Here is a 56,318-nt window from a genome sequence, read left to right on the forward strand (position 1 = left end):
ACCTAAAGCGCGTCGCATGAGGCCGGTCAAACGCGACGCGCTTTAGGCGGCTCACGCCGTGGATCTTGCGATTTAGGCGTCTCCGCTACCACTTAGTCAGTAAGATCAAGCGGTCACGTGAGCTACCATCAGCCACACTGAGCGCTCTCGCAGGCATCGAGTGGGTTGGAAATGGCCGTGCCCTGGTTTGCCGACAATTGTGCGGCCATACCCATGGCGACAGCTTTCCAGCCATCATCCAACGTCACCTCAACCGGCCCTTCGCCTCGTAGGGCGGTGCAGAACCGCTGATGCTGATAAAAAGTCGAGCCGTTGTGATCACCGGCCGTCAACAATTGCGGGTCGACCGGGATCTCGACGGTGTACGGTCCCTGCGGAAAGCGCGGGCTGACGATCAACTGCGGCGTCGGCGTCGCGCCGAGATGAGCTGGCCAGAAGCGGCCGGGACCCGGCACCAGGCATTCGACTTTACCTTGCGCACCGACGGCACTGATCTCCTCCTGATAGCGGCTGCCCTCTGCATACATGCATAGTTCCAGCATGGCGCGCGCGCCGCTGGCGAAGTCGACCAGCACGTAGCCGCAATCCCAGATATCGGGTGTCTCGCCATCATAACGTTCGTTGAGATGATTCACTTCCTGTCCGGCCGACGCCATGATCCTTACCGGTTCCGATTTCAGAATCAGCCGCATGAGATCGAAGAAATGGCAGCATTTTTCGACGAACGTGCCTCCCGATCGACGGTTGAAGCGGTTCCAGTGGGCCACCTTGTCCAGGAACGGGTAGCGATGTTCGCGGATTGTCAGCATCCGGATGCCGCCGGTGGCGTTCTGCGCCTGCTCGATGAATCGAGCGACCGGCGGCATATAGCGGTATTCCATCGCCACCCAGACTGGTGCGGTATAGGTCGTGGCGAACGCCTTCACCGCGGCTGCGTCGACCGGGTCGGTGAAAAGCGGCTTCTCGACCAGGATAGGCAGCGCACGGATAGCAGCGATTTCCTTTAGCTGCGCGAAATGCACATAGTTCGGACTGGCGATGAGCAAGCAGTCGACGCGCGGATCGGCCGCCACCTCCGCGACCGAGCCGGCGATCGACGCTTGCGGGGTGAGGACTGCCGCGCGGGCGCGCATCGTCGCGTCGGGCTCGAAGATCGCCGCGACGCCGACATCGGGCAGCAGCGCGATATTGCGAAGATGCTCCTGCCCCATCATGCCGCAGCCGATCATGCCGTAGGAAATGTGCTTCGCCATATCGGTTCCCTATCGCAGCCGCGCGACATAGCGCGCGACGCCATGATCAAACCAGGTCCTGGAAAACTCCGCGCTGGCGCCGTCCTGCATCCAGCCGGTACGCTCGATGAAGCCGGCGGCGGCGCCCGGCGCAAGGCCGAACTCAGGCAGCGCCCATCCCGGCACCTGGCCGACCCCGACGCGATCCTCTGCACGCAAGATCCAGATGCCGAGCGCCTTGCGGTAGTAAAGATAGAGCGAATCCGACAGTTCTTCGATAGCGACCGTCTCCGCACGGGAACCGTCGAGCCAGATCTCCTCCAGCGCCGCCGGCTTGCCGCCGAGGCTCCGCAGCCGCCTTATTCTATGGGCCTCGCCGCTCGATCCGAACACCGGCAGGTCCATCGGTTTCGCCAGCCGATCGACTGACAGAACGCGCGCCGTCGGCAGCCCGCCTCCCTCCAGGAGTTCCAGCCGGAACATGGAATAGACACTGGCCACGTCGGGTTGCGAACGCACGTAGTTGCCGGATCCCTGGATGCGACTGAGCAAGCCCCTGCGCTCGAGATCGCCGAGCGCCTTGCGCAATGTACCGACCGCTATTCCGAGGTCCGCAGCCATGTCGCGCTCCGGCGGAAGCTTCTCGCCCTCGATCATCCGCCCAGCCGCTATCTCGCGGATGAGCATTTCGCTGACCTGCTGATGCATCGGAAGCGCGTAGGCGTTTCTGGACGTGCTCAAATTGTCTCCAAACGCAAAATTGATACACTATTGATCTATACAAAAACGAATGATATTCAACAGGGAAAGACAGTCGCGGCAGCAATTGACGAAAGGAGTGCGGACATTGACGGTCGTTCCGGTGACGTCCGCTGATCTCGACGCTGCTGAAGTGTCGTGGTTTTCCGCTTTGTGCTCCGATGATTTCCGCTATCTCGGCGTACCGGATGGCGCGCTGCGGTCGAGTTGGGAGCACTGCTCCGATATCGTCAAGGCAGCCGAAGGACTGGGCTTTCGCAATATCCTGTGTCCCTCGTCCTATCAGGTTGGCCAGGATACTCTGTCCTTCGTGGCGGGCTGCGCTCCGATAACCTCGACGATCAACCTTCTCGCGGCGGTGCGTTGCGGCGAAATGCAACCGATCATGCTGGCGCGCACGCTCGCAACGCTCGACCACATGCTAAAGGGTAGATTGACGGTCAACGTCATCTCTTCCGACTTTCCCGGCGAACTCGCCGACAGCCGCTTCCGCTATCAGCGTTCGCGCGAGGTCATCGAGATCCTGCGTCAGGCCTGGACGCGCGATGAAATCAACCATCAGGGCGAAGTCTACCAGTTCGGGAAAGTAACCGCCGACCCCGCAAAGCCCTACCAACAGAATGGCGGGCCGCTACTCTATTTCGGCGGCTATTCGCCCGACGCGCTCGAACTCTGCGGCGCACAGTGTGACGTGTATCTGATGTGGCCGGAGGCGAAGGACGTGTTGGCGCACCGCATGCGTGACGTTCACGAGCGTGCAGCCGCCCATGGCCGCACATTGGATTATGGCCTGCGCGTCCACGTGATTGTGCGCGACACCGAAGCCGAAGCCCGCGACTATGCCGAGGAGTTGGTTTCGAAACTCGACGACGAGCAGGGCAGAGTTATCCGCGCCCGCGCACTGGACGCGACATCCCTGGGCGTCGCGCACCAGGCAAAGAACCGCGCCGGCGCCGACGCACACGGCTATGTCGAGCGGCATCTGTGGACCGGCGTTGGCCGCGCACGCTCTGGTTGCGGCGCCGCGATCGTCGGCTCGACCGACCAGGTCATGTGCGAGATCGAGGCATACCGGAAAATGGGCATCCGCGCCTTCATCTTCTCCGGCTATCCGCATCTCGACGAGGCCTTGTCCTTCGGCAAGCGCGTGCTGCCGAACATCAACACCTGCTCGCTGCCGCATGCCTATGGCCGGGTGCCGGAAATCACCCCGCCGACTCCGCTCGGAACCGGGGAGCGGCGATGATGATGCTGCGAATGCGCCTCAACGAGATTGAAGCTTCCACCGCAGCCCTTGGCCAGGAGGGCGCCTGATGTACCACTTCCTCAACCCCGAGCAGCAACCGATGAAAAGCTTCGTGCCCGGCCCCGACCGCAAGCGCGAGTTCCGCGACGCGCTCGGCCGGTTTGCGACCGGTATCATCGTCGTCACCACGATGACGCCTGATGGTCCCGTCGGCATCACCGCGAACAGCTTTGCATCGGTCTCCCTCGACCCGCCGATCGTGCTGTGGTCGATCGGCCGGCATTCGAGGCGCTTTGCCGCCTTCGCAGGTTGCGAGCATTTCGCGGTTCATGTTTTGGGCGCGGAGCAGATGGAGCTGAGCCAGCGCTTCGCTCGCGTCGGTCAAGCCTTCGACGGCCTCCCGCACGAGCTGAACGATACCGGCGTGCCGCTGCTGGGTGGCTGCCTGTCGCGGTTCGAATGCGTGCGGATCTCCGGGCATGAGGGCGGCGACCATTTGATTGTCGTTGCCCGCGTAACCGCCGCGACCTTGCGAGACGGCAAACCTCTGCTTTTCTTCGGCGGAGGTTACGGACGCTTCGAAGACGGTTCGAACGTGACCCCATCGATGTAGTGATGGCCTGGCCCGGACAGCGGTGTGAACCATACGTCTCAGGCGTGAACCGGGCCGGTCGACTGGCGTTGCACGATATGGCAGGCGAATTCGATACGGCGCGGCGGCAGGTCCCCGCCGAGATCGGCGAGCAGGAGGTCGAGCGACGCCGCGCCGATCTCGCGCATCGGGATATGCATCGTCGTGAGGGGCGGGTTTTGGAAAGCCGCCTGCGGAAGGTCATCCATGCCCATGACCGACACGTCGGCAGGCACCTCGTAACCCGACTTCCGGATCGCCATCATCGCACCGATAGCGAGGCTGTCGCCCGCGGCGAGCACAGCTGTGAAGTCGAGGCCACGAGCCTCGATGCGCCGCGCAATCGCTTCGGCCGCAAGGTCCGGCAGCCAATCCGCCACCTCCACGGCCAGGTCGCCGGCCGCCAGGCCGCGTTCTCGCAGTGCATCCTGCCAGCCCTCGAAGCGTCGCTCGATCGTGCGCCGCCCGCGTCGCATCAGGAACAGGATGCGCCGGTGGCCGAGGTCGAGCAGGTGCTGCGTCGCAAGATGCGCCGCCGAGCGGTTGCATGGCGTCAGGCTCGAATGGTGCATCGCCGGGTCGTCGCCGTTTATGAGCACGATCGGCTTGCCGAAACCGCCGGTCAGCGTCAGCACCGCCTCGTCGTCAAGCGTCAGAAACAGGCAGCCGACGACGCTCTTGTCTTGCCTGGCATCATCGAGCAGCGCGATCTGATCATCGGCGTCGGCGATCGAGCGCGGCACCAGCTCGACACCAAGAGTTTTTGCACGCTCGTTCAGTCCGTCGAGCACATAGAAGGTGAACTGGTTGCGGCCATAGTCGATCATGGCAGCGTTGCTTGCGGCGAGGATCACCTTGCGGCCGGCGATCGAAGTGGGGATCGTATAATTCAGCTTCCTGGCGGTTTCGACGATCGTCGACCGAAGATCGCCGCGCACGCCTTTGCCGCCGGCAAGCGCCCGCGACGCCGTGCTGACGGAAACGCCACAGCGCGCGGCGACGTCTTCGAGCCGCACGCGCCGGCTGGGCGTGCCGCGCTTCCCGCTTTCGACCTTCACGACCATCGGCTATTTCCTCACCAGATCTTCATGCTGCAAAAAAATTTCAGATTGCGCAATAAAAATAGCTGTGGCACCGATTTGCCCGACATCGCGCAAACTTGGGAGGAGTAGTGGCGTCGTCCATGAAAGATATGCGCTCAAAGCTCGACCTGCTCGTGCGCGGCATGACGGGCCTGCGCCATGACGGCCGTTTCGACGAGCCCAACCTCGACGGCACGGCCGGCGACTACATCAGCTTCGATTCCTGGGAATGGCCGCAGGGTGTGGGCCTCTACGGCCTCGTTTGCCTCTGGCGGCACAATCGCGACCCGAAACTCCTGAAGACAATCGAAGACTGGTACGAGCGCCATTTAAAGGCGGGCCTGCCGCCGATGAACATCAACACCACCGCTCCGATGATGGCGCTGGCATTGCTCTGGGGCGAGACACGCGATCCGCGCTGGGAGACGCCTCTCGGCCAATGGGCCGAAAGGCTGCTTCGCGACATGCCTCGCACGCCCGAGGGCGGGTTCCAGCACAATGTCTCAGACAAGATCAACGACGACGAATTGTGGGACGACACGTTGTTCATGGCTGGCCTGTTCCTCGCTTTCCACGGACGCGCGGCCGGCCGGCAATCTTGCATCGACGAGGCTGTTCGCCAGTTCCTCGTCCATGCTCGCTATCTCGCCGACCCGAAAACGGGCTTGTGGTTCCATGGCTGGACATTTGCCGGCCGACATAATTTTGCCCGCGCTCTCTGGGCCCGCGGCAACGCCTGGATCACGGTCGGCATCCTTGACCTGATCGAAAATGGCGGTATCGGCAAGCCAGTCGAAGCCTATCTGCTCGGCGTGCTGGAAGCGCAGATCGAAGCGCTACTGCGCCTGCAGGCGCCATCGGGAGCATGGCACACTTTGCTCGATGACCCGACCTCCTATGAGGAGATGTCGGCCACCGCCGGCATCGGCTATGGTCTCATGAAAGCTGCGCGCATAGGCTTCGGGCCCAAGGCATGCGGTCCGGCGGGACGGCGCGCGCTCGGCGCGGTGCTGGCCAGCATCGACGAGAACGGCGTGCTCGGAAACGTTTCCTATGGCACCCGCATGGGCCATGATCTCCAATTCTACCGCGACATCCCGATCCAGCCTACCGGCTACGGCCAGGCCCTGGCGATCCTCTGCCTCACCGAGGGGATGATCCATGCCGAAGCTGCCGAGGCGGCGGCATGACGATGCGCGTTCTCTTCGGCGCCGGTCCCGGCGACATCGATGGCTACGGGACGGAGCGGCTACGCGCCGAGTTTCTGGTAGAGCGGCTGTTCGAGCCCGGCCGCATCGCCTTCGCTTACACCCATGTCGACCGCATGATCGTCGGCGGCGCGTGCCCAACCGCAGAGCCGCTGAGTTTCGGCGATGGCGCGGACGTCGGCACGCCTCATCTGTTCACCGCGCGCGAGATGGGCATCGCCAATCTCGGCGGCGCAGGAACGGTGAGCGTCGACCAGCAGCGCTTCGCGCTCGCCAACCGCGATGTGCTCTATGTCGGGCGCGGCGCTAAACAAGTGACGCTCGAAAGCGACAGCGCCGCGCACCCCGCCTGGTTCTATATGAACTCGGTTCCGGCCGGCGCGGACATCAAGCATCGGCTGATCACGAAATCCGAGGCGAAACCGCTTGAACTCGGCGAGGAGCGACGCGCCAACAAGCGCACACTGCGCATGTACATTCATCCGGAAGTCGCACCTTCCTGTCTGCTGCTGATGGGCATCACGGATCTCGCTCCGGGCAGCGTCTGGAACACCATGCCCCCTCACCTGCATGAGCGGCGTATGGAAGCCTATCTCTATTTCGATCTCGCGGCGGAAGAGCGGGTGGTCCATCTGATGGGACGGCCGGACAATACCCGCCATCTGATCGTGGCCAATGGCGACTGTGTCATCTCGCCGGCTTGGTCGATCCATATGGGCAGCGGAACCGGCCCCTACGCCTTCGTCTGGGGCATGACGGGCGAGAACCAGGCTTATAACGACGTGTCGCCCGTGCCTGTTGAGACGCTGCGATGAACACCGTGGAACCGATCAAGCACGATCTTACGCTGCGCCGGCTGCTCGCGCTCGGCGGCCCCGTCGTTTACTGGCTCGTCGGCACGACGTCTGAGCAGCGCTACGATGTTGCAGATCAGCCGATGCAAGGGGAGATGGATCCCTTCTTCTTCCTGACCAAGCACAAGAATTTCATCCCGCACGAATATCCCTGCCGAACCGAGTTTGCCGCCGAACGCCGCGGGAAACGGCCCAAGCCGCAGGGAGTGTTCGAGCCGGACCGTGTTTGGCTTCCGTTCGGCTCGCCGCGCGTCGACCTGTCGGGCTTCTGGTTCCGCCCGACCGTGGTCGCCACCTGGGCAAGTACCGTGCTCGACGCAGGCTCGGACGGCCGGGCGCGGCTGCGGCTGCGCACCTGCGGCGGCGCCGTTTTGTTCGTCAACGGAATAGAGGCCGGCTGGATGGCGCCCTACGGGCGCAATCTCGAGGCTTCCCAGGATTTCGAGGTCGATCTCGTCGCCGGCGCCAACGAGATCAGCATCTGGTTCGACGATCTCGCCGAGCGTGACGCACGCTACTTCTTCCAACTCGACTATCTCCGGGGCCCAACGGCCGAACAGGTCTTGCCTACGACCGTCAAAGGCGACGTCGCGGCGGCCATGGAAGCCGCGCTCGACGCGATGCATTTCGAGCGTCCATTTTATTCCGGCGGCGAAGTGGCGCTGGTGACGGATGTCGCGCTGCCGGTTGCCGTGGATGTAGCGATCGTGATCGAGGGCGACTTCATGTCGATCGAGGCGCCCGTGATCTTCCGCCGCCGCATCGAAGCGGGGGCAAGACGCATCACTATTGCCGCCACGGAAGACCTTCCCGCCGACTTCCGGCATTTTGCCGTATCGCTCTCATCTTCAGGCTTTGTTGCCCAGCGGGTCTTCGGCGTGGAGATCTGTCATGCGGCGCGTCAGGGTCGCGCGCCTGCCATCCTTGCCGACAGGATCGGCGAAGCCCTGGAACAGGTCTCCAATTTCGCGGAGGCCGATACCGTGCGGGCGCTGGCGCGGCTGGCGACGGGCCGCGGCGGCGTCGAAACCGACGCCATCATTGCTGCTGCACTGCCGGCGATCGAGGATTGCCACGACTGCGCCGATTTCATCCTGGTTCCACTGCTCTGGTGCCGTCGTGCCTATGGCGACTCGATCGCGGTCGATCTCCGTCACCGCATTGACCAGGCGATCCTCAATTACCGCTATTGGATGGATGAGCCGGGTAACGACGTGCAGTGGTACTTCTCCGAAAACCATGCGCTTCTGTTTCACACCGCGGCTTATCTCGGCGGCCATCTCTTGCCCGATGCCCGCTTTGTCCGCCCGGGGCGCACCGGCGCGGAGCAGTCGACCGTGGGCCTTGCGCGCGTGCGCGCTTGGCTCGATCATTTCGAGGAATGGGAAATGGCGGAATTCAACTCCGCCCCTTATTTCCCGATCGATCTCAAGGGGTTGACGATCCTGTACGCGCTTGGGCCAGATGCCGACGTCCGCCGGCGCGCCGGGGCTGCGATCAACCGCCTGCTCGAGATCGTCGCCCGCTCGGCTCAGCAGGGCATGCTTACGGGCGCGCAGGGACGCTCCTACGAACACACGCTGCGCGCCGCCCGTTCGCTGGAACTTTCCGGCATTGCACGCATGCTGTGGGGCAAAGGTTTCTACGGCATGCGCTTCCACGCCCTGCCGCAGCTTGCGCTCTGCCTGCGCGACCATGGCCTCCACGTCCCGCAAGAACTGACCGGCATCGCTTGCATGGCGGGCGACGACGCGCAGGAATGGTGCTTCGCGCAGGGCCAGAACCGGATAGCCAAGCTCTACCACTACAAGACCCGCGATTTCGCCATGGGAAGCGCAGCAGCCTATCGCTGGAACGAATGGGGTTATCAGGAAACGGTGCTGCACCTGCGCCTCGGCGGCAATCCCGATGCGCAGATATGGATCAACCATCCGGGCGAGACAATTCATTCGGGCTATGGCCGGCCGTCCTACTGGGGCGGCTCCGGATCTCTGCCGCGCGTGCATCAATACCGCGACCTGGCTGTTGTGCTGTTCAGCTGCGCTGCCGAGCAGCCCGACTTTACCCATGCCTGGTTCCCACAGAGCGCGTTCGACGAAGCGTGGGTCAAGAAAAATATCGCTTCGGCGCGCGGCGGCGATGGGTTCGCGATGCTGAAGGCCGACAGCGCCTTCGAGCTCGTCGGCCGCGGGCCGACCGCTGGAAACGAGCTGCGCGTGCCGGGCCATCAAGCCGCATGGATCATCCGCTTGGGCCGGCGCCGGCAATATGGGTCGCTGGAGGAATTCGAGGCGCAGTTTTGTCAGCTCGCGCTCGGCCATGGAAAAAACGACCTTCTGCATGTCAATGACCCGGAATACGGCGACGTGCTGTTCCATCCGGATGGCCGCATGGAGGCTGAGGATCGTGTCATCGATCCGGCCGACTGGCAGGTCACGGGCGAAGCCACGTTCTTCACAGCCGGCGCCATCGCAACCAGGTGAGGATCGGATCAAAAGGAGCCCGACAAGCAGTTCGGACAGCGACAATCAAGCGGTGAAGACCGCAAAAGCGGAGGAGTGAACCATGAGAATGAATTCGATAATCTTGGGCCTTTCGGCTGGCCTTCTGTCGTCGACCGCGTTCGCAGGCGACGTTCGGGTGATGTGGTACTCGGACGGTGTCGAGGGCGAGGTGATACAGGACCTGCTCAACCGCTTCATGAAAGACAATCCGGACATCAACGTCATTCTCGACAATGTCGCCTACAAGGTTGTCCAGGAGCAGCTTCCGGTCGAACTCGAGGCAGGACGCGGTCCCGATATCGCCCGCGTCACCAACATCAAGGAACTCGCCGATCATTGGCTCGACCTGACGCCTGTGGTTGCCGATCCAGCATACTGGCAGACGAATTTCGGCGACCAGTTCGACTGGATGCGCCCTGACGGTTCCAAGATCATTCCGGGCTTCATGACCCAGATCACGCTGACCGGCGGCTTCGTCAACAAGACGCTTTTCGAACAGGCCGGCGTGCCGATCCCGGCCGACACCGCAACCTGGGACGAATGGATCGATGCCGCCGGCAAGGTGCAGCAGAGCCAGCAGCTCAATGCTGCCTTTGCCATCGACCGCAGCGGCCATCGTATCTCGGCGGCGAACATTTCTTATGGCGCCAATTACATCGGCGGTGATCGACTGCCGGCGCCGATCGACGCCGGCACGAAAGCGTTCGCCGAAAAGCTGGTCAATTGGGTTGCCGACGGCCGCATGAACAAGGAGATCTGGGTGTCGGCGTCGGGCACCACCTATCGCGCCGGGGCCGACGACTTCATCAATGGGCAGATTGCCTACTACTATTCGGGCAGCTGGCAGGTCGCCAACCTCGCCAGCAAGATCGGCAAGAACTTCGACTGGGTGGCGACAGGCTCGCCGTGCGGCACCGCCGCCTGCACCGGCATGCCGGGCGGCGCCGCGCTGGTCGCCGTCAAATACACGAAGAACGCCGCTGAAGTCGGCAAGGTGATGGACTTCCTGGGACGCGAGGACATCATGCGCGAATTCACCGAGCGCACCCTGTTCCTGCCCGCGCACAAGGGCGTTCTCGCCGGTAGGATCGATTACAAGACCGACGACGAGAACGTCAAGGCGTCGCTCGAAGCCTTCCTGAAGGCGTCGGGCAAGATCGCGCCGAACGCCGCCGCCCTGCCGGCGTGGAAATGGGGAACTCCGGTTTATGGCGCGCTGGTGACCCGCATCAGTCAGGTCATGGCCGGCGAGCTGAAGCTCGACGAGGCTTTCGTCCGCATCGACGAGGACATCAAGGCAAAGGTGGCCGAGGCATCGAAGTAGCGTCGCGGCAGTGTCATGGCAGACGTCCGAAACGGCATAGCAACCCGCGCCGGCGCCATGATCCTGGCGCCGGTCGGCTGGCTTGCGAATGTTTTCGATGCGCCACTGCGCATGTTGCAACGGCGCACGGGCAGCAATGGCATGGCCGTGTTCTTCCTGGCGCCGAACATGCTGGTGTTCGGCATTTTCGTGCTGTTTCCGCTGGTCATCAACATCCTGTATTCGATGACCGGTGGCGGGGCGCTGTTCCTCGGCGACCGCACCTTCGTCGGCGCCGATCAGTACGGGCGGCTGTTCAGTTGCGGCAGCTATCTCGATCCGAAGAGCTGCACCGAGGACCTGTTCTGGATCGCGGTTTGGAACACCCTGACCTTCGTCGTGCTGCAAGTGGCGATGATGGTCGCCGTAGCGCTTGTCACCGCACTCGTGCTCAACCGTGAGTTGCGTGCGCGCAGTTTCTGGCGCGCCGTGTTCTTCTTCCCGGTGCTTTTGTCGCCGGTCGTTGTCGGTCTCATCTGGCGCTGGATCCTGCAGCGGCAGGGACTGCTCAACCTGATGGTGTTCGAGGCGGGCGGAACCCCGGTCAACTGGCTGGTGGAGCGCAACTGGGCCTTCACGGCGACGATCATGGTGTCGGTCTGGGCCCATGTCGGCTTCTATGCGCTGATCCTTCTCGCCGGCCTTCAGGCCATTCCGAAAGACCTCTACGAGGCCGCCGAGATGGACGGAACGCGGCCCATGCGCGTCTTCTGGCGCATAACGCTGCCCTTGCTGGCGCCCAACCTGCTGGTCGTGCTGGTGCTGACACTCATCCGCGCCGTGCAGATATTCGACGAAGTCTATGTGCTGACCGGCGGCGGTCCCGGGACCAGCACGCTGTTCCTCACGCAGTACATTTACGAGGTCGGCTTCGCCTCGCTGCTGCGCAATCCGGGGCTCGCCTCCGCGGCCTCGATCCTCATGGGAGCGGTGCTGGTCGTGCTGACCTTGATCCAGCTGGGCATCGCAAGGCGCAACGAGCAGCGGGGCAAGATGCGATGAGCAGGGTTGCGGAATTTCTGTTCCGCCGGCGCGGCGGCGCCGGCTGGCACTGGACGGACGTTTTCACCTGGTTCTGGCTGATCGGCGGGCTGATTGTCATGTTCGGCCCGGCGCTCTGGCTGGTCAACTCGTCGTTCAAGACGCCTGCCGCGCTGGCGGAGTTCCCCCCGACTGTTTTGCCCTATGTCACCGCCGAAGCTATCGTGGAGGGGTACGAGGAGCCGCTGCAGCTATTCGAAGTGCGCAATGATGACGGCAGCGTGCGCGTGCTCGCCGAAGTGCGCCGCCTCGGCACCGTCGCGCAGATGGTCGATCCCGCCAACCCGGGCGAGATCATACGCGTCAACATCAAGAACCGTACGCCCAAGCGCAGCATCGCCTTCGCGCTCGATAATTATGTCCAGCCTTTCCTCGCCTTTGACTTCTTCCTCTACCTGCGCAACTCGGTCTTCGTCACCGTGGTCGCCACCCTGATTACGCTCCTGACCAATTCGATGGCTGCGTTCGCACTGTCGAAGTACAATTTTCGGGGACGTTCGGCTGTGATGATGCTCATCGTCGCGACGCTGATGGTGCCGCTCTCCGTCATTCTGGTGCCGCTCTATTCGGTCATCTCGGCAATGGGACTGTTCAATTCGTTATGGGGCGTGATCCTGCCCACAGTGGCGACGCCCACGGGCGTCTTCATGCTACGCCAGTACATGCTGACTATACCCGACGAGCTGATCGAGGCAGCGCGCATGGACAAAGCGTCGGAATGGCAGATCTACTGGCGCATCATCCTGCCGCTGACCGCCCCCGCGCTGGCGGTACTGGCGATCTTTTCCGTCGTCTGGCGCTGGAACGATTTCCTCTGGCCACTGATCGTCTTGTCGCGCAAGGAGGTCTATACGCTGCAGGTTGGTCTCAACACCTATGCCGGCGAACTCAACGTGCAGTGGCATTACATCCTGGCCATGACCGTCGTCACCATGATCCCGGTCGTGCTGGTGTTCATTTTCCTTCAGCGCTTCATCACCACCGGCATTGCCGGTTCCGGTCTGAAATAGAGGCTACCATGAGCCAGATCACACTCACCGACGTATCAAGGGCATTCGGCAAGATCGGCGTGCTGCACGACATAAATCTCGATATCCTTGACGGTGAGCTGATCGTCTTCGTCGGCCCCTCCGGCTGCGGCAAGTCCACGCTGCTGCGGCTCATCGCCGGGCTTGATCTGCCGACAGGCGGCGCCATCGCGATCGATGGCAAGGACGTGACCACCGTTCCGGCCGCCGACAGGGGATTGGCGATGGTATTCCAATCCTACGCGCTTTACCCGCACATGAGCGTGCGCCAGAACCTGGCCTTCGGACTGGAGAACGCCCGTATGGCGCGTGCCGAAATCGATGCGCGCATCGCCGAAGCCGCGCGGATGCTGGAAATCGCGCCGTATCTCGACCGGCGCCCCGGCCAGCTCTCCGGCGGCCAGCGCCAGCGCGTCGCGATCGGCCGCGCCATCGTGCGCAATCCAACCGCTTTCCTGCTTGACGAGCCGCTGTCCAATCTCGACGCCGAACTGCGCATCTCGACACGCGCCGAACTGGCCGCCCTGCACGAGCGGCTGTCGGCGACGATGGTCTATGTCACGCACGACCAGATCGAGGCGATGACGCTTGCCGACCGCATCGTCGTGCTGCGCGCCGGCCGCATCGAGCAGATTGGCACGCCGCTCGACCTCTACAATCATCCGGCCAATCTGTTCGTCGCCGGTTTCATCGGTGCACCGCGTATGAACCTCCTGCCGGTAAAGGTGGCACCCGGGGGCACTGGCCGGTCAAGCCTCACGCTGGACGGTTCAGCTGGATTCGAGATCGACGGGATTGTCAGCGCGGCCAATGGCGACGTGACGCTCGGGCTGCGGCCACATCACATCAGCCTCGCCGATGCCGGCCAGGGAGATGTTGCGGCCCGCGTCGCGCTGGTGGAAGCCCTCGGCTCCGAGACGATCGTCCACACCAAGACAAGCGGCGGCCAGACCATGCTTGCAGTTGTCCCCGGACAATGCCCGGTGACTTCAGGCGACACGGTGGATCTGAAGTTCGACACCAGCCATCTGCATCTTTTCGATGACACCGGCCTGCGCATCGCTGTGAGTTAGAAGTCGGTTAACCCGTCTGGGATGGCGCGTCCCGGCATGATATGCCGCAGCGCGACGTCCGCTGCAGGCGCTGCCTCGCCATAGATGGTCGCGGTATCGCGGCAGCGGGCGGCGCCACCCGCCGCCCAGGTGCCGATCCCGATGCGCGGTATCGAGCGGCCATTCCAAAGCTCCATCATCTGCATGCCCCGCCTCCATTATCTCAACGACGCAGGCTGGCGTGGCGGGCATGCTCGCGGATCTCTTCGCGAGAAATGCCAGCATCCGCCAGTGTGCTGTCTGGGGCCTGCCTCAAGCTCGCAAGCGTCTGGCGATAGGCAAGCCAGCGGGCGAAACGGTGTCGAAGTTTATACAACATGATCGTCTCCTTTGGCGCGCAGAATGCCCGCGCGCTTGGGTTGGTCGAAAGCGCAAAGCATCTGCGCGAAGCGCTGCGCGATCGAAAGGATTGCGCTGGCTTGTTGGCCAGCCGAGGCGCCTGTCACTGTCCCGCCAAGCAGGATTGTCCAACGCCTCCAATGCCTGGATACTTGCGCGTGATGCCCGCTTCGCGCTACAGCCACGGTCGCAAGGAGTTTTTCATTTCTGCAAAATGGACATCGACTGGGACGATCTGAGGTTGTTTCTCGACGTTGCGCGCCTGGGTGGCTTGAGCGCAGCGACGGGAACCACGCGCCTCAGCGCAGCCACCCTTGGACGACGCGTTACCGCGCTCGAAAAACAGATCGGCGAACCGCTGTTTGTGCGTCAGCAGACAGGCTACCGGCTGACCCCGGTCGGTGAAGAACTGCTGCGGCGCGCCGAAGACGTCGAGGCAGCAATGCAGTCGCTGACCCGCTGGCGCGAGGGAAACCTGCCCGACCGCATTGTCCGCGTCTCGGCCGGGCCATGGACCTCAGCCTTCGTTTCCGCCCATATCGGCGAGATCTGGACGGTCGATGACGGCATAAGGGTGGAACTCGTCACCACCACCGACCGCGTCGACATCGGCCGCCGTGCCGCCGACATCGGCATCCGCAGCGAGCGCCCGACCGAGCAGTGGCTGGCCGGCCGTCAGAGCGGCAAGGTCGCCCACGCCATTTATTCCGGACGCCACCTGATCAACGGCATCGCCGCCGGGTTGTTCGTCGGCGTCACCGGCGAAGGGGCAAATATTGCCTCGGCGCGCTGGCTGCGAGCCCATCACGGCGACCGCATCGCCGTGCGCGGCAACAACACCCATTCGGTGCGCGAACTGGTGGCCGCCGGCGCCGGCCTTTCGATCTTTCCGTGCTTCGTCGGTGACAGCGATCCGCGGCTGGTTCGCGTCGCGCAGCCTATCCCCGAACTCGAAACCGACCAATGGATCGTCACTCATCACGAGGAACGTCACTCCCCGCCGGTACGAAAAGTCGCCGACCGGATTACCGCCTTGATGCGGGCGCACCAGCCGCTGTTTCGCGGCGAGACGCCGATCCGGTAAGCCCTCAGGCGTCGATCGGCCGCCAGCTGAGCCGCATGCTGGCACTCATGCCGGACTCCTGCGCCGTCAGGCCTAGGCCGTAATACTTCAACAGGGACTCGAACTCGCCATGCCGCTGCGTCCAGCCGCTATTCGCGGCACCGACCATCGAGCCCAGCGGACGCTTTGTTCCATTGCTGACCACCGTCAAAAAGAGCGCTGTTAACCAAATTTTCTAACCCGCCAATGCTTATTCGCGCGACTGAAGGGGTGAGGTGATCGATGTGCGATTCAAACATAAGCGCATTTCCGCTGCATCGGCGACGGAAATTGGTCGAAGGGATCGCCCTGGTCCTGGAATCCAAGAACGGGGAGGACGCGAACGCCTTCTGGCGCAGCACCGCCAAGGCAATTCTCGTTCAACTATCCGAATCAGGAATTGCACCCGGGCTGGCCGAACAGGAAGTCGGAGCGCTTCTTCATGCTGTCTTGGATGATATAGCCACCCGCAGTGCGGCGAAACTAGCACAATAGCATCGGCTGGCTCACGACGATGGATTGCCGCGTGGCACCACCGCATCCGTCAAATGCAAGGTTTCTCAATGCGGATGAAAAGATAGCCGCGTTCGTCGAAATCATGCCTCACCGTTGCAGACACCAGCATCAAGGGCTCGGATGAGCCCTGACGCCCCTTACTGCGCAATGGGGAGGGAAATCCTGCGCATGGGCGCGATCACGCCCGGTCTATGTAGCTGCGCCCCACCATGCGCGCCTATGACACGAAGAAGTCGTCCACTGTGAGGAATGTGCTCGGGTCCAGGGCGGCAAACTTGACAGTCGCCGCTCCTCCTGCCCCGTCCACATCGAACAGCAGATCGCCGGTCTGCTCGTCGTAAATGATGTGGTCGTTATCATCGATGGCGTGCTTGCCGACGACGAAAACCGCAGCGGAAAGCGAGCCGGCCGACAGCCCGACGAATGCGGAGCTGTCCAGCCAGAACACATCGTCGAGCGCATTGAAGTCTTCTATCCTGTCGTAGTTCGCCGGCCCAAGTGCGTCGAACACGAAGACATTCCTGCCCGCGTCGCCGGCCAGCCGGTCGCGGCCGGCGCCGCCATTGAGGATGTCGTCGCCAGCACCACCTCGCATGTCGTCGGAGCCGGCGCCGCCGTCGAGGACGTCGTCGCCGGTGTCACCGCGGACGCCGTCTGCGCCCTCACCACCGCTGATCTCGTCATCGCCAGCGCCGCCCTTCAGCCAATCGGTGCCCGCGCCTCCAATGATGTCGTCGGCGCCGGCGCCGCCGAACAACTGGTCGTGGCCGGCACCGCCGTCGAGCGTATCGTTGAACGGGGTGCCGCTGATGCGGTCGCCGCCGCCCAGCGCGGCGACGAGCACGGCATGATCATGGCTTGCGTAGCTCGCGATGTTTTTGGCGTCGGTCAGGGTAATGGATTCGGCCGGCGGAGTGACGGTGATCGTAATCGTCGCCACATTGCTGTTGCCCTGGCCGTCCGTAGCGTAAACCGTAAAGCTGTCGGTGCCGATGAAGCCGGCCTCCGGTGTGTAGTCGAACAGGTTTCCGCTCAGAAAATCCGCATGATAGTGCAGGGTAGTGCCATAATGACCCTGGTGAAACGGGTAGTAGTTACCGTCGAAACTCGTCTCCTGCTCCAGCGTGCCGCTGTCCGGCCCGTCCAAGACGATAAAGTTCAAGAGATCGTAGTCGGCATCTGTCGCGCTGAACTTGACGTCGTCGAGAGATTGCGCCTGCGAAATCGACAAGTCCAGGTCGGCAACGGTGGGCGCGTGATTAACGAAGGTGTCGGACTGAAGCACGCCCCCTTTCAAGATGATCTGGTGCTGACCGTATTGGGTGTTTTCGCCGCCGAAATATTCGTTCGCCCCGATCCATGTCACCGTGAGGTCGTCGGGGCTGTCGGCGCTGATCGAGACGATCCGGACCGACTGGAAGGCCGCCTGGTCGGACACGGTGCGGAGAAAATTGCCTTCGTTGTCGAAGACCTGCGTTTCCACTGTCGTCCAGGTTTCGGTCCTGCCCTCGTGGGTGAAGCTGGTGATGGTGAAGAAGCCGTCGAAGACATCGACCGAAGCCAGTTCGACCCCACCGAAAGGGAAATCCGGCTTTGCGCCTATCGGTCCGATTACGTCGCCGTCTGTTTCCGTAATGCTGAAAAGGACCGAGTCAGAGGTCGGATTGGGATTCTCGGGTTCGTTCCATACGATGAGTTCACTGCCATTGCTTAAGGTCGGCATCTTCCTTGCCTTTGCGCCTGGAGGTGCTGCGGATGCCCCCAATTCCAACAGTAACATGTTACGCGAGACGGATCGGTGACAAACCCAACCGCCCTTCGCCTTCTTCGAATGTGGTTAATTCTGTTTCTCGGGCGCGGAGTGGTCATGCCCAACTGTCTGATTGGATGGAGGAGCGGGGGCTTTCCGCCGACAAAACTCGGGTGGCCTTCACCATTCTCTGGGACTTCGTCCCGCTACACTTTCTCATTGAACGACGGCGACGCTGCGCAAAAACTGCTCGCCTCCCAGCACGATGAAAGACACGACCGTCATCATCAGGCCGCGTTGGAAGCGTGCCTGCTTTATGATCCTGACGCGTGACGTTTTCAGCAGTTCGGTGGCCAGAACAGAGGTCCAGTCCGACCTCAAGACTTGGTGCATCAGGTCACGGACATCGGCAAAGTAGCTGGGGTCGACATAGTACACCGGTGGGACCTTGGAACCATCAGACGTCTTGCCATTGAATTCCCTCTCCGCGCGTGTCCGGCTCGGATAGAGCACCTGGCCGAACTGAAAGATCGGCATGATGACGATCCCCCAAACGACCGCATAGAACAGCGGCCCGATCGGCGCATGTGTCGGCAAAAGATCGCCGAAGCGCAGCACAAGGTTGAGAGCGAGGATGTAACCCACGCCAACGATTTGCGCCTTGTTGTCGTAGGAGCGCGCCACAGTTTGTGCTTCCTGAAGTGCGGCGAGCAACATCTTGTCAGCATAGTCGCGTGTGGTCTCACTTGGTCCGGCGTACATGACGGCATCCGATAGCAGAAGGCGGTCGACAAGAGATGGCGTTTCCTGCATGGCAAGCCCCTTTCTCAATGCTGGGGGACGAGAATGGGCATTGCCGGAACGTCAGGCGCTGCTGCCGGTTCATGCTTTTCCCGAATGCCGTTGACCGCGACATAAAGGGCCGGGAGGAAGACGAGCGTCAGCACCGTCGCGACGGCGAGCCCGCCGACAATGGCGTAGGCCATCGGCCCCCAGAACACGTCATGCATGATCGGGATCATGCCAAGGATGGCCGCAGCCGCGGTCAGCATGATCGGCCGGAACCTGTGCGTGGTCGCGTCGATCACCGCCTTCCAGGGATCGATCCCGCGCGCCCGCTCGTGCTCGATTTGATCGACGAGGATCACCGAGTTGCGGATGATCATTCCTGCAAGTGCGATGATCCCGAGGATGGCGATGAAGCCCATAGGCGTACTCGTGGTTAGCAGCGCGATTGCGACCCCGATGAGACCGAGCGGCGCTACGCTGATCACCATAGCCATCTGGCGGAAGCTGCCGAGCTGCACGATGAGTACGGTCAGCATCAACGTGATCATCAGCGGAAACTGGGCCAGCAGAGCGGCGTTGCTTTGGCCGCTCTTCTCGACCGTGCCGCCAGTTTCTAGCAGAGTGCCGGCCGGCAGTGACTTGGTGTACTCTTCGACCGCGCCTGCGAGTCGCTCGTGAACGGAGGCGGGCTGCAGCCCCGGCAACGGTTCCGCCTGGACTGTGATGGTGGGCAGGCGGCCGCGACGCCAGACATAGCCCTCGTCGAGACCGTACTGGAACTCGGCAAGTTCGCGCAGGGGCACCGAGGCGCCTGTCGGAGTGGGGATCTGGAGATTGCGTAAGGCCTCAACGCTTGCGCGCTCGCTGTTTTCGGCCCGGGCCACGACATCGACCAGATAGATCGAGTCGCGCAGCTGAGTGACCGTCGAGCCGGTGAGCACGCGGTCGAGCGCCTGGGCGAGCTGTTCGGAGCTTAGGCCAGCCTGACGCACGCGATCCTGATCGACCACGATGCGCAGTTCCTTGTTCTTCTCAGCCCAGTCGTAGTTGACGTTGCGCACGAGTCCGGATGACCGCAGTATCTTTGCGAGTTCCTCCGCGTGCTCCCTCGCTTCGTCGGTCGTCGGCGCGCTCACCCGGTATTGCACCGGCCAGCCGACCGGCGGCCCGAGTTCCAGGCGCGAGATGCGGGCCCTCACGTTCGGGAAGCTGTCGGCAAACAGCGTCTCGAGCTTCGCCTGAACGCGGTCCCGCGCCTCGAGATCCTTCGCGACCACCACGGTTTCCGCCATGAAGTCGTTGTCGAGCTGGACGTCGAGCGGCAAGTAGAAGCGGATGGCGCCGCCGCCCACATAGGAAGAGAAGCCGGCGATGTCGGGGTCGCTGGCAAGCGTCTCTTCCAGCCGCTTCGTCTCCGTTTCGGTCGCCGCGATCGAGGCATTCTTCGGCAGCGTCATCGTCACCACAAGCTCGGGCCGGTTCGACGCCGGGAAGAACTGCTGCTGCACGAAACCCATGCCGTACAGGGAGGCGCCGAAGGCGGCAAGCGAGGCGGCGATGGTAAGCCAGCGGTGCCGCATGCTGAAGCCGAGCAAGCCAATGAAAGCGCGCATGAAGCGGCCCGGCCCATGAGTGCCATGCGCCTTCATGTGAGAAGGCAGCAGGGACAGCCCGATTACCGGCGCGAAGATCACGGCCACGAACCAGGAGGCCACGAGCGCAACCGCAATGACGGCAAACAGCGAAAACGTATACTGTCCGGTGTTGTTGTCGGCGAAGCCTATTGGCAGGAAGCCGAGGATCGTGATCAGAGTTCCCGATAACATGGGGAAGGCGGTAGAAGTATAGGCGAATGTAGCCGCCTTAACTTTTTCCATGCCTTCCTCGATCTTCGAGATCATCATTTCGATGGTGATCATCGCATCATCGACCAGTAGGCCGAGCGCGATGATGAGCGCGCCGAGCGAGATGCGCTGCAGGCTGATGCCCATCGCATCCATGGCGATAAAGACGATGGCGAGCACCAGCGGGATCGACAAGGCGACCACGAGCCCGGCCCTGAAGCCGAGGCTGAGGAAGCTGACAGCGAGCACGATGACGATCGCCTCGAACAGCGCCTTGGTGAATTCACCGATAGCTTCGCGCACGACCTCGGGCTGGTCCGAAACCAGGTTGAGCTCAATGCCCACGGGAAAACGTTGCATTAGACGCGCGGCCGCTTCGTGCAGGCCTTCGCCGAATTCGAGGTTGTTGCCGCCCTCGCGCATGTTCACGCCGATGCCGATGGCCGGCTTGCCGTTGACGCGGAACATCTTCGTGGGCGGGTCACTGTAGCCGCGCTGAACCTTGGCGATGTCGGTGAGTTTGTAGAACCGTCCATCGATCCAGAGGTTGAGGCCGGCAATGCTCTGGGGCTTAAGTAGCGAGCCGGTAACGTCGACGAGCATGTTTTCGTCCGGCGTGTTGATGACGCCGGAAGGCACAACCGCGTTCTGCCGAGCGATCGCCGTCAGCACTTCGTCGAGGCTGAGCTTAAGATTGGCGAGCTTCTGGGGTGAGAAGCTGAGATAAACCTTTTCGTCCTGGTCGCCAAAAATCTCGACCTTGCCGACGTCGGACGAACGCAGGAACTCGGTCCGCGCCGTCTCGGCGAAGTCTCGCGCCTCGCGCGGCGAGAAGCCGTCGAAGGTGATTCCGTAGATGATGCCGAATACGTCGCCAAACTCGTCGTTGAAGAAGGGGCCGACCACGCCAGGGGGAAGCGTCGCCTGGACGTCACTGACCTTCTTGCGGACCTGGTACCAGATGTCGTCGAGCTCGCGCTTGGGCGTCGACTCCTTGAGGTAAACGAAAATGGTCGCCTGGCCGGGTTTGGTGTAGCTCTTGATATAATCGAGCTGGGGAGTCTCCTCGAGCTTCTTCTCGAGCCTGTCGGTCACCTGTGTGAGCATATCGGCCGCGGTGGCCCCGGGCCAAACCGCCTGGACCACCATGGTTTGCACGGTGAAATCCGGATCCTCCTGCCGGCCGAGCCTCTCGTAAGCGCTGATGCCGCCGATGACGCAGACGAGCATGAGGAATACGACGATGGCCCGGTTGTGGACGGCCCATTCCGAAAGATTGAAGCGTGTCATCACTCGACCTCCGTCTCAGCGTTCACCAACTCACCGTCTGCCAGCGAATTAACGCCGGCGGTCACGACCTTCTCTCCTGCCGACAGCCCGTGGCTGACGACGACGGAGTCTGTATCGAATTGAAGCAGCTGGACGTTCCGGCGCTGCACCTTGCCGTCACCGCCAATCACCCAGACCTGCGGCTCCTCTCCGGACTGCAGCAGCGCGGTCGGGGGTAGCGTAGTGACCTCCTGGCCTCCTTCGCTTTCGACGCGACCTATGACGACTGCGCCCAGCCGCATCTCTGGCGGCGGCGAAGCCAGTGCCACCTTCACCTGATAGGTGCCGGTCGTGCTATCGGCCTCGGGGGAAATCTCGCGGATAGTGCCGGTGACCGCGACGTCCGGCCGGCCCTGGATCGAAATGTTCACCGCCATGCCGAGCTCTGCCCCGGCGATGTCTTCGCCGGCAACAGCGAAGACCGCCTCGCGCGCGTCATTGCGGGAGATCTCGACGACCATCTGGCCCGCGGCCACGACCTGACCAGGGTCCGCGCCAGCCGCCGTCACAATGCCGTCGTCGGGCGCAAGCAGCTGCGTGTAGCCGAGCTGGTTTTCAACGATCCGGAGATTGGCTTCGGCCGCCTTGACGGCAGCTTGTGCGCTCTGCAACGACTTCAGCGCCTCATCGTACTGCGAACGTGTGGCAAAGCCCTTGCCGAGCAGAATGCGGAAGCGTTCCTCCTGGGCCACGGCCTGTACGAGTGCGGCCTTGGCCGCCGTGAGATCCGCCTCTGCGGCGGTCACCTTGTTGCGGTAATCGACGGCACTGAGCTCAGCGAGCTTCTGACCTTTCTTGACGATGGCGCCTATGTCGACATCGCGCGAGATGACTCGGCCGCCGACCTCGAAGCCGACCTCGCTGACATAACGCGACTGGACGCGACCGGCGCCCTCCGCCACCGTGGCGAGCTTGTGAGGGGTCACCACCACTGCCCGCGCCTGCCGCGGTGCTGCTAATGCTGCCTTCTCCTCTTCGGAACAGCCGGCAAGACAAAGGCCGGCGAGACAGACACAAAGGAATTTGCCGTACGATAGGCGCATAAAAGCCTCCGCTCGAAAGGATCGAGGTTGCAGGGAACTGATGATTGATGAAGGAACTCCGGCCTAGCGGCCGAGGCTCGATCTCATTTTGAACTTATATGTCAAATCGACCATATAGTCAATATGAGAATTGTGCAATCGTGCAATGCAAAAAGGGGTGACCAGTAGCTAAGATTGATCCTACAGAAAGAGGGAGATCGCGCGCGATAAGACGCGCGTCTCCGAACCCGCTACTGCATGAACCATCCATGGCTGACCACCATCGACTGGCCAGTCAGCGCGTTCGATGGGAAGGCTGCCAGGAACAGCGCTGCTTCCGCAACGTCCTGGACGGTCGTGAACTCGCCGTCGACCGTCTCTTTCAGCATCATGGTCTTGATCACGTCCGCCTCGGAGATCCCAAGCTCGCGCGCCTGCTCCGGGATCTGTTTGTCGACCAGCGGCGTGCGCACAAAGCCGGGGCAGATCACGTTGGCGCGCACGCCGTGCGCGGCACCTTCCTTGGCCACGACCTTCGCCAGGCCAACGAGGCCATGTTTGGCGGTGACGTAGGGCGCCTTGAGCGGTGACGCCTCCTTGGAGTGCACGGATCCCATGTAGATGATGCTGCCGCTCTTCTGCCTGTACATCTGCCGCAAGGCGGCACGGGTGGTCAGGAAGGCTCCGTCCAAATGGATGGAAAGCAACTTCTTCCATTTCTCGAACTCGAACTCGACAAGCGGCGCCACGATCTGGACGCCGGCGTTGCTGACCAGGATGTCGAGGCGCCCGAAGGTTTCGATCGCCTGCGCGATTCCGCTTTCCACCTGCTCCTCGTTGCTGACATCCATGCCAACCCCGAGCGCACGTTTGCCCATCGGATCGATCTCGGACGCGGCCTTTTGCGCCGCGCTGTGATCAAGATCCGCAATGACCACTCTTGCCCCCTCGCGAGCGAATATGAGCGCAATCTCTTTGCCGATGCCGCTCGCGGCTCCGGTGATCATCGCCACCTTGTCGAGAACCCGGCCACCCCCGCTAGCGTGCTTGTAAGATGAAATTTCATTCTGCGAATACATGGGTTCTTCCTTTCCGATAGTGAGGCTCGGCTTCCGCGAGGTAGTCGTGGACGACCTTCCCGAGCGCGAGCGTGAGATCGGCGACGATGTGAACCGCCGAAACGACTTCCAGCACCGGCAGCTCGGCGACTGGGGCCAGGGCGTGGGACCAGAGGTTCAGGGCTGCCGGACCAGTCCACGCACCTCTGAGCTCGACGTCCTCCAAGTGATATTCCACGAGCTCACAGATGCGCGGCGTGCCGTCGACATGCGGAATGATTTTGAGGAGGAAGTTCGGTTCGGCGAGCGAGGCCTTTACGCTCGCGAGGTCCGCGGCTCGGTGCTTGTAGCCCATGGTACCAGTCGCGACGCGGACCGGGCCGTAGTCGAGCGTGCCCACCAGAGTGTCGGTTTCGGTCCGAAGAGTCGGACTTGCGAGCTTCTTGGGAAAGCCCCACAGCTCGCGCCCGCCGGCAATCGGCGGATGGTCGTTGAGAAACATGCAATGGGTGTAGCTGCCCTTGCGTCCGCGGAACGTGACCGGAATGACTTGCCCGCTTTCCGTGTAGTCGCCGAAGCCGGTCGAGTCCGGCATGCGAATGAACTCGAATTTCACGAGAGGCTCGCGCACCTGAAGCGGCTCCGGCACGAGGTCGCGCAGTTTCTGCGGATCGGTGCGATAGGTGATGATCAGATACTCCCGATTTCGGAAGCGATACGGACCGGCCGGATAGGCCGGGCTGGTCAGGGGCATGGCGAAAGCGCTCGCCCGGACAGTGTCTTGCTGCATGTCTGAATTCCTTTGGGCTGGATCAAGCGGTTCGCTTGTGTTCAGAAGGACCAGGGTGGCCCCGCGACGGGGACGTCAGTCTTTTTGCGGTGACTGACCTCTATTCCTGCGCGTCGGCAGCAAGGTCATAGGTGCTAACCCCGTCCTGATTGTCCGGCCGACGGAGCGCCTCTGGATGGCGCAAAGTGCGCAAAGCGTCGAAGTAACCAGCCCGCCAATGCTCTTCCATGGACAGCCGCGAGAATTCGTAGTCCTTCGAGTGGGTTTCATACTGCTTCGAGCCGTAGATCAGATGGACCAGCTTGTAGACCTTGTGGTCTGCAATTGAGCTCAGCATTCTCGCCTCCTCGCTACCCAAAAGGTCCGCGGGCAGTTTTGCCAGAAGGTTCGCGAGCGTGTGTCGGGCGCGCTGGTACTGCTTGAACTGATCGGTATGGGCGCGCGTTCGGCTCGAATACTGGATTTCCTTTTGCCGTGCCGCGACGTCGGCCAGATTTCGGGGAAGCTCGCCGCGCTCGCTCCAGAGGTCGACCTGGAAGGCAATCGTGTCCTGCCGCGTCCCGTGCTCGACGACCCACTGCAACGGCGTGTTGGAAACGAGGCCGCCGTCCCAGTAGAACTCGCCCTCGATCTCGACCGCAGGGAAACCGGGCGGAAGCGAGCCGCTGGCCATCACATGCTCGGGCCGGATCGTATGCGTCTCATTGTCGAAGTAGACGAGATTTCCTGTCCGCACGTTCACGGCGCCGACACTGAAACGCATGCCGCCCGCGTTGATCCGGTCGAAGTCCACAAGCCGCTCCAGAGTACTCTTGAGGCGGTTGGTGTCGTAGAAGCTCGTGCTTTCAATTGAGCCATTCGGGTACAACCAGGGAACGGGCTGTCGCAGGCTGAAGAAGCCTGGGGCCCCGGCGACGAGCGCGCAGGCTGCACTGAATTGATTGAAGAGCGCGCGCGGCAGATTGCCCTTCGGAGCGAGAGCGTCTGCGGCGACAGCCCAGTCGAGAAGAGGATTGGCGGTGATCTCGCGCCAAAAGGTCCGCAGCTTCGCAACCCGTTCGGCCGGCTCGTTTCCAGCGATGATCGCGGAGTTGATGGCTCCAATGGAGACGCCGGCAACCCAATCTGGATGAATGTCGGCTTCCGCAAGGGCTTCGTAGACGCCGGCCTGGTAGGCTCCGAGCGCACCGCCGCCTTGCAACACCAACGCAATGCATTCGAAAGGGAGGCGCCGTTCCGCAGTTCGGAAATCCTTTTGGGGCTGAAAGTTCATCGAATGCTTTCCCTTCTCACCGAGCGACCTCGCGGCCCTTCGCCGTCCGCATGGGGACCGGCTTCAATTTCAATTTGCACTAGTATGTCAAAACGACTATATAGTCAATATGAGAATCGCATAATGGTGCAATGCAAAAAAGGGCATGAACTAAATGGCAAAAGTCGATTTGGCGCGCAGGGCGGAGATCGGGCGTGAGAAGCGGGCGCGAACGCGTGCGCAGATCGTGGAGGCAGGGGCGACGCTCCTTGGGAGGCGTACGAACGAGGCGATCACGGTGGATGCTGTCGTTGAGGCTGCGGGCGTTGCCAAGGGGACCTTCTACTATCACTTCAAGAGCATCGGAGATCTGGCGGCTGCGGTGGGGGCCGGGCTCAGTCAGAGCTTTGATGAGCTGCTGTCGCCTGCCAGGCTCGAGCGGCGGGATCCGATTGAGCGCCTCTCTTTCGCGTTCATGAAATTCCTGGAGAGAGCGAGCGCGGATACGGACTGGGCCCGCCTTGTCATTCAGAGTTCGCAATCACCCATTGAGTCAAGCATGGGGGTCCGCGCAAATCTCAAGGCGGACATCGGGGAAGCGATTACCCAGGGCCGAGTGAGCGTGCGCGACGTTGAGTTGGCAGCCGACATCGCAATTGGAATATGGCTGGAGGTGACGCGCGGAATTATTGCGCGAGGTCCCCGGCCCGAAACGACCAGCCAAGCGCTCGACGCGACGCTTCGAGCTCTCGGCCTCGGCCAGCGCTGAATAGAATAGTGTTGGATAAAGCATCCCGGCCGGACGCAAGTTTTGATGGACAACGCACCTTATGGAAGCCTGAGGTGCGCCCTCGTCGCAACGTCTCGACTGTGGTGTCAGGGCAGCAGCAGCACGCGCCCCGGCTGTCTTTTCCTGACGTGGTCGAAAGCCACGCCTGCTGCGGCGAGCGGCTTGCACAGCCCGATCGGCAGGCTGACATGGTTGTGTCCGACGAACTGGCGCAAATCATCCAGTGCTGCCTTGTGCGGCTTGAAGAGGACCCATGCGTAATTGCTGGCGCCCTTGGGCAGCGCGCGTCGGTGATGCTTCTTTTGCGAAATTGTCTTTAGCATACCGCGCAGCCAGCCAAGCCGGTCGAAATTCCCTAACATTGGGTGCACTGTGGTTGCGTGACCGAGCGCACCGTCGCGGAGACAGCCGAGCAACGCGAGATCATCTTCCCAGGTGGCGAAGTTGAGAGTTGCGTCAAAAGTACGCCCCAGGGAGCCGAACAACTTGTCTGTTTGCTCGACCACTTCGGTGGCACCCGCCTCAAGACACACTTTGCTGTTTGACCTCCGAGCAATCGCCGTAACTCTCGCGCCCCATGCGGAGAGCATCTGCGTTGCTAACGTCCCCAGTCCGCCGGCGGCACCGTGGACCAGCACGTTCTTTCCGGGGGCGTTCTCCCGGGTAAGGCCCGCTCCGCGTACAGCGAGCCACATTGTTGTGAAGCTGTAGGGGATTGCAGCGAGCGGGTGAAGGTCAAGGCCTTCCGGAACGGCCAGCACGTGGACAGCCTTGACCAGCACATGGCTGGCGTGGGTCCCTTCGGTTGAAGCAGGCTTTACTCCGTAAACTCGATCGCCGATCTTGAAAGTCGCCACACGGGAGCCTACCGCCGTAACCGTACCCGCAAAGTCGTTGCCGAGCACTAGCGGAAACGTGCCGGCTCCGATCAGCGATAGGAGCTTCCGGCCATAGCCTTCGGAGCGGCGCACATCGATCGGGTTGACGGAAGCTGCGGTCACGGCGACTTCGATTTCATCTGCCGCCGGCCTTCGCTTCGTAAATTGACGAACTGTAAACCCGCCCGAGCCGCCAGGCCCGAGGCACAAAGCTGCAGTGCCTGATGTCATGCCCTGGACCTCCCTGCCTTGCAGAGGTCGGCGCCGACACACGTCAACACCGCCGATTTGAATGCATACCGTCCGAGGGGCGATCTTCAACGCAGTTGCGAACCCGTGGCACTGGATACGGAGCACGTGCGACCCTGGAGCTTGAGATACGCTTGTCACTAGCCTTTCCTCCTGTCTGGCAAAGGCCCGCCGAAGCTGATATTTGTACAGTACGGTCAAAACGACTAAAAAGTCAATATGAATTATGCAGCGGCGTGAATTCAATAGCTGCTCGGCCGCAAGCAGCGCAGCCCGACGCCAGGCGCGCCATACACCTACGTCACGACAAAAGAATTCCTGCTGGAGTTCGGCCTCGACACGCTGCGGGATTTGCCGGATTTCGAGGCGCTTGAAGATGCCGGGCTGCTGTCGAAGGAGAAGCTGCTGGCTGGTGACATCATGCCGGGATTTGAAGATATCGACGATAGTGGTGCGAGCATCGCGCTCGACGAATAGATGATCCCCATTTAGGACCGGAGAACCCAGGCGACCTCGCCGCTCGTCAGAATGAGAATCAGGTCGGACCTTTATGCGAGAGCGGCCCTGTTCCTCCCGACAGAACCGCCGCACGTCGGGATGCGCAATGGCTTGTCAGATCCGCTTTAGCTCGAGCGCATGGCGATGCCTACGCAGCGGATAAACGCGAGATGTGCGTTCGCGCTCTCCGGTTAGCCGCTTCCTTGTCAAGGCTGATGATGTTCGATGTTTGTTCTATAGCAAGCTGTCGGTTGTGTTGGTCAGTTCAAAAAATTGATTTGTGCGGCACGCCCGCTGCCTAGATGTTACGGACTTCGCATGAACGGCCGATTACGAGGGGTAACCATGGTTCACACTGCACGCCTCCGCCACGATTCTCTGGCCGCCCCCTCCAGCAGAAACGTCCCTGCAAAATGGCTCGCCGCCGCGGCCTTCGCGGCGATCGGCTTGCTCGCGGCCCCGGACGCACAGGCGCAGGAAGCGCCTCCCGCGCCCGTCGTCACGGTAGCCAAGCCGCTGGTGCGCGATATCGTCGAGGACGATGAGTTCGTCGGCCGTTTCGAAGCCGTCGACCAGGTTTCGCTGCGCTCCCGCGTCGGCGGCTATCTCGACCAGGTCCATTTCCAGGACGGTACGCTGGTCAAGCAGGGCGACCTCCTGTTCACCATCGACCAGCGGCCGTTCAAGGCGGCGCTGAACCAGGCGCAGGCGCAGGTCGACTCGGCCAAGACCCTGGTCGAATTCAGCAAGATGCAGTTCGAGCGCGCCGAGACCCTGTCGCGCGAAGGCAACATACCGGTTTCGACACTGGACGACCGCCGCCGCGAATATCTCGCCGCCCAAGCGCAACTGGACGGCGCGGAGGCGGCACTTGAAAACGCAAGTCTCGATCTCGAATTCACCGAGATCAAGGCGCCGTTTTCCGGCCGGGTCGACCGCCGGCTCATCTCGCCGGGCAATCTGGTGCAGGCCGACCAGACCGTGCTGACCACCATCGTCTCGATCGACCCGATCGACTTCTATTTCGACATCGATGAGCGGACCTACTTCGCTTATGCGCGCGACGCCCGCGAGCGCGGCGGCGTCATGCAGGAGGGCGCCGGCGGCGTCGATGTTGTCGTCCGTGTCGCCGACCGTGATGAAGCGACGTTCAAGGGCAAGCTCGACTTCGCCGAGAACCGTCTGGACGAAGCTACCGGCACGATGCGCGCCAGGGCGCGCTTCGACAACAAGGATGGCGTGCTGCAGCCGGGCATGTTCGGCCGCATCAACGTGCCCGGCTCGCTGCCGCATCCGGGCGTGCTTCTGCCTGACGAGGCGATCGGCGCCGACCAGAACCGCCGCATCGTCTTCGTTGTCGACGAGGCAGGCCTGATCTCGGCCAAGCCGGTCCGCACCGGCCCGCGCATCGACGGCTATCGCGTTATCCGCGAGGGCCTCACCGGCGAAGAGACCGTGGTAATCAACGGGCTGGTGCGAGTGCGGCCGGGCGTCACCGTCAAGTCCGAGATGACCACGTTGCCGCCCAAGGTTGAAGCCGAAGGGCAGACGCAATGAACTTCGCCCATTTCTTCGTCAACCGCCCGATCTTCGCGGCGGTGCTGTCGATCGTGCTCGTGCTCGTCGGCGGCATCGCCTATACGCAGCTTTCGGTCGCGCAATATCCCGAAATCGCGCCACCGACCATCGTGGTGCGCGCCTCCTATCCGGGCGCCGACGCCGAGACGGTCGCCGCGACCGTGGCGACGCCGATCGAACAGGAAATCAACGGCGTCGAGCACATGCTCTACATGTCGTCCTATTCCTCCGGGGAAGGCTCGATGTCGCTCACCATCACCTTCCGCCCCGGCACCGATCTCGACGCGGCGCAGGTGCTGGTCCAGAACCGTGTCTCGATCGCCGAAGCGCGCCTGCCGGAAGAGGTGCGCCGGCTCGGCATCACCACGGCGAAAAGTTCGCCCGACCTGATGATGGTCATCCATATGCTGTCGCCCGACGACACATATGATCAGCTCTACGTCTCGAATTATGCGCGTTCGCGCGTGCGCGACGTCCTGCTGAGACTGGACGGCGTCGGCGACGTGCAGATCTTCGGCGAGCGCGAATATTCGCTGCGCGTCTGGCTCGACCCGGAAAAGCTGTCCGCCTACGGCATGACCGCAGGCGACGTAGTCCAGGCGCTGCGCGACCAGAACGTCCAGGTGTCGGGCGGCTCGATCGGCGCGCCGCCGATTGGCGACGGCTCGGCCTTCCAGTATACGGTCACCACGCAAGGGCGCTTCGAAGACGCGCGCGACTTCCGCTACGTCATAGTCAAGTCGACCGAGGACGGCCGCTTGATCTCCCTGCAGGACGTGGCGCGCATAGAGCTCGGCGCCAGGGACTACGTCACCAATTCCTATCTCAACAACAAGGCGGCGGTGGCGCTCGGCATCTTCCAGCGGCCGGGCACCAATGCCTTGGCCTCGGCGGAAGAAATCCAGGAGACCATCGCGGAGCTTTCGGAGGATTTCCCGGAGGGGCTGGCCTACGAGATCATCTACAATCCGACCGAGTTCATCGCCGAATCTATCAACGAGGTCTATGTCACCATCGCCGAGGCGATCCTGCTGGTGGTGATCGTCATCATCGTGTTCCTGCAGTCGTGGCGCATGGCGATCGTGCCGATCGTGGCAATACCGGTCTCGCTGATCGGCACGCTTGCCGTGCTGCTCGCCTTCGGCTTCTCGCTCAACATGCTCACTCTGTTCGGGCTGGTGCTGGCGGTCGGCATCGTTGTCGACGACGCCATCGTGGTTGTGGAAAATATCGAGCGGAACATCCGGCTGGGGCTCGCTCCGCGCGCCGCTGCGCACAAGACCATGGATGAAGTGGGAAACGCGGTCCTCGCGATCTCGCTGGTGCTGATCTCCGTCTTCGTTCCGGCGGCTTTCATTCCCGGGATTTCCGGCCAGTTCTACCTGCAGTTCGCCATCACCATCGCGGTCTCCACCGCGATCTCCGCATTCAACTCGCTGACGCTTTCGCCGGCTCTCGCTGGCGTGCTTTTCAAGCCGCACATCGAGGAACATTCGAACTTCTTCCTGGCAAGGTTCGGCCGCGCTCTGGCGAACGGGTTCAACAACGGGTTCGACAGGATGGCGGACGGCTATGCGTGGCTGGTGCACAGACTGGTCGGCACGACTCTGGCGCTTGCCGCCATGCTGCTCGTCTTCGCAGGCCTGCTCTACGCGACCTATCACATGCTGCAGACGGTGCCGCGCGGCTTCATCCCGAACATGGACCAGGGTTATGCGATCGTCGTCGTGCAATTGCCGGAGGGCTCTTCGCTCGCCCGAACGGACGCAGTCATCCAGAAGGCGTCGGATATCATCCGCGAGACGCCGGGTGTCGCCAACGCCGTCGCCTTCGCAGGATTCAACGGCGCGACATTCACCAACGCCAGCAATTCCGGCGTGATCTTCGCGCCATTCAAGAGCTTCGAGGAACGGCTCGAGAGCGGCGATACTTCCGACAAGATCATCGGCACGCTGTTTGGCAGCCTGCAAAGCATCCAGGAGGCCTTCATCATCGCGCTGCCGCCGCCGCCAGTGCGGGGCATCGGCAACTCCGGCGGCTTCAAGATGATGCTCCAGGAGCGCAACAGCGCCGACATGCGGCCGATTCTGGCGCTGGCCAACGAAATCGCCGGCAAGGCCAACCAGACGCCAGGGTTGACGGGCGTCTTCACCACCTTCTCGGCCTCCAGCCCGCAATTCTTCCTGGCGATCGACCGCGACAAGGCGCGCATGCTGAACGTGCCGATCCCCAACATCTTCGAGACGCTGTCGATCAATCTAGGCACCGCCTATGTCAACGATTTCAATGCCTTCGGTCGCGTCTACCAGGTGCGGGCGCAAGCCGACCAGGCTTTCCGCATCGATCGCGACGACATATTGAAGCTGAAGGTGCGCTCGGCGGCCGGCGACCTGGTGCCGCTCGGCACACTGATCGAGATCCGCGACGTCACCGGTCCCTCGCTCGTGCAACGCTACAACATGTATGTCTCCGTGCCGCTTCAGGGCAATGCAGCGCCGGGTGTCGCTACGGGCACGGCGCTCGACCTGATGGAGGGGATCGCAGCCGAATCGCTGCCGCAGGGCACTTCCTTCGAATGGACTGAACTCGCCTTCCAGGAGCGGCAGACCGGCAACACGGCGACCTTCATCTTCGGCCTGTCGGTTCTGTTCGTCTTTCTGGCGCTCGCCGCGCTATACGAAAGCTGGATTACGCCCTTCGCCATCGTGCTTATCGTCCCGCTCAGCGTGCTGGCCGCCCTCTTGGGCGTCGCCTTCCGCGGTCTCGACAACAACATCCTCGTGCAGATCGGGCTGATCGTGCTCATCGGCCTGGCGGCGAAGAACGCGATCCTGATCGTCGAGTTCGCGCGCCAAGGTGAGGAGCGCGGCCTTGACGCCGTCGAGGCGGCTGTCGAGGCCTGCCGGCTGCGGCTGCGGCCGATCCTGATGACGGCATTCGCCTTCATCCTGGGCGTGGTGCCGCTAGTGATCGCCAGCGGGCCTGGCGCGGAAATGCGCCAATCGCTCGGCACGGCCGTGTTCTCCGGCATGCTGGGCGTGACGTTGTTCGGCCTCTTCCTGACGCCAGTCTTCTACGTTGCTCTGCGCAGGACATTCCGGCGCAGGCGGCCTGAAGCCGGCCCGACCCTGGCTTCCGAGAGCGGCGCAGCCGAGTAGACGCCGAGCCGATGAGGCGCCGGGTTCAGGCTGAAGCCGGACCGGCGGGTTCCTGGATCTCGCGGAGGGATGGATCGGCGATCCATCCCTCGAGCGGATCGAGATGTTCCGGCGCCGTATCGCTCGCTTCGCATCGTCCACGCCCAGGCCGTCTGGATCGCGCAGAAAAGCGCATCGAGCCGATCGCCGCTGGGGTCGTCGGCCAGATCGCGCGGAGCCTCGACTCGTATCGAATGGCTGCGCTCCAGTTCCCCGTCTAAAATCAATGCCAGCATCCGATGGCGCGTCTCCCGCAGGTGAGTGCAAAAATGCTCACCAACAAGGCGGCCCAAATCTCTCTCGCGCCACCCCAGCACGCTGCCCGGCGCTGGTCTAGCCGCGCCCATTGCGGCGGTGTCGAGCTGGCTGCGTCGTGCCGTTCCCGATGCGCAAGGCCTTGCGGGGAAAGAGGTCGATGACATTGCAATCACAGCCGGCACCGCCATCGGTGCCCTTGATGCGGTGGTCCGCCGGCAAGAGCGATGGGCCGGAGCTTGGCGGCAGCGGCTGGCGCTTGCGGCCGGCGCGGTGACGGTGAGGCAAGCGGGCCGCGTCGAGGACGAAGCAGCCTTGCGCGATGCGGTGCTGCTGACGCGGCCGGGTGACGATGTCGGCCCCGCTGGCCGAATGTTTCTAGGCTGGCGCCGGCTGGCGCTGCGTCCTACCGAGGAACTGCTGACCAAGGCGAGTATCGCCAAAGTTCTGGAAGATTTCGGCCATGCCCGCGGCGATGAGATGGTGGGCGATCTGGCCGACGAGCTTCGGCAACTTGCGGCCACCGAAGGCGCGGTCGGGATGCTGACCGGCGCTTTTGTGGCCGTCCAGCGCTGCGACCTGCCACGCTCCGTTGGATGCTGGCTCGCGGATGCACTGCTGGCGCAACGGCTGGGCTGGAACCATGCAACACCGCTTCTGGGCGGCGAGGCGGCTTTGGCTATGAGTGCCGGTATGTCCCGCAGGACGGTGACCGTCATCGCGGCAACATAGCTCCAGTTCGCGATCAAGGGGACAGTACGACGGCGCGATAACACTTTCGCTCTCGTGTTCAGGCCTGCCGCGACAATCTCGAAATTGTCTAACGTCGCCAACATCGTTCCGGGAGATATCCTCTTGACCGTCACGCCGGGCGGCTGCACGCTACGTGTGCCACCCGCCGCACTTGCAGCGCTTACTTTGCTTCAGCTGCTGCCCCGAGCGCCCGTTTTGGAACACAAGGGCGCCGGCCGCACTCGGGTGACCGGATCAACGCAAGGATCTGGTGCCGCCACAAAGCACTCGATCTCGGCGAACAGATAATGGAAAATCGCCGCATGAGGGCGGCAGTACAAGATCAGGCCGCGCTGCTCGCCGCACCTGGACGCCGAGACTTCGGCGGCCTCGGCCCATCAGGCACTGCGCCATCGGCAGGTCCAGGCAAACGTGCAAGGACCGACTTCACCTGCCGAGCATTGAGGCCTATCGCGCGCAGGATGGCGCTGATGGCCGCGTCACGATGGAGCGATGACAGCATGCGCTCGCCGAGCGCGCGCATGAGCTGGAGCATGATCCCAACGACGATCTCCAGGTTCAGCTCCGCGGATGCCCCGGCGTCCGGGAAGCTCTTCGAGAACTGTTGCAGGTCTTCGAAAAGCCGGCTGCGGAGGAGCTCGCCACCCTTCGGGGTTGCCGCCGCCATTCTGGCGACAAGGCTGGCCCATCGAGGGTCATTGAGGGCCTTGTCGATGAATGAGGTGCACCCGAACGCAATCCGAAGGGCAGGATCGTCGAGGGAAAGCCGGTCGGCTTGCAGCATTTCGTCGAAAGACTGGACCAGTTCCTCCGCGACCGCCGCCGTTAGAGCGTCCAAACCATCGAAGTGAACGTAGAACGTTCCCTTGGCGACGCCGGCCTCCCTGACCACGTCGTCGACTGTGACCGATTCCACGGCCTGCTTGGCGAACAACGAGTTGGCCGCGGCAACGAGTTCTGCTCGGGTTCGCGCGCGCTTTTCGCGCCCAATTTCGGCTCGACGAATCGGATTGACCTTCGCCATCGCTGATCAGATCTCCAACAACAGATTGTACACTAGGTCATATTGACCAAAACGTCCAGGCTACGTTGGCTGGCTTTAATCGCGACTATCGTGACTCTGACACAGTCTACACAGATATCTTAGTACGAGATCTGACCATCAACGATCTGCCCGGTCGAGGTGGTAGACTCACGCTTCAACAATTTGCGTGCCTCGCTGCTATCAACTGGGACGGTAACGGTTTTGCGCGTCGCCGACCGGCCGAGACTACCGGCCGCCGCGGCTAAGCGATCCGCGAACCCAGCCTCGCCTCCGGACACAGATTGCCCGCCCAGGCGCTGTGCCAGCAAACGGATAATCTCAGGGCTGCCGGCAAAGGCATTGTGGCCCAGCGAATCTCCCGACGCTATTGCGCTGGTGTCGATAACCGCAACTCCGAGTTCACCAAGAACCGCCTTATATGGCGTGAGATCGGTACCGCCGACACGCGAAATTCCACCAGATAGCCAGCGGGAGACCTCTAGAGCCTTGTCCCGCGTCGACGTGAAAATTGTGAAACGCGGCTTATTTGGCCCCATCTCGACAAATTGACGGCGAAACACGTCGATGTCGATATCCGGAGACGCCAAGACGACATTCCTGACCTTGGCCGGGATCGACTTTTTGCGCATGGCGACACCGCGTAACGCCTCCGCGGCAAGCCACGTCCCCATCGAATGAGCAAGAATGGTGACGTCGTCGACGTCGGGACTCATGGAGGCCTGGAGGATCAAGTCCTCCAACGCCCGGCGCGAGTAGTTGGCGCTCTCCTTATCATAGAGATAGTCGAAGACCCTGGCCCGCGATGGCCAAGCGAAGAGAATAGGCGCTGCGTCAGTTCCCGAGTCGTGGACGATCTGAGCGAAACGAAACACGGCGTCGGCATAGGTATTGTTGTAGCCGTGCACGAAAATGAGCACCTGTCGCTTTGCGTTTCGGTTCTTGCGGAACCAATCGAAGACCTGCCTTTCCGTTGCGACTTTGTCGACCCCGATCATGGCAAACTCCCGATCGGGATCAGGGGGAACGCGTGAAGGCCACTGGATCTGACCGATCTTTCGGTTTCGATCCGGAGGTATGGTGACAGTGACGCTGTCCAACGAGATCGCCGTTCCGCGCTCGCCTGAATAAAGTCGGCCGGGATCCTTTGACGGCTTGCGCGTTGTGGCGACCAGTAGATTGACCTGCGTGGCCTCGCTGGCGGCGACTGTGGAAGGGCGGAACACGTTTTCCGCTCGGGTCGCGCAACCGTTTGCGAACAAGCAAATGGTCAGTAAAATCGCAAGCACCAAGCGAGAGCTTCTTCGGTCCCCCGGCTGACATCGACAGGCTGGCATTGTCGGATCCGTCCTATTCTGTAAGCGCTCCAACGCGGTGCTCATCACCGAGAAACGACCCGACCCGATACACTGGAAGGTGCGGTCGTCGGCGCGCCAGAGCACACTATCGTCAAAACGACTATTTAGTCAATATGAACTTGTGTTCTAAAATGGCTGCAAACCGTGCAAATTTCCCGCAGTACGAGCACTACGGAGGTCCCCAGAAAACCCGGAGAGCGCCAACAGGAGCATTGAGGGGAGCGCGTCGTGAGCTTCGGAGCGTGCAGCTCTTAGTCAAATGTTGCCTTGCGTGCGGTCGATGCCCCTTTGGTGCCGCCGCGACATTCTCGATCAGGCGCTCGAAACCATCCCATTCGCACGTCATCACCGCCTTTTGCCGCACGCATCGACCAAAGAGCTTTCCAGCGTTGAAATAGCTGCGCTATGTGTGGCGGCACGCAACCCGACCGACGAACAGGAGCAAAAATAGACGATACAAACAGGCACAAGATCGCTCCCCCTGCCCTTGGATCGTGGTCAGGCGACAACATTCAATCTGAATACGGCGGGTATAGCGGAGCTCAAGTGGCCCACTTTAGATAGACGTTGGCCATAAGCTATTGATATTGAACGACTTTGGTGGGCCCGGAGGATGTAATAAGATTGTTGATTTCATTGGCTTTTTCGTGCGCCAGAATCAGAAACTTTCCCGTATCGTTCCGTATGCTTCTGCGCTTGGTTAGACGGTCAGCCGGAGACGATACTTTCAGAGCGAAAAAAGAGGGCCTGGGCGCCGCCGAGCGCCCAGGCAGCCCATCATGGCCGGTTCACTTCTTGCCGACATCGGCGGCCGCCTGCTTGATGAGGTTGGCGACAGCTGCGGGATCGGAGACGAAGACAGCGTGGCTGCCGGGCACCTCGACGGTCCTCGCGTGAGCGCGGCTTGCCATCTGGCGCTGTGCCGGCGGCGGGATCATCTTGTCGTCCTTGGCAACGAGATACCACGAGGGCTTTGCCTTCCAGGCCGGAGCGGTGACCTTGCCTTCGAGTGCCGCCACACCCCACGGTACCTGCGAATCCGCCATGAAGGAGGCAAGCGAGGGACGGACATCGGCGGCGAACGAGGCGGCGAACTTTTCCTTGTCGAGCATCAGGAAGCCGTCGACGGGCGGCAGGATCGGCGGCACCGGCGCTCCGGGCGGCGGGTTGGCGATCAGGCTCGAAACCGACTCGCCGGCATCGGGCGCGAAGGCTGCGATATAGACGACGGCGGTCACCTTGGGATCGGTGCCGGCTTCCGACACCACGACGCCGCCATAGGAGTGACCGACCAGGATGACCTTGCCCGGAGCGGCGGCGATGGCACGCCTGGTGACAGCGACATCGTCAGCGAGCGAGGTCGTCGGGTTCTGGACGATGATCACATCATAGCCGTCCTTCTTGAGGATCTGGTAGACCCCGTCCCAGCCGGAGCCATCGACGAAGCCGCCATGCACGAGGACGACTGACTTTGCCGGTTGAGCATCCGCCGACAGAGTTCCGGATGCGTTCACGCCAACGGCCAGTGCCGCGGAAGCGATCATTGCTGCAGTGTTCGACATGTGAGTTCTCCTTTTCAAAGCGTTGGTTGAGCGTTTGTTGCAGGAGGACTATGCGGCAGGGCTGAGGGAAGCGCTTTGAGGCGGCCTTCAGAGCTTCTTGATTTTGCATTGAGATCGCTTTGATTTTGCGTCCACGACGCGGCTACAGTGTCGGCATATCTGCCGCGCGGTCTGGAGCGATTGATTTTGCCATATCATTTTGAGGATTTTGCTCTGGACGGCGATCGGCGCGAACTGCGTCGCGGCAACGACCTGGTCTCGGTCGAGCCGCAGGTATTCGACCTGTTGCAATATCTGATCCGCAATCGCGAGCGGGTGGTGAGCAAGGACGATCTGGTCGATGCTGTCTGGCAGGGGCGCATCATTTCTGACGCCACGCTCGCCAGCCGCATCAATGCCGCCCGCAATGCGCTCGGCGACAGCGGCGAGGAGCAACGCCTCATCCGCACCATCCTGCGCAGGGGCCTTCGCTTTGTCGGCACTGTCCGCGAGGAGGTCCAGATGTCGGAAGCAGGGGCGATCGCCTCGATGGAGCAACCGAAGCCTGGCTCTGGCATTCCCGCCCGTCCATCGATCGCGGTGCTGCCCTTCGTGAATCTGAGCGGCGATCCGGATCAGGACTATTTTGCCGATGGCATGGTCGAGGACATCATTACCGGGCTGTCGCGGATCCGGTGGCTCTTCGTCATCGCGCGAAATTCCTCCTTCACCTACAAGGGGCGCGCGGTCGACGTGAAGCAGGTCGGGCGCGAGCTCGGCGTGCGCTACGTGCTGGAGGGCAGCGTGCGCAAGGTGGGAAGCCGTGTCCGCATCGCCGGCCAGCTTATTGACGCCGAGGACGGCAGCCATCTGTGGGCCGAACGCTACGACCGCGACCTGACCGACGTGTTCGCGCTGCAGGACGAGATCACCGTCAGCGTGGTCGCGGCAATAGAGCCCAATTTGCGCCGGGCCGAGATCGAACGCGTCCGGCGCCGGCGCCCCGACAGTCTCGATGCTTATGATCTTCTGCTTCGTGCGCTGTCTGATGTCTACACCTTCATGCCGCAGGGGGCGTCCAAGGCTCTGCCCCTTCTCGATCAGGCTTTAGCCATCGAGCCGACCTATGCCCTTGCCCACGGCTTTGCCGCCTGGGCGCATCAGACGCTGTTCATACGCGGCGGCATGCAAGCGGAGCACCGCGAGAAGGCGGCCCGCCATGCCCATGCGGCGATCGAGTACGGTTCGGGCGACGCGATGGCTCTCGCTCTGGCCGGGTTCACCATCGGCCTGGTGGAGCATGACCGCAGGCTGGCCGACGAGGCGTTCGCGGCAGCCCTGGCGCTCAGCGCATCCTGCGCCTTCGTCTATGCCTTCGGCTGCGTGCCGGTGGCCTATGGCGGCGACGCGGCGCGGGCGATCGACTGGGGCGAGCAGGCGATGCGGCTGAGCCCCCTCGACACGATGAGCTGCGTGCCGCAAGGCATCATCGGCTTCGGCAATTTCCTGTCCGGCCGACACGAGCAAGCCGTCATAGCAGGCCGGCGGGCGGTGGAACTGAACCCCGGCTTCAGCATCCTGCACGGATGGCTGGCGGCACCGCTAGCCAGGCTCGGGCAGCTCGACGAGGCAAAAGCCTCGGCTGGGCGGCTGCTCTCGCTCGACCCGCACTTCACCATCGGGCGCTGGTCCGCTGCCGTAGGAATTGCGTCGAACATCCTCGATGACGTCACCGACGCCATGCGTATGGCAGGTTTGCCGGCATAAAGGCGCATGCCTAAACCGGTTCCGCAGGGCGCTGCGCGGCGATCGGTGGAGTTGCGCCGCCACGCCATGCAAGCCGCGCGGCAGACGATGTTCGAGCTTGCCTTCAACAAAGAGTGCCGGACGTGCAGGCGGCAGATCGAACGGGATGAACGCATCGATATTCTCTGCCCTGCGGTTACGCTCTCGTATCGGCCCGTTGTTCGCTTCGGCATTTTTCGACGCTCAATTGGGACTAGCTTCTTTCGGATCGTGGCGCCAAGGAACGACTGCGTTCCTTGCCGCCCCCTCTGGGAATGAAGTCGTTACTAACGGTGAGCGTTAGTCAAGAAAGCGTTCTTAGCGCCAGTGCCTGAATAGATTGTCGCCGACGACCCAGGCGGTTTTTTTCGGTCCCTGATGTGGCTCTGCCCTCACCGACCGCCGAAGCTGCCAACCGCGCCGTTGGTCGGTTCGATGATCGAGCGGAGGCATACATGAGGGTCAGGCCTACGCAGTGAGGAAGGACTCGACGCCGGGAGCTCGAAGGGCTTCGTTGCGCCAACTTCGGTCGTTCAGAGCGGCCGCTACAAAGCGATGGATTTGGTGGGCCCGGAGGGACTCGAACCCCCAACCAAGCGGTTATGAGCCGCCGGCTCTAACCATTGAGCTACAGGCCCCACACGCGGCTGGATTAATGTTTTTCCCCGAATCGCACAAGGCTTTCCGAACTGGCTGGCCGAGATCGTCCAAATCAGCCCATATTCAGACATTAGAGCGATGTGCGTCCACTTAGACGCGCGAAGCTCTAACGCTTTGAATCTACGCATCGTGCTTCCCGAAATCGATTCCGATTCTTGGGCCGATGCGGTAGTCGACAGCGCTACTGGATCGCAGACCGAGGAGATTTTTATGACCAGACATCTTTTGCCCTTGGCGCTCGCCGCCGCAATCGCGTTTCCGACGATGGCCGGCGCGACCGATTCGCCGCCCCCGCCCCGTATCGTCGTCACCGGCGAAGGCGAAGCGACCGCGGCCCCCGATCTGGCGCTGCTGACGCTCAGCGTCATGCGCGAGGCCAAGACCGCGCGTGCCGCGCTCGATGCCAACAACGACGCCATGGCTTCCGTGATCGCTGCTATGAAGTCGGCTGGCATCAAGGAGCGCGACCTGCAGACAGCCGGCATCCAGATCAGCCCGCGCTACAACTACACCAACAAGCCGGACGGCAGCCAGGAAGCCGAACTCATCGCCTACCAGGTGACCAACACGCTTTCGGTGCGCATCCGCGACATCGACAAAACCGGCGAGATTCTCGACAAGGCGGTATCGCTCGGCGTCAACCAGGGCGGCGGCATCTCGTTTTCCAACGAGGATCCGGCTGCAACTCTCACCGAAGCCCGCAAGAAGGCGGTCGCCGACGCCATGGCCAAGGCAAAGACGCTGGCTGAAGCCGCCGGCGTCAGCATCGGGCGGGTGCTGGAAATCACCGACCAGAATGTCGCGCCGCCGCCGATACCGATGAACGCCAAGGCCTTCGACGCGGCCCGCGAATCGGTCCCGCTGCAGGCCGGCGAGAATTCCTACACGGTGCAGGTCACTGTCACTTTCGAGTTGAAGTGACCGCCGCCTGAGACATCGATCTACCGCATGAAAAAGCCCCGGAGGACTGGTCCTTCGGGGCTTTTTCCGAACCACACCCTTCCTCCCGGAAAGGGCTCTACTACTCCAGGCCGCTGCCGGTCGGCAACGTGCCGTTTGCCGGCAGATGAGTGTTTACCGGTAGATGACCGGGCAGCCGCGCTCATTGGCGAACACGATCATCACGCGGTCGCCGTACTGGCGGCCCGCGACTTTAACCGTGCGGCGGCTGACGTCGACAATACGGGCGCGGCGCAGACCCATGCGCTCTGCCTTATTGAGGGCACGGTTTGGCGAGCAGGACCGGCGCCAGTCGCGTTCGCGGCGGCGTTCGCGGTAAAAACCATCCTCGTCGCCGGTATAGACGCCGACGCGTGGTTCGTCGTTGTTGCCGAAGCCGAGATAGATGCTGTCTGCCTGGGCTGTGGCGGGGATAGCGGCAAGCGTGCCGAGGCCGATCAGCGCCGAAAGGGCAACCGTCTTGATCGTGTTGAACATTGTCTTCTCTCCTTGTTCAGGCTTCCGCCCGTCTTGATCGAACTGGTGTGTCTTGATCGACCAATGTGTCCTGGTCGAGCCGATGGGGAGGAGAATGCGCCTGCGTATCTGAACTTTTTACGAACCAACCGTTCATTTTGGGTTCATGTTGCAACAACAGGTAATTTCGCATTTCTCCGCTTTTCGGTTCTGGACGATGTGGCCGGTTCTGGACAATCCCGAATAGAAAACGCCCTGTCGCGCAGGCGGTTCCGATCCTGGCCTTGAGCCTCGCCCTAAGGCTCGTCGTCCAACATGTGTTCGAAATAGTCGTCCGGCTCGGCAAGATCGGTCTCGCTGGCGCTGACCCGGCCGCGCATCGAGATGCCGGCCTCATGCACCGTCTCGGCACTGCCCGACACCAGCCTGTGCCACCAGTAGAGATCGTGGCCCTCGGCGACCAGTCGATAGGCGCAGGTCTTGGGCAGCCAACTGATGGTGCGCACATTCTGCGGCGTCAGCCCGACGCAGTCCGGGACGCGCGCCAGCCGGTTGGCATAGTCCGAGCAGCGGCACGTTTCGGCGTCGAACAGCCGGCAGCCGACGCTCGTCCAGTAGATCTCGCCGGTGTCTTCGTCCTCGAGTTTCGACAGGCAGCATTTGCCGCAGCCGTCGCAAAGCGATTCCCACTCGGCCGGGGTCATCGCTTCGAGCGTCTTGGTTTTCCAGAACGGCGTTTCCATTGACGGGATGTGGCCCCCGCCGGCGTCAAGGTCAAGCACCGCGGCGACGCAAACCCGGCCAGCACCATAGGCCGGCACCATAGGAATGACACGAAGTCGCCTTCAAAACGCCGGCCAATCGCCCTTCGTGGCCGTTAATGCCTGCTAACCGGAACCAATCCGGTTGATGAACAGTTTGGGCCGGGATGGGACGCCAAAAGGAGGATTTCTAATGAAACGCCAACCACGGATTCTGGCAGGCACAGCACTTGGCCTGCTGATGGCGTCCGCGCCGTTGGGCGCATTCCCGCTGCAGGGCAGCGCCGCGTTCGAACCGCTGCAACGTACCGCAACGCCCTTGATCCTGGCGCAATCGAATTGCCCCGAAGGCGAGTCGGCGGAAGGCTGCCCACAGCAGGCAGAACCTGAGCAGAAGCCGCGCAAGAAGCGCGAGCGGCAGGCTGAATCGGCTCCCACGGAGCAGGCCGCGCCTTCCGGGGACGAGCAGGGCAATCAACGCAGGAAGAAGCGCGAGCAGCAACAGCAGACCGAATCAGCCCCTGCCGAACAGGCGGCCCCGGCCGAAGAGCAAAAACCGCGCAGGAAGAAGCGCGAACAACAGCAGATCGAAGAAGCGCCAGCCGAGCAGGCGGCCCCGGCCGAAGAGCAAAAACCGCGCAGGAAGAAGCGCGACCAACAGCAGATCGGAGCAGCGCCGGCCGAACAGGCCGCCCCGGCCGAAGAGCAAAAACCGCGCAGGAAGAAGCGCGACCAGCAACAGCAGATCGAAGCCGCACCCGCCGAAGAACCCGCCGAACAGGCGGCGCCGGGCGAGAAGGCCGCACCTGCAAATGACAACGAGCAGGTCAAGCCGCGCAAGAAGCGGAAGCAGGATCAGCAGATCGAAGCCGCACCATCCGAACAGCCGGCCAGGAAGGAAACGCCCGCCGGCGAGCAGGCCGAGCCGCTTCCGACCGACCAGCAAACGGCTCCCGCCGAGGGCGAAGAGCCCCGGGATCAGGCTAAGGACCGTCGCAAGAAGCCTATCGGCGAACAGCCGGCGACGGGCGAGCAGCCGACAACCGGCGAGCAGCCCGCCGAGGACCAACAGGCCGCGCCCGCCGAAGGGGAAGGTCCGGCCCAGGGCGAGGCTCCCGTGTTCGACAGCCAGAAGGATGCCAGGCGCAAGCGCAGGGGCGGCAGGGACAACGCGCAAGAGCCGAGCGGCCAGGACGCGGGTGGTCAGCCCACCCAGCAGAACGGCGAGCAGGCGGAAGCCCCGAAGCCGGCTCCGGTCGACCAGGGACCGCCGCCCACCGACGACAGGACGGCCCAGCAGGCGATCAAGCTTGAGAGGATGGTTCCGGTGACGGAGGAAAAGGGCAAACGCGTTGAGCGTGTGCCCGACGTCGAGGACATTCGCCGCCGTCCCCGTCCGCAAGGGGTCGACGTCGTCAGGGAACTCGGCGACCGCGTTATCCTCCAGTTCAACAACCAGACGATCGTGGAAAGCGACGATACCCCGCGCATGCGCCGTGGCGCGAGGAACGTCTACTATGAGGAGCTGTCGGGCGATCGCACCCGGGAAATCGTCGAGCGTGACAACGGAATCCAGATCGTCACCATCCGCAACCACTACGGCGACGTCATCCGGCGTTCGCGCATCGCGCCCGACGGGCGCGAATATGTGCTGAGCTATGTCGACGAGCGGTATTATGAGGACGATGGCGACTGGCGTGATCCGGGTGACGACCTGCCGCCGATTCGGATCGACATTTCGCGCGAGGAGTACATTCTGGATTCCGAAGAGGTCGAGGATCCGGACGACTACTATACTTTCCTCGAACAGCCGCCGGTGGAGAGGGTTCAGCGCCTCTACTCGATCGACGAGGTCAAGCGCTCTGCCCGCGTCCGCGACATCGCCCGCCGCATCGACCTCGACACGCTGAACTTCGAATTCGGTTCAGCCTCGATCCCCGACACCGAGGTGCAGAAACTGGAAGGCGTCGCCAGCGCCATGGAGAAGCTGCTGGAGAAGAACCCGGCGGAAACCTTCCTGATCGAAGGCCATACCGATGCCGTCGGCAGGCCGGAGGCGAACCTCGCTCTGTCCGACCGTCGCGCGGAGGCGGTCGCCGAAGCCCTGACCAATGCCTTCAGCATCCCGCCGGAGAACCTGACGACACAGGGCTATGGCGAGGAGTACCTCAAGGTCGACACGTCGGAGCCTGAGCGCGAGAACCGTCGCGTCGCCATCCGCCGCATCACCTCGCTGGTGGCGCCGGTCGCCAGTGCGAATTAGGCCATGGTCCCGAACCGAAGGTCAGCGACGCAAAGGCGGAAACCGGTTTTCGTAAAGACCATGGCCAGCTTAAAAGCAACGATTCCAGAAACCTGAACTGGTTTCTGGAATCTATACGGGAAGACGTAGCCCACCCCGGTTTCACCGGGATGGGCAATTTCCGGCAATGAGCCGAGGTTGAAGGAGAATGTACGTCGCGATTAACCAGGCATTGAATCGCGAGGTCGTCCACCCCAGATTCTGGCTAGGGCTTCCCTGCCCTGTCCCGACTCCAGCGGGACACATGAGCCCCGCCGGTACCCCCCTCGCCGGCGGGGTTTTTGTTTCCCGCTTCGGTGTTGAACTGAAGCCTATGCGAGGCTCAAAGCCAGCAAGGCTGAGGAGTGAGAACGGCGTCTGGTGCCCGTCAGTTGATACTTTTGATGTTGGTTTCCGAATTCGCAAACACCTCGTCGGGAACGAAGAAGTCACCGGCGAGCGGACCTGTCGCATCAGGCGCATAGATCGAAAAATCGCTGACGCCCTCGGCGCGCAGCACCTCCTCGTCGATGTAGAAATTGCCGGTCGCTTCGCGCGACGGCCTGAGCAGGATCGCATGCGCGGCATCGGCCATGATATCGGGCGAACGGCTCATCGCCGCCACTGTCGCCCCACCCAGAAGATTGCGCACCGCTGCCGTATCGATTGTCGAGATCGGCCACAGCGAATTGACGGCGATGCCGTCCCTGGCGAACTCCGCGCTCATGCCCAGCGTGCACATCGACATGCCGAATTTGGCCATCGTATAGGCGACATGGTTCTTGAACCATTTGGCCTTCATGTCGAGCGGCGGCGCCAGATTCAAGATGTGAGGATTGTCAGCCAACTTCAGGTGCGGAATGCACATTTTGGAAACCAGGAACGTGCCGCGGGTGTTGATCTGGTGCATCAGATCGTAGCGCTTCATATCGGTTTCCAGCGTGCCGGTGAGTTGGATGGCGCTGGCATTGTTGATGCAGATGTCGATGCCGCCGAATTTTTCGACGGTCCTGGCGACCGCCTCGGCCACCTGCCCCTCCTCGCGTATGTCGCACAACATCGGCAACGCCTTGCCGCCGGCCTGCTCGATCTCTTGCGCCGCAGTGTATATCGTGCCCGGCAGCTTTGGATGCGGCTCGGCGGTCTTGGCCGCGATCGTCATATTGGCGCCGTCGCGCGCGGCGCGCAGCGCGATCGCCAGCCCGATGCCGCGCGACCCGCCGGAGATGAACAGCGTCTTTCCCTTGAGCGACATGTCTTGCGCCTCCCTTGCAACATTACAGGCGTGATCCTTGCGCGGCGGTTGCGTGCCGCGCAAGGCCCAACACGCCGGATGTTGATTACGCTGCGTAGGCTCGGAGGTTAGACCAGCACCAGGCCTTGCCGCATGGCGATGGCGATCGCGTCGGTGCGGTTGGCCGCACCTAGCTTGATCAGGATCGCCGCGACGTGGAACTTCGCCGTGTGCACAGAAATGTTCAAGCGCCGCGCGATCACCTTGTTGGGCGCGCCCTCGGCCAAAAGCGCCAGCACTTCGCTCTCGCGCGGCGACAGCGGCGGCCGCTCGGCCCTGTCGTCGAGCGGCTCCTCGTCGGAGAGGTCGTCGTCATGGAAGGCGAAATCGTCATGCCGATCGGACAAAGGGCGGCCCTCGCCCGAAATCCGGTAGCCAGCCGCCGCCAGCCGCGCGGCGGCAGCGACCAGCAGATCGTCCGCTGCCGCCGGCAGCACGGCAAACACGGTATCGACCGGCCGCTGCCGGCTCGCTCGTTGAGACAGGAGCACCTGAGGTATCGCTGGATCATTGGCCCCGCCTTCCAGGCCCCCTCTTTCCAGGTAATTGTCATCGACGACCGCGACTTCGGCTCTGTCGCCGCTATTGGCGCTGCCGGCCACAAGCGGCAGCAGATCCTCGGTCGCGGCAAGGGTCGTCGACAGGTGTTCGGCGCGCACGGCGTCATCGAGCGCGATCAGCACCGTCAGCCGCCGCCCCATGATCCCGTGACTTGCCATCGATCTTCTCAGCTCAGCGGCTTTTCGCCGATAGTCAGCACGACATCGCGCCGTTCGCCGCCGCGTACCACGCCGAGGGTCACCGACCCGCCGGCGCTGTCCGGCCCGAGCCTGCGGATCAGCTCGCGCGGACCATGCACGGCCTCGCCGTTCCACGACACGATGATGTCGCCAAGATGCAGGCCGGCCGCCTTCGCCGGGCCATTGTCGTCGAGGCTCATCACCATCGCGCCATGCGTGTCGCCATTGCGGATCGGGTGCAGGCCGGCGCCGAGATAGCCGCGCGCGACATGGCCCTTCTCGCGTAGCGTCGCCACCGCCCGCTCGATCGTCTCGTAAGGCATGACCAGCGCCCGCCGGCGCGGGCCGAACAGCAGCATGCCGATCAGTGCGCCCTTGGCGTCGAGCACAGGCCCGCCCTCGAAACGGCCGCCGGCATTGACGGCCAGATTGATGCGCCGGTCGATCGTGCCGCCGCGCATCGAGCGCCAGGCCGGACCGACCTCACCGACCGTGCCGAATGCGGCGAGCACCGCACCGTCGCTATTGCCGATGGCGATGGCCAGATGGCCCGGCCGCACCGTCCCTGCCTTGGCCAGCGACGGCACGTCCGGCGCGCCGGTCGGCTTCAGAAGGGCCGTCCCAGTGGATGGATCGCGGCCGACCAGCTCAGCCTTCACCTTGTCGCCCGAAGAAAGCGTCAGCTCGATCTCCTCGCCGGCCTCCACCGCCTCCTCGGCAGCGACAAAATAGCCGTCGCGCCAGTGGAAGGCGGTCGCGGTGCGATGCTGATGCGTGGCAAAGCTCGCCGTCGCCGGCGCCGCTGCGGCGGCAATATCGGCGATGGCGTCGGAAAATGCGCTCAGATTGAAGTCGCTCATGGTGGTCTCCTGGGTTTTTTTCATACCCCAGATATCGCTCGGCAGCGCGTTGGCGGATACTCGCCTGACGGCTAGTTGGGCGTTGGACTGGCCATCTGGTCAGGTCGCGGCCGATCCGGCCGCTCCGCACATATAGGCATCCTTTTTCTTGCTCTAAAGACACGGAGCCCTGCCATGTCCCTCCCCGCCCAGCAATTGCAGTTCGACGATGCGCTGCTCGATGATTATTCGGCAACGGTCGCTGATGCCGTGGACCGCATCGGTCCCGCCGTCTGCCGCATAGAGCGCATCGGTGGCGCCGGCGGCCAAGGCTCTGGCTTCGTCATCACGCCGGACGGGCTGGTCGTCACCAATTTCCACGTCGTCGGCGATGCCCGCAGCGTCCGCGTCACCATGCCGGACGGCGTCTCCAGAGAAGGCCACGTTCTCGGCCGCGACCCCGACACCGACATCGCGCTGGTGCGTGCCGACGGCAGCTTTGCCGATATCGCGCCGCTCGGCGATTCCAAGCGCCTGCGGCGCGGCCAGATCGCCATTGCCATCGGCAACCCGCTCGGTTTCGAATGGACCGTCACATCAGGTGTCGTCTCGGCGCTCGGCCGCTCGATGCGTGCCTCCACCGGCCGGCTGATCGACGATGTCATCCAGACCGACGCAGCGCTCAACCCCGGCAATTCCGGCGGACCGCTGGTGTCGTCGGCGGCCGAGGTCATCGGCGTCAACACCGCCATGATCCACGGCGCGCAAGGCATCGCCTTCGCGGTTGCATCCAACACCGCCAATTTCGTCATTTCGGAGATCATCCGCTTCGGCCGCGTCCGCCGCGCCTTCATCGGCGTCTCGGCCGACACGGCAAACCTGCCGCGCCGCGCCGCCCTTCTGTCGCAGGTGTCGAGCAGCACGGCGGTGCGCCTGCGCAGCGTCGAGGCGAACAGCCCGGCGGCCAAGGCCGGGCTCAGGGAAGGCGACATCATCGCCTCCATCGACGGACGCCCGGTCACCGGCGTCGACGATCTGGTGCGCCTGCTCGACGCCGAGCGCATCGGCCGCGAGACGCTGTGCACGGTGGTGCGCCGCTCCGGCATTACTCAGGTCACGGTGATGCCGGTGGCGCGGACGTGACAACTATCGCGGCGCACAGATCTGGCCAAGCAGCGAAACCAGCAGCACTGCCAACTCGCCGGTCGGATCGAGGTCCGGATCGAAAATGGTCATGTCCATTCCGGTACAGCGCGAATCCGCCACCAGCGCCGCGAGGATGGCGATGAGATCGTCGGGATCGATGCCGGGACTGCCTGGTGAATCGACCGCCGGCATCACCGTCTGATCGAGCGCATCGACATCGAAATGCACCCAATAGGGCGAGCCGGTTCGCGCCAGCGTGTTCCAGGTCTTTTCCAGAACCTTTGCCGCGCCAAGCTCTCGCACGGCAAAGACATCGATCAGCGTCATCGCGGTCGAATTGATGTCCGGCCAGGCAAAGTCGGGGTCGCGGTTCTCGCGTTCGCCGATCTGAATCACCTGTTCGTCCGCAACAAGAGGGCTTGCGATGTCAGGCCAGTCGGTCAGCAACGGCTCGCCACGTCCGGTGGCGAGCGCAAGGTCCATGCCGGCGACCGAGCCAAGTGAAGCGTTGACGTTGTAGTTGCCCGGATGGCGGAAATCGCTGTGGCCATCGACATGGACCAGTGCCACGGGACCAGATCGCCGGGCAGCAGCCAATGCGCCAAGCAGGACCGCGCAGTCGCCGCCGACGACCAAGGGGAACTCGCCTCGCCCCAGCGCGCCGGCAACAACTTCGGCGAGTCGGAGATTGAAGCTGCGTATAGCGTTGCCGTTGCGCAGCCGGGTGCCCGGCTGCGGCTCCGTGCTATAGGCGGGCCGATCAAGATCAACCACTTTGACGGGCGAAAGCGACTCGATCAAGCCGGCTTCGGTCAATGCCTGCGGCGCACGCCACGTCCCCGGTATATGACCTGGCCTCAGTGGGCGCAGGCCAAGGTTTGAGGGTGCGCGGACAAGGCAGATTTCACGCATGGAATGGGCCCAGGGTTGCCAAGCTCACCATAGACCGCGAATACCCGCCCGGTCACGCGGCCCGAGCCGTCACCTCACCTCTGCCGACAGTTCCTGCCAGGGGCCGTCGTTCAGGCTCCCCCTCACCCTTCAACAAACTGCGCCAGGAACTCCGCGCTCGGCGGGATCGGCTTGATCACGTCGATCAGCACGCCATTGGGGTCTTTGGTGATGAAATGACGCTGGCCGAAGGGTTCGTCGCGCAAGGACCGCAGGATCGGCAGGCCGGCGGCCAGGATCCGTTCGTAGATCGCGTCCGGATCCTTGACCTCGAAATTGATCAGCAGCCCCGACGTTCGGCCACGTCCCTCCTCAGGTATCGTCTCGTGGTCGCCTTGGACGATGCCGAGATTGACCCGGCGATCCTCGACTGAGCGAAGATGCACGTACCAGTCGCTCGCAAACAGCGGCTTGAAACTGAAGTGCTTGATATAGAAGGCTTTCGTGCCGGCCACGTCGCCCGTCATAAGCACCGGATAATAGCTCGTCGTCTTCATCTTTCCTTCTCCCGCTAGATCACATACAGTCTGCATGTAAAAGTTATTAACATACAGGCTGTATGTATGCAACAGAAATCCGCGCGCCGTTCCAACCGTGATCGCACCGAAGCGACGCGTGCCGACCTGATCGCCGCGGCGCGCAAACTGTTCACAGAAAAATCCTATGCCGAGACTGGCACGCCGGAGATCGTCGCCGCGGCCGGCGTCACGCGCGGCGCGCTCTACCACCATTTTGCCGATAAGCAGGCGCTGTTTGCCGCGGTGGTCGAGCAGGAGGCGGCGATTGTCGCCGAAGAGATCGAGCGCGCCTCGCCTCCTTCGTTATTTGCCCGCGACGCGCTGATTGCCGGCTCCGATGCCTATCTTGCAGCCATGCGCGCACCAGGCCGCACGCGGCTGCTGCTGCTTGACGGGCCAGCCGTGCTCGGCCGCGCCGCCATGGACGAGATCGACAACCGCCACGGCAACCGTACACTGCGCGAAGGCCTCGTCGCGGCGATGCGCGCACAGACCATGGTGAAATTGCCGGTGGAAGCGCTGACTGCGCTGTTTGCGGCCGCCTTCGACCGCGCTGCGCTTGCGGTCGAGGCCGGCGCTTCAACCAAGGACTATCGCGCCGTTCTCATGGCGCTGATTGACGGGCTGTCTCCGGTTCCTCCTCAGGCACTTCGCCCGGCTCGAACTCGTTGAAGCAGCCGAGCTGGCGCTTGAACTGGTCAATCAGCCAAGCTGCCGCGGGTTTCGGGCTGCGGTCGGTGCGATGCATGGCAAACAGCGGCGAACGCACCTCGCTGTAAGGCTCGAGGTCGAGTTCGACCAGCCGGCCACTCGCCAGATCGTCGGCGATCAGCCACCGCGGCAGCCCGCCCCAACCCAGCCCCTCACCCATCAGCATATGCTTAGTGCGCAGGTCCGTCAGCCGCCAGGTGCGGTAGGCAAAGACGCCAAAGTCGCGCCCCTTGGTGCGCTCGGACTGGTCGGTGACAACGAGCTGGGTGTGTTCGCGCACCTCCTCGATCGCCAGCGGCTTCGGCAGCAGCGCCAGCGGGTGGCTGGGTGCGGCGGCCAGAACTATCGACATGAAGCCGATGCGCACAAGGTGGACGTCGACCTCGCCCAGCAGGCCGCCAACACCGAGATCGGCTTGCCCACTGACGACATGATCGGGGATCAGGCCGAGCGTGCCGATATGCAGGCGCAGCATCACGGTCGGAAACTGAGCCTCGAACGCCTTCAGCACCCGCACCAGCACCGGTGAGGGCAGCGCCGCATCGACCGACAGCGCCACTTCGGCCTCCAGCCCCTGATGGTGGCCATCGACGCGCGAGCGGATGCGCTGCAGCACACCGGTCATGCGTCGCGCGTCCTCCAGCATCGCCCGGCCGATCTCGGTCAGTTGCGGCTCGCGCGTGCCCTCGCGGTCGAACAGTTTCAGCCCGAGCTGCGCCTCGAGATTGGCGATGGCATAGCTGACGACCGATTGCGCGCGGTTGAGCTTGCGCCCGGCGGCGGAGAAACTGCCGGTGTCGGCCACCGTGACCAGGATCTGCAGTTGGTCGAGTGTTGGGTTGGGTTGCATCGTTCCATCCATAATTTAGATGGATCATACGCAAAATATACCAGTTTTTCAAATGGACTGGCAGACCCATATTTGCCGGGACATTTCAACTCATCCTGGAGACCCGCCATGTCCATCCTTCTTGTCACTTCCAGCCCGCGCGGCAATGCCTCGCACTCGACCCGTATCGCCACCGAGCTCGCCGAAAAACTGATTGCCGCCGATCCCTCGGCCAAGCTTGTCGTCCGCGACCTCGTCGCCAACCCGCTGCCGCATATCGATCCCGATTATTCGACCGGCATCTACACACCGGTCGAAGCCCGCACCCAGCGCCAGGCCGAGGTCGTCGGTGTTTCCGACGGCGTGCTGGATGAACTGTTTGCGGCCGACACCATCATCCTCGCTACCGGCTTCATCAATTTCGGCATCTCGTCGACACTGAAATCCTGGGTCGATCACGTCGCCCGCTCCGGCAAGACTTTCGCTTATGGCGAGAATGGCCCGAAGGGCCTCGTCACCGGCAAGAAGGTCTACATCGTCCTTGCCTCGGGCGGCATCTATTCGGAAGGCGCTGCCGTGCAGATGGATCACGCCATCCCTTACCTGCGCAGCGTGCTTGGCTTCATCGGCATGACCGACGTCGACGTCATCCGCATCGAAGGTGTCGGCATGGGCCCCGAGGCCGTCACGGCCGCTCTGGCCAAGGCATCGGCCAACGTGGATGCGGTGGTGGCCTCGACCGGGGCAGTTGCCGCTGCCGCGTAGAACGCGAACAACAGGTAATCAGAACCAAAAAAGGCAGGCGCCGGGCGCCTGCCTTTTTTGCACTTGCCGCCTGATGCCCACGAGGCGTCGGCGGTTCCTACAGCTTTCTGACGTCGCTCCGCTGTCGCGCGACATCGCCATTCGCCAAGCTAGCCGAAGATCTTCTCGCCCTGCTCGTCGACCAGTTGGATACCCTTCTTGATCGAGATGTCGACAGCGTCGTCGAGCCCGGCAAAACGATCGGCGCGGATGAATTTGTGTTCCTTCACCACGCCGTCGATTTCCTTCGAAACCACGCCGCAGGTCTGGTATTGGCCTTCTGCCTTGTAGGGCGTGGCGCTGATCAAAAATCCCTTGTGCTCGATCTGCTTTGCCGGTGCAGCACTCTTTGGTTCGCCCGCGTCACCGCCGCCACCGCCGAAAAGACGTTTCAGAAAAGACATGGGAGCGCCCTCCAACGGCAATCATCCTGCATCACATAGCGTGGTGCAGGATGATTTCACTAGCGGTCCTTAGGCAAACGGGCAAGGGCCGCATCCGGCCCGGAAGTCAGTCGCGCGACAACGCTTCGAGGGCTTCGGCCGCCCCTTTCAATATCGCGATCGCCTCGGCCTGTTTTTCAGCGGGCGCGTCGACGATGTCGCCGAGGGCTGCACGCAGCCGGTGGCGCACGGCGCGGAATTCGTCGCGCTTTTCCGAACCGCCGCGGCCGCGACGTCCGCCATCCTCGCCATCGTCGTTCCAGCCGAACCAGTCGCGCGCCTTTGCCATCTTGCGGCCGAAACGCTCGAGATGATCGAGCACGTGGTCGATCATCTCGCGATTGTCATTGAGATGCGCCTGCCCTGCCTCGGTAATCGAAAACACCTTCTTGTTGCCTTCCGCCGACGAGACGGCATAGCCGGCCTCTTCCAGGAACGTCAGCGTCGGATAGATCACGCCGGGGCTCGGGCTGTAGACGCCGCTGGTGCGTTCCTCCAGCGCCTTGATGATGTCATAGCCGTGGCGCGGCGCCTCGGCCAGCAGCGACAGCGTGATTAGCTTGAGATCGCCGTCGGCCAGCATACGCCCGGCGCGGAACATGTCGCCCGGCCCGCCGCGCCCGCCGCCCCTCATGCCGTGGCCGAATGGGCCGAAGCCGCCGCCACGACCGCCGAACTTGCCGGCCATATGCATGAAAACGCGCTCGGCATGCTCGCCGAAATGATGATGTCCGTGCATTGTCTGCTCCTTGAGTTATATCTTACGATATATCTCAATTATGCGGATGATGCCGTTGAGTCAAGATATATCTTACGATGTATCTGAGAACGGTGCCACCAGATTGATTTCGTCACCGAGCTTGGCTAATACCGGTTACCAGCGGCCCTTGCGCCGGTTCCAGGCATAGAGAAGATCGGCGAAGCGATCATAGGCATAGCGCGTCAACGGCAGCGCGGCGGGGTTGCCGAACAGCGTTGCAAGCCAGCCCTCGCCCGGCGTTCTCAGCCAGACGGCAATTGCGACATCGGCGCCAACCAGCAGTTTGCCGTCCGCCTCGATTGCGTGCAGCCGGCGGCGGATGTCCTCCAGCGACACGCCGTATCCGGCCAGTGCCGCCGGCTCGGCATTGATGTCGCGAAACGTGATCCGCCCGGCCTTGATCGCCTCGACCAGCCGCCGCTTTTGCCGGCTGATCCCGGCATCGCAAACCGGACAACGGGTGTTGTACCAGACGGTCAGTTGAGGCTTGGGCATGTGTTTCGAGACGCGAGCTGAACGGCTGCGCTGACTATCCGGGAAATCCCTTCGGCCCGCAATATTTCCGACCAGACTGGCCGCGACGCGGCATCGTGCCGATGAATTGCGGATGTCTCGAAAAAATCAAAATTCGTAGCCGAAGCGCTCGAAATCCCTGGAATAGAGCCGTCGCACGATGCTTTTCGCCCCGCCATCGTAGACGGCGCGATAGTCGTAGGGTGCATTGACGGTTGCCCGTGGAAGCTTCACCTCGCCCGGCAGGTCGAGCCGTTCGACCAGGGCATTGAATTGCTCGGCCAGTGTTTCAAACCGCAAAACCTCGTCGATGATAAGGTTTCCTTGCCTGTCCGAAATCCAGCTCGTCTGGTCCACCTGCACAAAACGGTTCTTGCGTTCGAGATAGCGCAGGAAAGTCTTGAAATCCAGAACCCTGGCTCTGTTCCGGCGCCGGCCGGAGAGATAGTCGCGGCGGAAATAGTAGGTCGAGACAGCAAGTTCGAAAGGGTTGCGCACGACAGCGAACTTGTACGCGCTGTCATAAATCTCGGCCGGCAGCTTGTGCTTCACCCAGCTTGCTTTGCCATGCTGCCTGAGGAACGCATTTTGGGACGTCTCGCGCACGGGAAGGTGTGACAGCAGGCGACGCCATTGCGTTCGCTGCGGTTTCGGGCTCCACGGCTCCAGCGCACGGGTGACCGAGGTCCCAGCCGTCTTCGGGATATGGATGAAAATGAAGTTCTTTTCGAGCGAGAGCAGCATTCCTCCTCATGATCAGCGGATCGGGCGCCGTCAAGCGGCGCCTGACCGTCGATATCCGGGCTCGGCAGCTTGCGCGGATCTGTAGCCGCGCAACGCCTCACCCGAGCGAGGCGATGATCTCGCGATAGGCCAATTCCGGGAAAGCCTTGAGCGTCCGCGTCCTCACGTTACCGCCTGACGCCAGCATCAGCGAGAAACGAGCGAGCACCGCATCGTCAGGCGCTTCGACGATCGCCACCATATCGCATTCGCCCATGGTGAGGTAAAACGCCTTGAACGAGCCGCCCATGTCTCCCAGCAGCTTCTTGGCGGCATCGAGCCGCTTCGGCGACTCGCGCACATTTTTGGCGCCCTGCTCCGTCCAGTTGATCAGCACGATATAGTTTGTCATGCACACCTCCCTCCGGAGCCTCGGAGCACGGCGTCACCGCCGGGGCGGGCATCCGGGTTTGTCGCCCGAAAAATGCATCCGACACGAGATTATCCTCCCACAGCAGGTGTGCTGCAACAACAACCGCACCGTCTGGCGAGACAATTCCTGGCACGAACGAAAAAGGGCGCCGCACAGGCTGTGTTAAAAATGATGAGGACCTGCAAAGGCGCTGGCCTTCGCTCGATTTCTTGACGCGTGAACAAGCACGATAAAGTCTGAATCGGGTGGAATGTCGCCTTCCTGCCCCCGAACGGAAGGACTAGGGAGCAATTCGCGAGGTCGAGTTGCGACAACCTGTAACTGGACATGGCGCAGAAACAGACTAGCATGCCGCGTCATGCGCAGACTTGCCAGCATCTTGGCAATTGTGCTGCTCGTAGTATTCGCAGCAGGCACGGTTGCGCATGCAACTAACGCAACGAGCATGGCACTGGCGATGTCTTCCGCCGCGATGGCTGACGGAGACATGGGGGCTGACGGAGACATGGGCGATTGTAATGCCTGCCCTCCCGACGACAGCGGCAAGCCTCAGCTATGCAGTGCGGCCTGCCTTGTGCCTTTCGCAGCAATTCCTGCGCGGATCAGTCTCGTGCTTTCCTTTGTGGCAGCCGAAATTGCGACTTCACCGCTGGTGGAATTGGTCGGCCACACCGACCCACCCGATCCCTCTCCTCCCCGAACCATCATCCTGTAGCTGACG

At 62.6% G+C, this 56,318-nt stretch carries 52 protein-coding genes, 1 tRNA gene and 1 pseudogene; 24 read left to right on the forward strand and 30 right to left on the reverse strand.

The features are described from left to right. Nucleotides 1-128 precede the first annotated feature (128 nt). Together BQ8482_RS14865 and BQ8482_RS14870 are read right to left on the reverse strand one after the other, a co-directional pair. Nucleotides 129-1,253 carry a Gfo/Idh/MocA family protein gene (locus BQ8482_RS14865; RefSeq protein WP_123148321.1) on the reverse strand — a complete coding sequence of 375 codons (1,125 nt, stop codon included), beginning with the start codon at nt 1,251-1,253 and terminating at the stop codon, nt 129-131. A gap of 9 nt (nt 1,254-1,262) precedes the next feature. Further along, on the reverse strand, nt 1,263-1,940 hold the full coding sequence (locus BQ8482_RS14870) for a GntR family transcriptional regulator (protein WP_123148322.1): 678 nt from the start codon (nt 1,938-1,940) through the stop codon (nt 1,263-1,265). Between the two features lie 139 nt (nt 1,941-2,079). Here BQ8482_RS14870 and BQ8482_RS14875 point away from each other — a divergent pair, with 139 nt between their 5' ends. Both BQ8482_RS14875 and BQ8482_RS14880 read left to right on the forward strand, forming a co-directional pair. Next, entirely contained in the window at nt 2,080-3,237 is a 1,158-nt protein-coding gene (locus tag BQ8482_RS14875) for an LLM class flavin-dependent oxidoreductase (protein ID WP_123148525.1), read from the forward strand. A 67-nt stretch (nt 3,238-3,304) separates the two neighbouring features. Next, complete coding sequence (locus BQ8482_RS14880; RefSeq protein WP_123148323.1) at nt 3,305-3,850, forward strand: flavin reductase family protein; 546 nt, start codon at nt 3,305-3,307, stop codon at nt 3,848-3,850. A gap of 38 nt (nt 3,851-3,888) precedes the next feature. On the opposite strand, the gene BQ8482_RS14885 is transcribed toward BQ8482_RS14880, so the two are convergent. Further along, complete coding sequence (locus BQ8482_RS14885; RefSeq protein ID WP_123148324.1) at nt 3,889-4,932, reverse strand: LacI family DNA-binding transcriptional regulator; 1,044 nt, start codon at nt 4,930-4,932, stop codon at nt 3,889-3,891. A 119-nt stretch (nt 4,933-5,051) separates the two neighbouring features. On the opposite strand from BQ8482_RS14885, the gene bglB reads away from it, so the two are divergent. The 7 genes from bglB to BQ8482_RS14920 all read left to right on the forward strand — a co-directional run bounded on the left by bglB (nt 5,052) and on the right by BQ8482_RS14920 (nt 14,021). Beyond that, nucleotides 5,052-6,140: a beta-galactosidase BglB gene (bglB, locus tag BQ8482_RS14890; RefSeq protein WP_123148526.1), complete on the forward strand. Its 1,089-nt coding sequence runs from the start codon at nt 5,052-5,054 to the stop codon at nt 6,138-6,140. Beyond that, nucleotides 6,137-6,973: a 5-dehydro-4-deoxy-D-glucuronate isomerase gene (gene kduI / locus BQ8482_RS14895; RefSeq protein ID WP_123148325.1), complete on the forward strand. Its 837-nt coding sequence runs from the start codon at nt 6,137-6,139 to the stop codon at nt 6,971-6,973. Before bglB ends, kduI begins: the two co-directional genes overlap by 4 nt. Continuing rightward, nucleotides 6,970-9,495 (forward strand): hypothetical protein, encoded by a 2,526-nt coding sequence (locus tag BQ8482_RS14900; RefSeq protein ID WP_244602812.1) that lies wholly within the window; start codon nt 6,970-6,972, stop codon nt 9,493-9,495. Before kduI ends, BQ8482_RS14900 begins: the two co-directional genes overlap by 4 nt. A gap of 82 nt (nt 9,496-9,577) precedes the next feature. Further along, nucleotides 9,578-10,840 (forward strand): ABC transporter substrate-binding protein, encoded by a 1,263-nt coding sequence (locus BQ8482_RS14905; RefSeq protein ID WP_123148326.1) that lies wholly within the window; start codon nt 9,578-9,580, stop codon nt 10,838-10,840. A 15-nt stretch (nt 10,841-10,855) separates the two neighbouring features. Beyond that, nucleotides 10,856-11,881, forward strand: coding sequence for a carbohydrate ABC transporter permease (locus BQ8482_RS14910; protein ID WP_123148327.1), 1,026 nt, complete (start codon nt 10,856-10,858; stop codon nt 11,879-11,881). Further along, nucleotides 11,878-12,930 carry a carbohydrate ABC transporter permease gene (locus tag BQ8482_RS14915; RefSeq protein ID WP_123148328.1) on the forward strand — a complete coding sequence of 351 codons (1,053 nt, stop codon included), beginning with the start codon at nt 11,878-11,880 and terminating at the stop codon, nt 12,928-12,930. The genes BQ8482_RS14910 and BQ8482_RS14915 overlap by 4 nt, the downstream gene beginning before the upstream one ends. A gap of 8 nt (nt 12,931-12,938) precedes the next feature. Further along, the gene (locus BQ8482_RS14920; RefSeq protein WP_123148329.1) at nt 12,939-14,021 is read left to right on the forward strand and encodes an ABC transporter ATP-binding protein; all 1,083 of its coding nucleotides are present in this window, start codon (nt 12,939-12,941) and stop codon (nt 14,019-14,021) included. Here the strand turns inward: BQ8482_RS14920 and BQ8482_RS14925 are convergent. Next, nucleotides 14,018-14,206 carry a hypothetical protein gene (locus BQ8482_RS14925; RefSeq protein ID WP_123148330.1) on the reverse strand — a complete coding sequence of 63 codons (189 nt, stop codon included), beginning with the start codon at nt 14,204-14,206 and terminating at the stop codon, nt 14,018-14,020. The genes BQ8482_RS14920 and BQ8482_RS14925 overlap by 4 nt on opposite strands. A gap of 17 nt (nt 14,207-14,223) precedes the next feature. Next, nucleotides 14,224-14,379 carry a YjiS-like domain-containing protein gene (locus tag BQ8482_RS38125; RefSeq protein ID WP_143747964.1) on the reverse strand — a complete coding sequence of 52 codons (156 nt, stop codon included), beginning with the start codon at nt 14,377-14,379 and terminating at the stop codon, nt 14,224-14,226. 234 nt (nt 14,380-14,613) lie between these two features. On the opposite strand from BQ8482_RS38125, the gene BQ8482_RS14930 reads away from it, so the two are divergent. Together BQ8482_RS14930 and BQ8482_RS14940 are read left to right on the forward strand one after the other, a co-directional pair. Further along, complete coding sequence (locus tag BQ8482_RS14930; protein ID WP_165848571.1) at nt 14,614-15,483, forward strand: LysR family transcriptional regulator; 870 nt, start codon at nt 14,614-14,616, stop codon at nt 15,481-15,483. A 261-nt stretch (nt 15,484-15,744) separates the two neighbouring features. Next, nucleotides 15,745-15,996, forward strand: a complete 252-nt coding sequence (locus BQ8482_RS14940; protein ID WP_123148333.1) for a DUF6074 family protein — start codon at nt 15,745-15,747, stop codon at nt 15,994-15,996. Between the two features lie 238 nt (nt 15,997-16,234). On the opposite strand, the gene BQ8482_RS14945 is transcribed toward BQ8482_RS14940, so the two are convergent. The 7 genes from BQ8482_RS14945 to BQ8482_RS14975 form a co-directional block, all read right to left on the reverse strand. After that, nucleotides 16,235-17,500, reverse strand: a complete 1,266-nt coding sequence (locus BQ8482_RS14945) for a calcium-binding protein (protein WP_244602814.1) — start codon at nt 17,498-17,500, stop codon at nt 16,235-16,237. A gap of 483 nt (nt 17,501-17,983) precedes the next feature. Next, nucleotides 17,984-18,580 (reverse strand): Pycsar system effector family protein, encoded by a 597-nt coding sequence (locus BQ8482_RS14950; protein WP_123148335.1) that lies wholly within the window; start codon nt 18,578-18,580, stop codon nt 17,984-17,986. A gap of 14 nt (nt 18,581-18,594) precedes the next feature. Beyond that, nucleotides 18,595-21,690, reverse strand: coding sequence for an efflux RND transporter permease subunit (locus BQ8482_RS14955; protein WP_280178829.1), 3,096 nt, complete (start codon nt 21,688-21,690; stop codon nt 18,595-18,597). Further along, on the reverse strand, nt 21,690-22,772 hold the full coding sequence (locus BQ8482_RS14960; protein WP_123148337.1) for an efflux RND transporter periplasmic adaptor subunit: 1,083 nt from the start codon (nt 22,770-22,772) through the stop codon (nt 21,690-21,692). The genes BQ8482_RS14955 and BQ8482_RS14960 overlap by 1 nt, the downstream gene beginning before the upstream one ends. A gap of 230 nt (nt 22,773-23,002) precedes the next feature. Next, nucleotides 23,003-23,758, reverse strand: coding sequence for a 3-hydroxybutyrate dehydrogenase (locus BQ8482_RS14965; RefSeq protein WP_123148338.1), 756 nt, complete (start codon nt 23,756-23,758; stop codon nt 23,003-23,005). Nucleotides 23,759-23,813: 55 nt separating this feature from the next. Then, complete coding sequence (locus BQ8482_RS14970) at nt 23,814-24,599, reverse strand: acetoacetate decarboxylase (protein ID WP_123148339.1); 786 nt, start codon at nt 24,597-24,599, stop codon at nt 23,814-23,816. 100 nt (nt 24,600-24,699) lie between these two features. Further along, the gene (locus tag BQ8482_RS14975; RefSeq protein ID WP_123148340.1) at nt 24,700-25,872 is read right to left on the reverse strand and encodes a patatin-like phospholipase family protein; all 1,173 of its coding nucleotides are present in this window, start codon (nt 25,870-25,872) and stop codon (nt 24,700-24,702) included. A 154-nt stretch (nt 25,873-26,026) separates the two neighbouring features. On the opposite strand from BQ8482_RS14975, the gene BQ8482_RS14980 reads away from it, so the two are divergent. Next, nucleotides 26,027-26,620 carry a TetR/AcrR family transcriptional regulator gene (locus BQ8482_RS14980; RefSeq protein ID WP_123148341.1) on the forward strand — a complete coding sequence of 198 codons (594 nt, stop codon included), beginning with the start codon at nt 26,027-26,029 and terminating at the stop codon, nt 26,618-26,620. A 107-nt stretch (nt 26,621-26,727) separates the two neighbouring features. On the opposite strand, the gene BQ8482_RS14985 is transcribed toward BQ8482_RS14980, so the two are convergent. Continuing rightward, nucleotides 26,728-27,750 (reverse strand): alcohol dehydrogenase catalytic domain-containing protein, encoded by a 1,023-nt coding sequence (locus tag BQ8482_RS14985; protein WP_133254774.1) that lies wholly within the window; start codon nt 27,748-27,750, stop codon nt 26,728-26,730. Between the two features lie 282 nt (nt 27,751-28,032). Between BQ8482_RS14985 and BQ8482_RS14990 the strand changes: the two are divergent. The 5 genes and pseudogenes from BQ8482_RS14990 to BQ8482_RS40570 form a co-directional block, all read left to right on the forward strand. After that, nucleotides 28,033-28,245, forward strand: a pseudogene (locus tag BQ8482_RS14990) (SMC-Scp complex subunit ScpB); the annotation flags it as partial. A gap of 366 nt (nt 28,246-28,611) precedes the next feature. Beyond that, complete coding sequence (locus tag BQ8482_RS14995; RefSeq protein ID WP_244602815.1) at nt 28,612-29,823, forward strand: efflux RND transporter periplasmic adaptor subunit; 1,212 nt, start codon at nt 28,612-28,614, stop codon at nt 29,821-29,823. After that, nucleotides 29,820-33,002 (forward strand): efflux RND transporter permease subunit, encoded by a 3,183-nt coding sequence (locus tag BQ8482_RS15000; RefSeq protein WP_123148343.1) that lies wholly within the window; start codon nt 29,820-29,822, stop codon nt 33,000-33,002. Before BQ8482_RS14995 ends, BQ8482_RS15000 begins: the two co-directional genes overlap by 4 nt. A gap of 393 nt (nt 33,003-33,395) precedes the next feature. Further along, on the forward strand, nt 33,396-34,028 hold the full coding sequence (locus BQ8482_RS15005; protein ID WP_425294103.1) for a DUF1403 family protein: 633 nt from the start codon (nt 33,396-33,398) through the stop codon (nt 34,026-34,028). Nucleotides 34,029-34,040: 12 nt separating this feature from the next. Beyond that, nucleotides 34,041-34,337, forward strand: a complete 297-nt coding sequence (locus tag BQ8482_RS40570) for a fumarylacetoacetate hydrolase family protein (protein ID WP_123148344.1) — start codon at nt 34,041-34,043, stop codon at nt 34,335-34,337. 34 nt (nt 34,338-34,371) lie between these two features. On the opposite strand, the gene BQ8482_RS15015 is transcribed toward BQ8482_RS40570, so the two are convergent. From BQ8482_RS15015 to BQ8482_RS15025, 3 genes are all read right to left on the reverse strand, one after another. Next, the gene (locus tag BQ8482_RS15015; protein WP_123148345.1) at nt 34,372-35,073 is read right to left on the reverse strand and encodes a TetR/AcrR family transcriptional regulator; all 702 of its coding nucleotides are present in this window, start codon (nt 35,071-35,073) and stop codon (nt 34,372-34,374) included. A gap of 119 nt (nt 35,074-35,192) precedes the next feature. After that, complete coding sequence (locus tag BQ8482_RS15020; protein WP_342210960.1) at nt 35,193-36,380, reverse strand: alpha/beta hydrolase; 1,188 nt, start codon at nt 36,378-36,380, stop codon at nt 35,193-35,195. A gap of 857 nt (nt 36,381-37,237) precedes the next feature. After that, nucleotides 37,238-38,011, reverse strand: a complete 774-nt coding sequence (locus tag BQ8482_RS15025) for an alpha/beta fold hydrolase (RefSeq protein WP_244602816.1) — start codon at nt 38,009-38,011, stop codon at nt 37,238-37,240. Between the two features lie 186 nt (nt 38,012-38,197). On the opposite strand from BQ8482_RS15025, the gene BQ8482_RS15030 reads away from it, so the two are divergent. Further along, complete coding sequence (locus BQ8482_RS15030; RefSeq protein ID WP_123148532.1) at nt 38,198-39,757, forward strand: winged helix-turn-helix domain-containing tetratricopeptide repeat protein; 1,560 nt, start codon at nt 38,198-38,200, stop codon at nt 39,755-39,757. Nucleotides 39,758-40,337: 580 nt separating this feature from the next. On the opposite strand, the gene BQ8482_RS15040 is transcribed toward BQ8482_RS15030, so the two are convergent. Next, nucleotides 40,338-40,413: transfer RNA gene (locus BQ8482_RS15040), tRNA-Ile, on the reverse strand. Nucleotides 40,414-40,645: 232 nt separating this feature from the next. On the opposite strand from BQ8482_RS15040, the gene BQ8482_RS15045 reads away from it, so the two are divergent. Continuing rightward, nucleotides 40,646-41,356 (forward strand): SIMPL domain-containing protein, encoded by a 711-nt coding sequence (locus tag BQ8482_RS15045; protein WP_123148533.1) that lies wholly within the window; start codon nt 40,646-40,648, stop codon nt 41,354-41,356. Nucleotides 41,357-41,509: 153 nt separating this feature from the next. Here BQ8482_RS15045 and BQ8482_RS15050 read toward each other — a convergent pair whose 3' ends face one another. After that, nucleotides 41,510-41,872: a hypothetical protein gene (locus tag BQ8482_RS15050; protein WP_123148346.1), complete on the reverse strand. Its 363-nt coding sequence runs from the start codon at nt 41,870-41,872 to the stop codon at nt 41,510-41,512. A gap of 275 nt (nt 41,873-42,147) precedes the next feature. Beyond that, on the reverse strand, nt 42,148-42,594 hold the full coding sequence (locus BQ8482_RS15055) for a YcgN family cysteine cluster protein (protein ID WP_095491649.1): 447 nt from the start codon (nt 42,592-42,594) through the stop codon (nt 42,148-42,150). A 211-nt stretch (nt 42,595-42,805) separates the two neighbouring features. On the opposite strand from BQ8482_RS15055, the gene BQ8482_RS15060 reads away from it, so the two are divergent. Continuing rightward, nucleotides 42,806-44,875 carry an OmpA family protein gene (locus tag BQ8482_RS15060; protein WP_123148347.1) on the forward strand — a complete coding sequence of 690 codons (2,070 nt, stop codon included), beginning with the start codon at nt 42,806-42,808 and terminating at the stop codon, nt 44,873-44,875. Nucleotides 44,876-45,281: 406 nt separating this feature from the next. Here the strand turns inward: BQ8482_RS15060 and BQ8482_RS15065 are convergent, their stop codons facing one another. The 3 genes from BQ8482_RS15065 to BQ8482_RS15075 all read right to left on the reverse strand — a co-directional run bounded on the left by BQ8482_RS15065 (nt 45,282) and on the right by BQ8482_RS15075 (nt 47,787). Continuing rightward, nucleotides 45,282-46,148 carry an SDR family oxidoreductase gene (locus BQ8482_RS15065; protein ID WP_123148348.1) on the reverse strand — a complete coding sequence of 289 codons (867 nt, stop codon included), beginning with the start codon at nt 46,146-46,148 and terminating at the stop codon, nt 45,282-45,284. Between the two features lie 107 nt (nt 46,149-46,255). Further along, entirely contained in the window at nt 46,256-46,906 is a 651-nt protein-coding gene (locus BQ8482_RS15070) for a helix-turn-helix transcriptional regulator (protein ID WP_208867696.1), read from the reverse strand. Nucleotides 46,907-46,914: 8 nt separating this feature from the next. Further along, entirely contained in the window at nt 46,915-47,787 is an 873-nt protein-coding gene (locus BQ8482_RS15075) for a S1C family serine protease (RefSeq protein ID WP_123148534.1), read from the reverse strand. 174 nt (nt 47,788-47,961) lie between these two features. Here BQ8482_RS15075 and BQ8482_RS15080 point away from each other — a divergent pair, with 174 nt between their 5' ends. After that, nucleotides 47,962-48,909 carry a S1C family serine protease gene (locus tag BQ8482_RS15080; RefSeq protein ID WP_123148350.1) on the forward strand — a complete coding sequence of 316 codons (948 nt, stop codon included), beginning with the start codon at nt 47,962-47,964 and terminating at the stop codon, nt 48,907-48,909. 3 nt (nt 48,910-48,912) lie between these two features. On the opposite strand, the gene BQ8482_RS15085 is transcribed toward BQ8482_RS15080, so the two are convergent. Next, nucleotides 48,913-49,713 carry an arginase family protein gene (locus BQ8482_RS15085; protein ID WP_244602817.1) on the reverse strand — a complete coding sequence of 267 codons (801 nt, stop codon included), beginning with the start codon at nt 49,711-49,713 and terminating at the stop codon, nt 48,913-48,915. 233 nt (nt 49,714-49,946) lie between these two features. Next, a complete protein-coding gene (locus BQ8482_RS15090) occupies nt 49,947-50,360 on the reverse strand; it encodes a VOC family protein (protein ID WP_123148351.1) in 414 nt (137 codons plus the stop codon). A gap of 66 nt (nt 50,361-50,426) precedes the next feature. Here BQ8482_RS15090 and BQ8482_RS15095 point away from each other — a divergent pair, with 66 nt between their 5' ends. Then, entirely contained in the window at nt 50,427-51,053 is a 627-nt protein-coding gene (locus BQ8482_RS15095) for a TetR/AcrR family transcriptional regulator (RefSeq protein WP_123148352.1), read from the forward strand. Here BQ8482_RS15095 and BQ8482_RS15100 read toward each other — a convergent pair. Next, nucleotides 50,986-51,942: a LysR family transcriptional regulator gene (locus BQ8482_RS15100; RefSeq protein ID WP_123148536.1), complete on the reverse strand. Its 957-nt coding sequence runs from the start codon at nt 51,940-51,942 to the stop codon at nt 50,986-50,988. The genes BQ8482_RS15095 and BQ8482_RS15100 overlap by 68 nt on opposite strands. A 108-nt stretch (nt 51,943-52,050) precedes the next feature. Between BQ8482_RS15100 and BQ8482_RS15105 the strand changes: the two genes are divergently transcribed. Continuing rightward, nucleotides 52,051-52,686, forward strand: a complete 636-nt coding sequence (locus tag BQ8482_RS15105; protein ID WP_123148353.1) for an FMN-dependent NADH-azoreductase — start codon at nt 52,051-52,053, stop codon at nt 52,684-52,686. Nucleotides 52,687-52,835: 149 nt separating this feature from the next. On the opposite strand, the gene BQ8482_RS15110 is transcribed toward BQ8482_RS15105, so the two are convergent. The 5 genes from BQ8482_RS15110 to BQ8482_RS15130 form a co-directional block, all read right to left on the reverse strand. After that, nucleotides 52,836-53,129 (reverse strand): HlyU family transcriptional regulator, encoded by a 294-nt coding sequence (locus BQ8482_RS15110; protein ID WP_095491489.1) that lies wholly within the window; start codon nt 53,127-53,129, stop codon nt 52,836-52,838. A gap of 106 nt (nt 53,130-53,235) precedes the next feature. Then, on the reverse strand, nt 53,236-53,907 hold the full coding sequence (locus BQ8482_RS15115; RefSeq protein ID WP_123148354.1) for a PadR family transcriptional regulator: 672 nt from the start codon (nt 53,905-53,907) through the stop codon (nt 53,236-53,238). A gap of 135 nt (nt 53,908-54,042) precedes the next feature. Next, nucleotides 54,043-54,423 (reverse strand): thiol-disulfide oxidoreductase DCC family protein, encoded by a 381-nt coding sequence (locus BQ8482_RS15120; RefSeq protein WP_123148355.1) that lies wholly within the window; start codon nt 54,421-54,423, stop codon nt 54,043-54,045. A 126-nt stretch (nt 54,424-54,549) separates the two neighbouring features. Continuing rightward, nucleotides 54,550-55,185 (reverse strand): sulfotransferase family 2 domain-containing protein, encoded by a 636-nt coding sequence (locus tag BQ8482_RS15125; protein WP_123148356.1) that lies wholly within the window; start codon nt 55,183-55,185, stop codon nt 54,550-54,552. A 97-nt stretch (nt 55,186-55,282) separates the two neighbouring features. Further along, a complete protein-coding gene (locus tag BQ8482_RS15130) occupies nt 55,283-55,576 on the reverse strand; it encodes a GYD domain-containing protein (protein ID WP_095491492.1) in 294 nt (97 codons plus the stop codon). A 379-nt stretch (nt 55,577-55,955) separates the two neighbouring features. Between BQ8482_RS15130 and BQ8482_RS15135 the strand changes: the two genes are divergently transcribed. Further along, nucleotides 55,956-56,312 carry a hypothetical protein gene (locus tag BQ8482_RS15135; RefSeq protein ID WP_123148357.1) on the forward strand — a complete coding sequence of 119 codons (357 nt, stop codon included), beginning with the start codon at nt 55,956-55,958 and terminating at the stop codon, nt 56,310-56,312. Nucleotides 56,313-56,318 lie beyond the last annotated feature (6 nt).

Source organism: Mesorhizobium delmotii, assembly GCF_900149755.1.
Taxonomy (GTDB): Bacteria; Pseudomonadota; Alphaproteobacteria; order Rhizobiales; family Rhizobiaceae; genus Mesorhizobium; species Mesorhizobium delmotii.

Excerpts from the sequence above, each read along its gene's own strand:
- kduI (WP_123148325.1), top strand. The coding sequence starts at position 6,137 with ATGACGATGCGCGTTCTCTTCGGCGCCGGTCCCGGCGACATCGATGGC.
- BQ8482_RS14950 (WP_123148335.1), bottom strand. The coding sequence starts at position 18,580 with ATGCAGGAAACGCCATCTCTTGTCGACCGCCTTCTGCTATCGGATGCC.
- BQ8482_RS14880 (WP_123148323.1), top strand. The coding sequence starts at position 3,305 with ATGTACCACTTCCTCAACCCCGAGCAGCAACCGATGAAAAGCTTCGTG.
- BQ8482_RS15080 (WP_123148350.1), top strand. The coding sequence starts at position 47,962 with ATGTCCCTCCCCGCCCAGCAATTGCAGTTCGACGATGCGCTGCTCGAT.
- BQ8482_RS14865 (WP_123148321.1), bottom strand. The coding sequence starts at position 1,253 with ATGGCGAAGCACATTTCCTACGGCATGATCGGCTGCGGCATGATGGGG.
- BQ8482_RS15065 (WP_123148348.1), bottom strand. The coding sequence starts at position 46,148 with ATGTCGCTCAAGGGAAAGACGCTGTTCATCTCCGGCGGGTCGCGCGGC.
- BQ8482_RS14995 (WP_244602815.1), top strand. The coding sequence starts at position 28,612 with ATGGTTCACACTGCACGCCTCCGCCACGATTCTCTGGCCGCCCCCTCC.
- BQ8482_RS15105 (WP_123148353.1), top strand. The coding sequence starts at position 52,051 with ATGTCCATCCTTCTTGTCACTTCCAGCCCGCGCGGCAATGCCTCGCAC.
- BQ8482_RS15125 (WP_123148356.1), bottom strand. The coding sequence starts at position 55,185 with ATGCTGCTCTCGCTCGAAAAGAACTTCATTTTCATCCATATCCCGAAG.
- BQ8482_RS14870 (WP_123148322.1), bottom strand. The coding sequence starts at position 1,940 with ATGCATCAGCAGGTCAGCGAAATGCTCATCCGCGAGATAGCGGCTGGG.
- BQ8482_RS15135 (WP_123148357.1), top strand. The coding sequence starts at position 55,956 with ATGCGCAGACTTGCCAGCATCTTGGCAATTGTGCTGCTCGTAGTATTC.
- BQ8482_RS14960 (WP_123148337.1), bottom strand. The coding sequence starts at position 22,772 with ATGCGCCTATCGTACGGCAAATTCCTTTGTGTCTGTCTCGCCGGCCTT.
- BQ8482_RS15110 (WP_095491489.1), bottom strand. The coding sequence starts at position 53,129 with ATGTCTTTTCTGAAACGTCTTTTCGGCGGTGGCGGCGGTGACGCGGGC.
- BQ8482_RS14885 (WP_123148324.1), bottom strand. The coding sequence starts at position 4,932 with ATGGTCGTGAAGGTCGAAAGCGGGAAGCGCGGCACGCCCAGCCGGCGC.
- BQ8482_RS14970 (WP_123148339.1), bottom strand. The coding sequence starts at position 24,599 with ATGCAGCAAGACACTGTCCGGGCGAGCGCTTTCGCCATGCCCCTGACC.
- BQ8482_RS15075 (WP_123148534.1), bottom strand. The coding sequence starts at position 47,787 with ATGAGCGACTTCAATCTGAGCGCATTTTCCGACGCCATCGCCGATATT.
- BQ8482_RS14955 (WP_280178829.1), bottom strand. The coding sequence starts at position 21,690 with ATGACACGCTTCAATCTTTCGGAATGGGCCGTCCACAACCGGGCCATC.
- BQ8482_RS14915 (WP_123148328.1), top strand. The coding sequence starts at position 11,878 with ATGAGCAGGGTTGCGGAATTTCTGTTCCGCCGGCGCGGCGGCGCCGGC.
- BQ8482_RS15115 (WP_123148354.1), bottom strand. The coding sequence starts at position 53,907 with ATGCACGGACATCATCATTTCGGCGAGCATGCCGAGCGCGTTTTCATG.
- BQ8482_RS14910 (WP_123148327.1), top strand. The coding sequence starts at position 10,856 with ATGGCAGACGTCCGAAACGGCATAGCAACCCGCGCCGGCGCCATGATC.
- BQ8482_RS14985 (WP_133254774.1), bottom strand. The coding sequence starts at position 27,750 with ATGACATCAGGCACTGCAGCTTTGTGCCTCGGGCCTGGCGGCTCGGGC.
- BQ8482_RS38125 (WP_143747964.1), bottom strand. The coding sequence starts at position 14,379 with ATGTTGTATAAACTTCGACACCGTTTCGCCCGCTGGCTTGCCTATCGC.
- BQ8482_RS15015 (WP_123148345.1), bottom strand. The coding sequence starts at position 35,073 with ATGGCGAAGGTCAATCCGATTCGTCGAGCCGAAATTGGGCGCGAAAAG.
- BQ8482_RS15055 (WP_095491649.1), bottom strand. The coding sequence starts at position 42,594 with ATGGAAACGCCGTTCTGGAAAACCAAGACGCTCGAAGCGATGACCCCG.
- BQ8482_RS14905 (WP_123148326.1), top strand. The coding sequence starts at position 9,578 with ATGAGAATGAATTCGATAATCTTGGGCCTTTCGGCTGGCCTTCTGTCG.
- BQ8482_RS15060 (WP_123148347.1), top strand. The coding sequence starts at position 42,806 with ATGAAACGCCAACCACGGATTCTGGCAGGCACAGCACTTGGCCTGCTG.
- BQ8482_RS15045 (WP_123148533.1), top strand. The coding sequence starts at position 40,646 with ATGACCAGACATCTTTTGCCCTTGGCGCTCGCCGCCGCAATCGCGTTT.
- BQ8482_RS14900 (WP_244602812.1), top strand. The coding sequence starts at position 6,970 with ATGAACACCGTGGAACCGATCAAGCACGATCTTACGCTGCGCCGGCTG.
- BQ8482_RS15095 (WP_123148352.1), top strand. The coding sequence starts at position 50,427 with ATGCAACAGAAATCCGCGCGCCGTTCCAACCGTGATCGCACCGAAGCG.
- BQ8482_RS14975 (WP_123148340.1), bottom strand. The coding sequence starts at position 25,872 with ATGAACTTTCAGCCCCAAAAGGATTTCCGAACTGCGGAACGGCGCCTC.
- BQ8482_RS14920 (WP_123148329.1), top strand. The coding sequence starts at position 12,939 with ATGAGCCAGATCACACTCACCGACGTATCAAGGGCATTCGGCAAGATC.
- BQ8482_RS15025 (WP_244602816.1), bottom strand. The coding sequence starts at position 38,011 with ATGTCGAACACTGCAGCAATGATCGCTTCCGCGGCACTGGCCGTTGGC.
- BQ8482_RS14980 (WP_123148341.1), top strand. The coding sequence starts at position 26,027 with ATGGCAAAAGTCGATTTGGCGCGCAGGGCGGAGATCGGGCGTGAGAAG.
- bglB (WP_123148526.1), top strand. The coding sequence starts at position 5,052 with ATGAAAGATATGCGCTCAAAGCTCGACCTGCTCGTGCGCGGCATGACG.
- BQ8482_RS15050 (WP_123148346.1), bottom strand. The coding sequence starts at position 41,872 with ATGTTCAACACGATCAAGACGGTTGCCCTTTCGGCGCTGATCGGCCTC.
- BQ8482_RS15070 (WP_208867696.1), bottom strand. The coding sequence starts at position 46,906 with ATGGCAAGTCACGGGATCATGGGGCGGCGGCTGACGGTGCTGATCGCG.
- BQ8482_RS14940 (WP_123148333.1), top strand. The coding sequence starts at position 15,745 with ATGTGCGATTCAAACATAAGCGCATTTCCGCTGCATCGGCGACGGAAA.
- BQ8482_RS14965 (WP_123148338.1), bottom strand. The coding sequence starts at position 23,758 with ATGATCACCGGAGCCGCGAGCGGCATCGGCAAAGAGATTGCGCTCATA.
- BQ8482_RS14930 (WP_165848571.1), top strand. The coding sequence starts at position 14,614 with ATGGACATCGACTGGGACGATCTGAGGTTGTTTCTCGACGTTGCGCGC.
- BQ8482_RS15120 (WP_123148355.1), bottom strand. The coding sequence starts at position 54,423 with ATGCCCAAGCCTCAACTGACCGTCTGGTACAACACCCGTTGTCCGGTT.
- BQ8482_RS14925 (WP_123148330.1), bottom strand. The coding sequence starts at position 14,206 with ATGCAGATGATGGAGCTTTGGAATGGCCGCTCGATACCGCGCATCGGG.
- BQ8482_RS15130 (WP_095491492.1), bottom strand. The coding sequence starts at position 55,576 with ATGACAAACTATATCGTGCTGATCAACTGGACGGAGCAGGGCGCCAAA.
- BQ8482_RS15100 (WP_123148536.1), bottom strand. The coding sequence starts at position 51,942 with ATGCAACCCAACCCAACACTCGACCAACTGCAGATCCTGGTCACGGTG.
- BQ8482_RS15000 (WP_123148343.1), top strand. The coding sequence starts at position 29,820 with ATGAACTTCGCCCATTTCTTCGTCAACCGCCCGATCTTCGCGGCGGTG.
- BQ8482_RS15090 (WP_123148351.1), bottom strand. The coding sequence starts at position 50,360 with ATGAAGACGACGAGCTATTATCCGGTGCTTATGACGGGCGACGTGGCC.